Origin of the sequence: Sorangium sp. So ce1036 (assembly GCF_051369805.1) — a bacterium.
GTDB lineage: Bacteria > Myxococcota_A > Polyangia > Polyangiales > Polyangiaceae > Sorangium > Sorangium cellulosum_F.
Genome location: NZ_JBBMOX010000001.1, coordinates 1 through 57,671, shown reverse-complemented (window position 1 = coordinate 57,671; position 57,671 = coordinate 1). Strand labels below are relative to the sequence as shown.

9 protein-coding genes (1 of these 9 running past the window's edge) are annotated in these 57,671 nt (G+C 73.2%); 3 read left to right on the top strand and 6 right to left on the bottom strand.

From position 1 onward, the window contains the following. On the top strand, positions 1-882 hold the 3' portion of the coding sequence (locus tag WMF31_RS00045) for a hypothetical protein (RefSeq protein ID WP_436599996.1). The gene continues 108 nt to the left of window position 1, outside the view; only the last 882 of its 990 coding nucleotides appear in the window; its start codon lies beyond the left edge, outside the window; the stop codon is at positions 880-882. Between the two features lie 86 nt (positions 883-968). On the opposite strand, the gene WMF31_RS00040 is transcribed toward WMF31_RS00045, so the two are convergent. Both WMF31_RS00040 and WMF31_RS00035 read right to left on the bottom strand, forming a co-directional pair. After that, positions 969-2,258 (bottom strand): Hsp70 family protein, encoded by a 1,290-nt coding sequence (locus WMF31_RS00040; protein ID WP_436599995.1) that lies wholly within the window; start codon positions 2,256-2,258, stop codon positions 969-971. A gap of 169 nt (positions 2,259-2,427) precedes the next feature. Further along, a complete protein-coding gene (locus WMF31_RS00035; protein WP_436599994.1) occupies positions 2,428-4,035 on the bottom strand; it encodes a serine/threonine-protein kinase in 1,608 nt (535 codons plus the stop codon). A 677-nt stretch (positions 4,036-4,712) separates the two neighbouring features. On the opposite strand from WMF31_RS00035, the gene WMF31_RS00030 reads away from it, so the two are divergent. Continuing rightward, positions 4,713-6,077: a cytochrome P450 gene (locus WMF31_RS00030; RefSeq protein WP_436599993.1), complete on the top strand. Its 1,365-nt coding sequence runs from the start codon at positions 4,713-4,715 to the stop codon at positions 6,075-6,077. A gap of 75 nt (positions 6,078-6,152) precedes the next feature. Continuing rightward, positions 6,153-7,157 carry an NADP-dependent oxidoreductase gene (locus tag WMF31_RS00025; RefSeq protein WP_436599992.1) on the top strand — a complete coding sequence of 335 codons (1,005 nt, stop codon included), beginning with the start codon at positions 6,153-6,155 and terminating at the stop codon, positions 7,155-7,157. 198 nt (positions 7,158-7,355) lie between these two features. Here WMF31_RS00025 and WMF31_RS00020 read toward each other — a convergent pair whose 3' ends face one another. From WMF31_RS00020 to WMF31_RS00005, 4 genes are all read right to left on the bottom strand, one after another. Next, positions 7,356-8,555, bottom strand: a complete 1,200-nt coding sequence (locus WMF31_RS00020) for a cytochrome P450 (RefSeq protein ID WP_436599991.1) — start codon at positions 8,553-8,555, stop codon at positions 7,356-7,358. A gap of 96 nt (positions 8,556-8,651) precedes the next feature. Beyond that, positions 8,652-20,210 carry an SDR family NAD(P)-dependent oxidoreductase gene (locus tag WMF31_RS00015; protein ID WP_436599990.1) on the bottom strand — a complete coding sequence of 3,853 codons (11,559 nt, stop codon included), beginning with the start codon at positions 20,208-20,210 and terminating at the stop codon, positions 8,652-8,654. Positions 20,211-20,212: 2 nt separating this feature from the next. Continuing rightward, positions 20,213-41,110, bottom strand: a complete 20,898-nt coding sequence (locus WMF31_RS00010) for a type I polyketide synthase (RefSeq protein WP_436599989.1) — start codon at positions 41,108-41,110, stop codon at positions 20,213-20,215. Continuing rightward, positions 41,103-57,671, bottom strand: a 16,569-nt coding sequence (locus WMF31_RS00005) for a type I polyketide synthase (RefSeq protein WP_436599988.1), incomplete at its 5' end; no start/stop codon positions are given. The genes WMF31_RS00010 and WMF31_RS00005, both read right to left, overlap by 8 nt.

Here is a 57,671-nt window from a genome sequence, read left to right as displayed (position 1 = left end):
GCCCCCGTCGGCCGCAGCGCTGCCTTCCCGGCGGCGCCCGAGCAGCGGCCGCCTACGGAGCAGCGGCCGCCTCGAGCCACCGAGCAGCGGCCGCCTGCCGAGCAGCGGCCGCGTCCAGCTACCGAGTCCCCGCCGGTCACGGAAGAGCTCGCGTTCGCCGATCTCGAGGTCCCCGGCTTCGGGCCCGCGGTCGTCGTGCTGCCGCGCGGCGGCGGGCCGCGGCCCGTGCTCGTGGCGACGCACGGCGCGGGCGATCGGCCCGAGTGGCACTGCGACGTGTGGGGCGCGATGGTGAGAGGGGCGGGCTACGTGCTCTGTCCGCGCGGCAAGGCCATCGACACCCGCGTGCCGGACGACGCTCGGATTTATTATTATCCGGACCATCACGCGCTGGGCCGCGAGGTCACCGCCGCGCTCTCGGCGCTCTCGCGGCGCTTCGGGGATCGCGTGGATCTCCGCGCTCCGGTGTATGCGGGGTACTCCCAGGGCGCGACCATGGGCGCGCTGGTCTTGCCCGGACACCCCGCCGGCTTCGCGAGGGCGGCGCTCGTCGAGGGGGGGTACGGCGGCGCCGGCGAGTGGACGCTCGGGAGCGCCCGGCGCTGGCGCGGCGCCGGGGGGGCGCGGGTGCTGCTCGCGTGCGGTCGGGCCGACTGCGCGGCGCGGGCGCATAGGACGCGGGAGACGCTCGAGCGCGGCGGCCTGACCGCGCGCGTCGTCCACGCAAAGGGCGCCGGCCACAGCTACGGCGGCGCCATGGAGCGCGCGCTCCACGAGGCCTACCCGTGGGTCATCGGGGGCGATCCCCGCTGGCTGGGCGGCTCCGAGGCCTCGGCGCGACAGGGCGCGGCGGCGCCGCAGCAGGGCGCGGCGGCGCCGTAGCAGGGCGCAGCGGGCCGCCGCAGCGCGCGGCGGCGCCTCGGCAGCGCGCCGTGGCGTCGTCGCAGCAGGCCGCGGCCGGCGGTCGCTCAGGGGGTCCCGGCGGCGATGCGGCGCGCGCGCTCGGCCAGCCCCTGCACGACCGAGTGGAAGCTCCGTAGCTGCCTCACCTTGCCCTGGCCGAAGCGGCGCTCTATCCCGCGCCGGAGCGCGGGCACCCGGGCCGTGCCGCCCGTGCAGCACACGACGTCGATGTCCCCGGCCGCGAGGCCGGCGTCCTTCACCGTCCGATCGAGCGCGCCGAGGACGGCGTCGATCTGCCGCTCGCTCGCGGCCTCGAGCTCGTCCCGCGTGATGTGCTCGCGGATGTGCATTGACGGATAATCGAAGCAGAACTCCGCGCTCGTCGCGCCGGACAGCGCGCACTTGCTGCGCTCGATCTCGTCGAACAGCCGGAAAGCGAGCGAGTCCTCCACGAGGCAGAGCAGGTTGTCCATGCGCTGCCGGTCCTCGGGCCCGAGCGACCACGCCTTCACGTCGCGGAGGAAGGCGAGGACGTCGCGGTGCTGGAGCACCGTCATGTCGGCGGGTGAACAGAGCTTCTCGACGATGGACCGCGGCATCGTCAACTGGTTCGAGCCGAGCGGGACACGGTAGGTGACCTCGGCGCCGAAATGGCGCGCGATCTTGTGGCGCATGAGGCTGCCGTCGAGCGCGTCGCCCGCGATCGAGACGCCGCCCAGCGAGAGCACGTCGGACGGCGCGAACCCCTCCCGCCGCATGCGCACGATCGTGTAATCGGAGGTGCCGCCGCCGAAATCGGCGATGAGGACGACCGCCCCGCGGTCGAGCTCCAGCCGGAAGTCGTGCGCGGCCGCGACGGGCTCGGGGCAGAAGAAGACCTCGCGGAAGCCGGCCGCGCGCGCGGCCCGCTCGAGCCGCTCCTCGGCGAGCCGGTCGTCCGCCGGGTCGATCGAGAATTTCGCGGGCCTGCCCAGGACGACCCGCCCGACGTCCGCCCCGAAATGGCGGTTCGCGCGATCGCGCATCGCCCGCAGGAAGCGCCCGATCAGCTCCTCGATCGCCACGATCCGGTGTCCGATCTGCGTCCCGGAGAAGCTCCGGTCAGGCAGGTATTTCTTGATCGAGCGGATGAATCGGCCCTGCATGCCGTTCGCGACGAAGTCGCTTATCGCCGCCGCGCCGCAGGAGAACCGCTCCTGACCAAAGAACAGGAGACTCCGGAGGACGGTCGGGTCGGCCGCCGCGTCGTCGAGCGGGACAGGCGGGCAGGTCGCCTCCGCGCTGGCCGCCGCGAGCAGCGAGTTGGAAGTACCGAAATCGACGGCGTACACCTCGGGACTGAATCGAGCGGACATGATCTCGCCTCCTCGTGGGGTGCCTGGCAGGCACGGAGATCTCGTCGATCCAAGCACCTATTTACAAGCTGTCGAATGCATGAGAAAATGACGGCGGGCTCGCGGGATGACCAGATTTTGCGGTCCCTTCCGCGCGGTGCGCCTCCCCGCCCGGCGACGCGGGGTCGTCTCAGACGCGCGTCACCCGCCGCAGGCCCACGGCGAGCGCGATGAGCGCGAGCAGGGTGGGCAGCACGACCACGCCGACGTCGAGCCAGCCGAGCCAGTCGGCGGGGGCGAGCCACCGCGCGGGGAGCGGCAGCGCGAAGACATTGTAGGCCGCGACGCCGAGCGCGAGGGCGCCGCACGACACGAACAGCCACGCCAGCGCGGTCAGGAGGCCGCGGCCGAGGCGCTGCATGGCCGGCGCGCTCCGCCACCTCCCGATGACGACGCGGATCGTCGTGATGAAGGCGAAGAGCGAGAGCGCGCCCGCGGCGCTGGACGCGATGAGGAGCTCGGTCTCGCCGAGCGGCTGCCGCTCGGTGACGCCGTGGACCCGGCGGAGGATCATCGCGACGCTGGTGAGGACGGCCGCGCCGGCGGCGAGGCTCACCGCGACGGCGAGCAGCACGGCGACGGGCCGGGCGCGCCGCGCCTTGCGGGTCACGTCCTCGGCGCCGTGGGCGTGGAGGGTCTGGGGGTTCGGGACCACGACCGTGGTGGCCGCCTCGTTCGCGGCGCTGTCGCGCATCGCCGCGATCATGCCCAGCCCGCGCGCGGGCCCGAACGGGTCCTGCACGTCGAAGTCCGCGAGCAGGCGATCGAGCTCCTGCGCGGACGGCGGCCGATCCTCGCGGGCCCGGGCCATGGCGCGCTGGACCAGCGCCTCGAGCCCCTCGGGGATGGTCTTGTCGATGTCGCGCGGGCGCCGGGGATCCTCGGTGAGCAGGCGGGTGAGCGTCCGGGCCGGCTCCTCCTCGGGGAACGGCCGCTCGCCGGTCAGCATGCGGTACAGCACGGCGCCCACCGCGTAGATGTCCGCGCGGGAGTCGACGTCGGCCGAGCCGCGCGCCTGCTCCGGCGCCATGTACTGGGGCGTTCCGACCACGGAGCCCGTGCGGGTGAGATCCGCCCCGTCGAGCACCTTGGCGACCCCGAAATCGAGGATCTTGACGTGCACGCTGCCCCCCTCGCGCCGGACGAGGAACAGGTTCGACGGCTTGAGATCGCGGTGGACGATGCCGGCCGCGTGCGCGGCGGCCAGGCCGCGGCAGACCTGGCGCGAGATCGTGATGGCGGTCGGGAGCGGGAGCTTGCCGACCTGGTCGAGGAGGCTGCCGAGGTCCTCGCCCTTGAGCAGCTCGGTCACCATGCACGGCCTGCCGTCCTTGAGCCGCACCACGTCGACGACGTCGATCACGTGCTCGTTGCCGACGCGGGCGATGGTCTGCGCCTCGCGCTCGAAGCGCGCCATCGCCTCCCGGTGGCTGGCGAAGTGCTCGTGGGGGACCTTCACGGCGAAGCGCTTGGGCAGGCGGATGTGCTCGGCCACGTAGACGCGGCCCATCCCGCCCGCCCCGATCACGCCGGTGATGCAGAAGCTCCCCGCGAGCAGCTCGCCGACCATGGGGTCGGTCGCGGTCACGCCCTGGAGCTCCAGCGCGGTGGCGTCGATCGGGCAGACGAGGAAGTCGAGCGGATACCGGACGCCGCACGCGGGGCAGCGCCGGGTGGGTCTCTCGGGGGGCGCCTGCCGCGCCTGCTCGGGCTCGACGTGCCTGGCTAGCTCGACCATCGAGCGGGGAGTCTAGACGAGAAGAGGGCCCCTGGGTGCGGCGGATCCGCCGCCGCCGGCCCACGAGACGCACGCGCGCGCGCCGCGCAGGCCGTGAACGCGGCAGGAGCCGTCACCCTCTTCGGCGAGGACGGCGACGCGGCGCGCGCCGCGCGAGCCCCCCGGGGGGACCGCGCTGGGCTGAGCGCGACGAACGGTCCACCGCGGGCTGCGGAAGAACATCGCCGTCCTACTGGAATGGTCCTTATGCGCCTCGCTCCGGAGCCGCAGCGCCTCGCGCTCGCGCGCGGGGCGCGGGGTGCGACATGGACCTCGGCGCCCTCACGGGTCGCGTGGTCTCATGCGCTCATGACATTGAAGCATGAAGGGTCTCCGCGGATCGAGAGCGATCATTGGATCCGAGCCAATCGCGCCGCGAAGGATTCGATTCTCGTCCTCCCCGCCGGCGCCTCGCCGCGGCCGGCGAGCGCCTCGCGCACGGAAGGGACCCGAGCGGGACGCCTGGCACGGAGCCCGAACGGGGCGCTCCGCCGCGCGCCCCGGCGCGCCGCGGCGCCGCGGCGCCGATGCATCGAAGTCCCACGCTCGTCGCGACATCGAGCATTGAAAGATCGAAGCCGTGCTCGTTACAAAGAATCTTCACGCACACCGGGGAGACATGGTATTATTCTTAACCAATGGCACTTCCTCCTGGATCTAGCGCCCCCGCATTCGTTCAGATGGTCTCGTGGCTGCTCCAGCCGCTCCAGAGCTTCGAGCAGTCGTACGCCCGCTTCGGAAGCATTTACACGTCCAAGAACCCGGTCGTGGGAACCCAGGTCATCGTCTGCCACCCCGAGGACGTCAAGCAGGTATTCACCGGCGATCCGGACATTTTTCATGCCGGCGAGGGCAATGCCGCCGGCGCCCCGCTCGTGGGCCCTCGCTCGCTCCTCCTGCTCGACGGGCAAGAGCACATCCGCACGCGGCGCATGATGATGCCGCCCTTCCACGGGGAGCGGATGCTCAGCTATGCGAGGACGATGCGCGACATCACCCTTCGGTCGATGGACGGGTGGCCGCGCGGCCGTTACTTCGAGCTGCACACGCACATGCAGCAGATCACGATGGACATCATCCTGCGGGCCGTTCTCGGTCTGACGGGGGGGCCCGAGTCCGCGCGGATGCGCGAGCTCATCGCGGGCCTGCTGAAGCGGGCCCACTCGCCGATCAGCATGCTCTGGATGCTGCCGGCGCTCCAGAAGGATCTCGGGCCGCTGACGCCGTGGGCGTCGTTCAAGCGGCTGCTGGCCGATACCGACGCGCATATCCTGCGGCACATCGCGCAGCGGAGGCAGAGCGTGGGCAGCGGAGAGCATGAGGACGTGCTGTCGCTGCTCATTCAGGCGGTCGACGAGAACGGACAGTCGATGTCCGACGACGAGCTGCGCGACGAGATGATGACGCTGCTCATCGCCGGGCACGAGACGTCGGCGACCGCGCTCTGCTGGGCGTTCGAGGAGATCCTGAGCCACCCCGAGGAGCGGAGCAAGCTCATCGAGGAGATCAACGACGTCACGGGGGGCCGCCCGATCGAGGTGGAGCAAGTGGGGCGGCTCGAGCGGCTGGACGCCGCGATCAAGGAGGTGCTCCGGCTGCACCCGGTGGTCTCGACGATCGGCAGGAAGCTCAAGAAGCCGGTGAAGATCGGCGGCTTTGATCTCCCCGAGGGCGTCGTGGTCATCCCGTGCGCCTACCTGACCCATCGCCTGCCGCACCTCTACCCCGAGCCCGCCCGCTTCAATCCCGAGCGATTCCTGGGCAAGAAGCCGGATCTCTACGCGTGGCTGCCGTTCGGGGGAGGGCCGCGCCGCTGCATCGGGATGGCCTTCGCGCTCTTCGAAATCAAGATCGTGCTCGCAACCGTGCTGTCGCAGCTCCCCGACCTTCGCCTCCAGCACGCGAAGCCCGCGCCGGCGTCGCTGCGCGCCTTCCTGTTCGCGCCCAAGGGCGGGACGCCGGTCATGTGGAACCAGCGGCGGGCCGTGTCCCACGCCAACTGAGGCCCCGCGCTCGTCGCGGCCGCGATCCTGCGCGTTGAGAGTTGCGCGGAGCACAAGAAAGGAATGAGCAACGTGATGAAGAGCGACGTCAATCGGTGCTGGCGCCTGGCTGCCCGCCCCGTCGGCATGATCAAGGATAGCGATTTCACGTTCCACGAGGAGCCGATCCCCGAGCTCCGGGAAGACGGCGAGGTCCTCGTGCGCACGTCGTATCTCTCGGTCGACCCCACCCAGCGAGGGTTTCTCGAGTGGCTCGTGCCGATCGGCGGTGTCGTGCAGTCCATGGGCGCGGGGCGGGTCGTGCAGTCCCGAAACCCGAATTTCGCGGTCGGCGATCTCGTCCAGGGCGCGGTCGGCTGGCAGGACTACGCGGTGTTGACAGGGGAGGGCCCGACCGCCGCGACCAAGCTGCTCCCAGGCGTGCCGCTCCCTCGAGCGCTGAGCGCGCTCGGCCTGACGGGGCTCACCGCCTACTTCGGGCTGCTCGAGGTCGGCCGGCCGCGCGACGGCGAGACGGTGGTCGTCTCGGGCGCCGCCGGCGCGACGGGCATGCTCGTCGGTCAGATCGCCAAGCTGAAGGGCTGCCGCGCCATCGGCATCGCGGGCGGACCCGAGAAATGTGCCTGGCTGACCCGTGAGCTCGGCTTCGACGCCGCGATCGATCATAAATCCGAGGACGTGGCGGAGCGGCTTCGCGCGCTGTGCCCGCAGGGGATCAACATCTACTTCGATAACGTGGGCGGCAAGATCCTCGAAGCGGCCATCGGGCAGATCGCGTCGAAGGGCAGGGTGGTGCTCTGCGGCGGCATCTCCGGGTACAACGATCTTCAAAACGTCACCGGGCCCAAGAATTACCTGAACCTCATCGTCCAGAGCGTCCGGATGGAGGGGTTCGTCGTGACCGAGTTTGCCGCCAGGTTCCCCGAGGCGCTCGCGGAGCTCGCCGGCTGGTTGAGCGCGGGCAAGATCAAGGACCAGGTGGATATCGTCGAAGGGCTCGAGAACGCGCCCGCCGCGCTCCGGCGGCTGTTCACCGGCGCCAACAAAGGCAAGCAGCTCCTCAAGGTCGCAGAGGTCTGATCTGGCGCTCGCCGCGGAGGGGGCACGCGCGTCGAGCGCGTGCCCCCTCCGGCGCGCACGGCGCAGAGCGGCGGTCTTCGGCCCAGCAGACGGGCCCAGATCGGCGTCCTCGGCGCGGCAGCCGACCCCCGGCGCGCTGAACCCCGAGGACGTCGGGGCGGCCCCGCGCCCGGCGCGGGTGACCGCCGCGCCAGGCGCTCACCGATCGATCTTCAGGGGGAGCTGCCGGAGCCCTCGGAGACCCAGGTAGGGGAGCCACTCCGACTTGCCATTGCGTGAGAAGGACGGAATCCGCCGGAGCAGCTCTTCGAACGCGATCCTGCCCTCCATGCGGGCGAGCGGCGCGCCCGAGCAGAAATGAATGCCATAGCCGAAGCCCAGGTGGCCGCGCTGCTCGCGCGTGATGTCGAACCGATCCGGGTCGGGGAACTGCGCCGGGTCCCGGTTCGCGGAGGCGAGCAGGGCGATGACGATCTGGTCCGGAGGGATCGTGACGCCGCGGATCGTCACCTCCTGCGTCGTGTAGCGGGGCATCATCTTCGACGGGCCCTCGTAGCGGAGCGACTCCTCGACGAAGCTCGGGATCAAGGCGGGGTTCGCGCGGATCTCCTGGAGGAGCTCGGGGCGATCGAGGAGCGCGTTCATGCCGTTGCCGATCATGTGGGTGGTCGTCTGGCCCCCCGCGGTCAGGAGGATCATGGCGAGCCCGTGGACCTCCTCCGAGGTCAATCTGTCGCCGTCGACCTCGGCTTGACAGAGATCGCTGATCATATCCTCCCGCGGCCTCGCCCGGCGATCGCGGATGATATCCTGGAAGAAGGCGCGGAACTCGCGGCGGCTCGCCAGGATGGCATCGACCTCCGCGTCCGTCAGGGTGCCCTGCGTCATCACCATGGAGGCATCGGACCAGCGCTTGAAATCGGCGCGGAGCGAGGGGTCCACGCCGAGCACCTCGGCGATGAGGGTGATCGGCAGGGGGACGGCCAGATCCGCCATCAGATCGAACTCATCCTTGGCGAGGATCTGATCGATGTACTCGTTCGTGATCGCGCGGATCCGATCCTCGAGCCGCGCGACGGCGCGGGGCACGAACGCCGTCATGAGCAGCTTGCGAATACGGGTGTGGGCCGGCGGATCGGCGAAGGCCATCGTCGCCTTGTTGTTGATCGGAGAGTCCTCCCGGAGCCGCTCATCGCTGCTGGACCAGTAAATGGTCATCGTTCGGCCGTTCTCGAGGAGCTCCGGGTGCTTGAAGGCATAGACGACGTCCTCATAGCGGCTCACCACCCACCACCCGTTCGGCTCGAGCTGCTTGACCGGCGCCTTCTCTCGGAGCTCCGCGAAGAGCGGGTAAGGGTCGTCGGTGTTGATAAGCGAAGAGATATCGATCGTGGCCATTATCCCTGTTCCTCCCGCGTGCGCGCGCCCGCGCGTTCAAGGCATGCGATGTCGTTCACCTCTGTCATGAGGACCGCGAGTGACGCGCTCCTCGGCTCAGCCAGCCGCGCTCTCACCGGCATACGCGCCCCTGTCGCTCACGGCGTGGGGGCTGTCGCCCGGCTGCGCGCGCACCTGCGTCTCGATGTACCTGGCCAGCAGCCGAGCGAGGGTGGCAGGCTCGTCGAAGAGGAGCGCGTGCGTGCCTTCGATGTGGCGCATCACGAAGCTCCCGGTCGTCACCCTGCGCCAGGCCTCGACGGTCGAGGCGTCCGGAACCAGTTCGTCTCTCGTGGCGGCCACGGCCAGGACAGGGACGTCCAGAGCGCGCTCGCTGCCCCACTGATAGCTGATGCCGAGCTGGGCGTCTGCACGAAATGAAGGGAGGAGGACCGCCCGGACATCGGCGTCGTTCAGGGACGCTTCCGGCCACACGCGCGCCGCCACCATGTTCTTCACGATGACGTCATCCCCGTCGTCGAAGCTGGATCGCATCATGCTCTGCTGCTCGTGACCGGGCGGCGTCATGCAGGCGACGGCGAGGCCGAGCGGCGCGGCGCAGGCGCGGCGCGTGATCGCGCCGCACAGGGCCGCGTACGCCGTCCACGTCCCGAAGCTGTAACCGAAGAACACCGTGGGGATGTCGAGGCGATCGGACAGGGCGCCGCACACCTCGTCGACGAAGGCGCGCATGTCCGTGACCGGCGTCTCCCCGAGCCGATCGGCCCGGCCCGGCGCCTGGACGGCCACGAGCTCGATGTCCTCGGGGATATGCCGGGCGAGCGGCAAGAACAGCGAGGCCGCCCCGCCGGCGCCTGGAAAGCAGATCACCCGGGCGCTCGGCGCGCGCGCCGATTTGAGCACGCGGAGCCACTCGCCGGCGACGCTCGACGGCTCGCGCCGCGCGAGGGAGCCGCCCCCGGAAGACGGCAGGAGGCTCGCGAGGTACGCGCCGAGCGCCCGCGAGGTCCGATGGGTGAAGGCCGCGGTCACCGGGAGCGAAGCGCCGATCAGGGTGGCGAGCCGGTTGCGAAGCTGCACCGCCATGAGCGAGTCCATCCCGAGCTCGAGCAGCGGCTGGTCAGGGGCCACGGCGGCCGGCCCCTGCCGCTTGAGCACCGCGGCGGCCTCGGCCCGCACGAGCTCGATCAGCGCCTCGAGGCGCTCGGGCTCGGTCATCGTTAGGAGACGATCGCGGGACGCCGAGGCGCTCACGGCCGCCCCGAAGGCCTTGCGCAGCCCCGGGCGCAGGAGCGCCCGGAGCAGGGCGGGCAGCTCGCCGCCCGCGCCGAGCGCGCGCTGCAGCTTGGCCAGATCGAAGTGCACCGGGAGCAGGGCCGCCTCGCTGCGCAGGAGCGCGGCGTCGAGGAGCTGCAGCCCCTCCGGAACCGACATCGGCACGAACCCGACACGTCGTATGCGCGCGATGTCCTCGTCACCCAGGTGCGCCGTCATCCCGACGCCCGCCTGCTTCCAGAAGCCCCAGGCGAGGCTCATCGCCGGAAGCCCCTGGCCCCGGCGATGCGCCGCCAGCGCGTCCAGGAAGGCGTTGGCCGCGGCATAGTTGCTCTGGCCTGCGGTCCCGAGCGTCCCAGACGCCGACGAGAAGAGCACGAAGGACGCGAGAGACAGCTCCTGCGTCAGCTCGTGCAGGTGGAGCGACCCGTCGAGCTTCGGCGCGAGCACCCGCGAGAGCCGCTCGGGCGTCTGGTCCACGAGCATCCCGTCGTCGAGCACCCCCGCGAGGTGCCATACCGCCGTCAGCGGGTGCTCCGGGGCGACGCCGGCCAGCACGCGGGCCACCTCGGCCCGGTCGGACACATCGCAGGCTACGATCGTCACGGTCTCGGCGCCGAGCTGCTCGAGTCTCTTCAAGAGCTCGTGAGCGCCGGGCGCCTCCAGCCCGCGGCGCGAGGTCAGCACCAGATGCCGCGCCCCGTGCTCGCGCACCAGATGCTCGGCGACCGCCTGGCCCAGCTCCCCTGTCCCACCGGTCACCAGCACCGTGCCGGCCGGGTCCAGCGGGCGGGCCGTCGCCTGCTCCTCCACCGGCTGCGCGCGCACCAGGCGCGCTGCCCGCGCAGCGCCGTCCCGCAGCGCGAGCTCCGGCTCCGCCGTGGTCGCGAGCGCTCGCGCCAGCAGCTCGCCGTCGAGCGGCCCGGGCCCGACGTCGAGCAGGCGCAGCCGGCGGTCGGGGTGCTCGTTGCGGGCCGCGCGGACGAGCCCCCACAGCGGCGCGTGGACCAGGTCGTCCACCCTGTCGTCCGCGCCGACCGCGATCGCGTTGCGGGTGACCCACACGAGCTCCACCGACTCGAGCCGGGGCTCCGACAGCCACGCTTGCAGCAGCGAGAGCGCCTGTCGCGTCGCCTCGTGCGCCGACGAGATCACGCCGTCGTTCCGCGCGCCCTCCGCGGTCGCGTCGACCACCACGCGCACGGGCGCCGCCGCGCTTTGCTCGAGGCGCGCCCGCACCTCGTCGAGATCCGCGATGGCCTCTGCGGCCAGCGTCACGTCTCCCAAGGGTGCGCTGAGCACGAGCGGGGTGGCGCCCGCCGGCGGGAGCTCCGCGAGGCTCACCGGCTGGAACTCCACGCGGTACACGTGCTGCGTCTCGGCCCGGGTGGCTGCCCGGATCTGCTCGGCGATCGCCCAGCGTAGCTGGAGCGCGCCGACGCGCACCACGGGCTCGCCCTGCGCATCGGTGGCGCGCAAGGACGCCGTGACCTGCTTCGAGTCGCCCGCCTGCTGGAGCTCCATGCGCACCCGAAGCTCGCTCGCGCCGGCAGCGCGCAGCACCACGTCCGACCAGGCGAACGGCAACACCACCCCGTCCGGCTGCGTTCCCTCGGCGAACGCCGCGACCATCGTGTGCAATGCGGCGTCCAGCAGCGCCGGATGCACGCCGTACTCGTCGGCGCCGTCCGTCGCGGCCTCGGGCAGCACCACCCGGCCATAGTAGGCGTTGCCTCGCCGCCACAGCTCGACCAGCCCGCGAAACGCCGGGCCGTAGCACAGCTCGCGCGCCTCGAGCCGCTCGTAGAACCCCGAGAGGTCCACCGCCTCGGCTCCGGGCACGGGCCACGTCCGGAGCTCGTCGAGCGCGTCGTCGTCGCTCGCTCCGTCGAATGCGCCGTCCGTCAGGGTGCCTGTTGCGTGCTGCACCCACGGGGCGTCCTCGGGCGCCTCCTCGGGCTGGCTGTACAGCCCGAAGCCGCGCCGGCCCTGCGCGTCCGGCGCCTCGACCGAGAGCTGCACCCGGCGCGCCTCGGTCTCGCTCAGCACCAGCGGCTCGGCCAGGATCAGCTCCGAGACCGCGCCGCCGCCCACCACCCGCGCCGCCGACAGCGCTAGCTCCAGCATCCCCGTGCCGGGAAAGAGCACCTTGCCGAACACGGCATGATCCCTCAGCCACGGCCGCTCGCGCAACGACAGCCGGCCTGTGAACAGGTAGCCGTCGGTGTCCGCCACCCGCGTCGCCGCGCCGAGCAGCGGGTGCTCGGCCGTCCTCAGGCCAGCCGAGCTCAGGTCCGAGCGCGCCTTGGACGCTTCGAGCCAGTAGCGCTGCCGCTGGAAAGCGTACGTCGGCAGGTCCACGTGCCTCGCGTCCTGGCCGCCGAACAGCCGCTTCCAGTCCACCTCGTACCCCTGCACGTGCAGCGCGCCCAGCGTCCCGCTGAGCTGCGACAGCCCGCCCTCGCCGCGCTGCAGGCTGCCCACCACCACGCCCTGCGCCTCGGCGCACGCCGTCGTGAGCGGCATCGCCAGGATCGGGTGCGCGCTCACCTCCACGAACACCCCGTGGCCGTCGGCCAAGAGCTCTACCAGCGCCTTGTCCAGCCGCACCGGCAGGCGCAGGTTCCGGCACCAGTACTCCCCGTCCAGCGCCTCGTCGCGCAGCAGCGCGCCCGTCACCGTCGAGTAGAACGGTATCGTCGACGGCCTCGGCTCCAACGACGCGAGCTGCGATGCGAGCTCCGGCAGCAGCTCATCCATGTGCGCGCTGTGTGAGGCGTAGTCGACGTTCACCTTCCGGCAGAACACCTCCCTCGCCTGCAAGCTCGCCACCAGCTCGTCGACCGCCTGCGCGTCGCCCGACACCACCGTCGAGCTCGCCGTGTTCACCACGGCGATCGACAGCGCCTCGCCGAACGGCTCGATGTACCCCTGCACCTCCGACACGGGCCGCTCCACCAGCACCATGCCGCCCTTGCCCGCGCACTTGCGCACCGCCTGGCTGCGCAGCGCCACCACCCGCGCCCCGTCTTGCAGCGACAGCGCGCCCGCGACCACCGCCGCCGCCACCTCGCCCTGGCTATGGCCCACCACCGCCGCGGGCTCCACGCCCAGCGAGCGCCACGCCGCCGCGAGCCCCACGCTCATCGCGAACAGCGCAGGCTGCACCACGTCCACCCGCGTGAACGGCGGAACCTCCTCGCCCTGCTCGCCGCGCAGGATCGCCACCACCGACCAGCCCGTCCACCGCTTCAGCGCCGCGTCGCACGCCTCCACCGCCTCCGCGAACGCCGCCGATTGCTCCAGCAGCGCCCGGCCCATCCCGAGCCACTGGCTGCCCTGGCCCGGGAACACGAACACCACCTTGCCCGGCGCCCGCGCCTTGCCCACCGAGACCGACGCGTGGCCGCGCCCCTCGGCCAGCGCCGAGAGCCCCTCGGCCGCCTCCTCCGCGCTGCCCGCCAGCACCGCCGCGCGCGCCTCGAAGTGCGTCCGGTGCAGCGCCGCCGCGCTCACCACGTCGGCCCAGCGATACCCGGGCCGCTCCTTCAGCCACCTCGCCCAGCGCTCGGCCTGCGCGCGCAGCGCCGCCTCGTCGCGCCCCGACAGCACGAGCGGCAAGGCCGACGAGGCGAGCAGAGGCCCTGCGTTCACCGGCGCCGGCTGCGGTTCGACCGCCGGCGCCTCCTCGAGGATGACGTGCGCGTTGGTCCCGCTGACGCCGAACGACGACACGCCCGCGCGCCGCACGCGGCCGCCGCGCGGCCACGGACGCGCCTGCTGCAGCAGCGACAGCCCGCTGCCTTCCCACCCGATGTGCGGGCTCGGCTCCTCCGCGTGCAGCGTCCTCGGCAGCTCCTCGTGCTGCATCGCCAGCACCATCTTCATCACCCCCACCGCGCCAGCAGCGGGCCCCGTGTGACCGAGGTTCGATTTCGACGATCCCAGGTACACCGGCCGCTCCGGCGCGCGCCCCGGCCCGAACACCTCCGCCAGCGCGCCCGCCTCGATCGGATCGCCCAGGCTCGTCCCCGTCCCGTGCGCCTCCACCGCGTCGATGTCCTCCGGCGACAGCCGGCACGACGACAGCGCCTGGCGGATCACCCGCTGCTGCGACGGCCCGTTCGGCGCCGTCAGCCCCTGGCTGCGGCCGTCCTGGTTCACCGCTGAGCCGCGGATGACCGCTAGCACCCGGTCGCCGTCGCGCTGCGCGTCCGACAGCCGCTTGAGCACCAGCATCGCGCACCCCTCGGCCCAGCCGGCCCCGTCCGCCCGCGCGGAGAAGCTCTTGCACCGACCGTCCCGCGCCATCCCCTTGAGCCGGCTGAACTCCACGAACAGCGCCGGGGTGCTCATGACCGTGACCCCACCGGCCAGCGCCACGTCGCACTCCCTCTGCCGCAGCCCCGTGCACGCCAGGTGCAGCGCGACCAGCGACGAGGAGCAGGCCGTGTCCACGGTCATCGCCGGGCCCTGGAGCCCGAGCACGTACGCAACCCGGCCCGAGATCACGGAGCCCAGATTTCCCGTCATCCGGTACCCGTCCATGTCCTCCAGGCCGCCACCCTGGAGAGCTCCGTAGTCCGAGCCGGCCGAGCCCAGGTACACGCCGGTGGCGCTCCCGCTCAGATCCGAGGGGCGCATCCCCGCCCGCTCCAGCGCCTCCCACGCCGCCTCCAGCACCAGCCGCTGTTGTGGGTCCATCGACTGCGCCTCACGCGGCGAGATCCCGAAGAAGCTCGCATCGAAGTGGTCGACGTCCCGTACAAAGCCCCCCTCGCGCGCGTAGCTCTTGCCCACGGCCTCCGGATCGGGATCGTAGAGCGAGAGCGAATCCCAGCGCGGTGGAAATCCCTCGATCGCGTCGCGCCCCTCCGACAGCAGCCGCCAGTACTCCTCCGGCGTCTCGATGCCGCCCGGCAGCCGACTCGACATCGAGACGATCGCGATGGGCTCGTCATCCTGCCGCCGGCGGCGCTGCCGCGCGCTCGGCGCCGCATGGAGATCGGAGAACGCCTGCTTCAAGAGCAGCTCGGCGACCGCTCGCGGCGTCGGGTAGTCGAAGGCCAGCGTCGCCGGCAGGCTGGTCTGCGCCTGAGCGCTCAGCCGATTGCGGAGCTCCACCGCCATCCGCGAGTCGAGCCCCAGGTCCTTGAACACCTGGCCCGGCGGCACCACCGCGCCGCGCGGCAGCCCGAGCACGACGACAGCCTCCGACTGCACCAGCTTGATGAGCGAATCCAGGCGCTCCGACTCGGGGAGCGCGACGAGGCGCTGGCGCAGCGCGGAGGCTCCCTGTGTCGCCGAGGAGGCGCGGCGCAGGCCCGAGCCCAGGAGCCCGCGCATCAGCGCGGGTAGCTCGGCGCCAGCGTCGACCCCACGCTTCAACCTGGCCAGGTCGAAGCGCACCGGCAACAGGCTCGCTTCCGGACGCAAGAGCGCGCCGTCCAAGAGCTGCATGCCCTCCTGTACGGGCATGGGCACGAGCCCATGGCGGCTGAACCGCGCCTGCTCCGCGAGCCCCTCTTGCGCCGCCGCGCCGCGGCCCTCGGGCGTCCAATCACCCCAGACGAGGCTCGTCGCCGAGAGCCCGCGAGCCCGCCGGTGCGCCGCGAGCGCATCCAGGAACGCGCTGGCAGCGGCGCCGCCGCTCTGGCCTGCAGCCCCGAGCGTCCCCGCTGCGGACGAGAACAGCACGAGCGCCGCGAGGTCGAGCCCCCGCGTCAGCTCGTGCAGGTGCAGCGCGCCGTCGATCTTCGGGGCCAGCACGCGCGAGAGCCGCTCGGGCGTCTGGGCGGCGAGCGCCCCGTCGTCGGCGACGCCCGCCAGGTGCAGCACCGCCGTCAGCGGGTGCTCCGCGTCGATCCCCGCCAGCAGGCTCGCCACCTCGGCCCGGCTCGATACGTCGCACGCGACGACCGCCACGGTCCTCGCCCCGAGCTCTCTGAGCCCCTGGACGAGCGCGCGGGCGGACGGCGCGTCGAGGCCACGGCGCGACGTGAGCAGCAGATGCCTGACGCCGTGCTCGCGCACCAGGTGCCGCGCCACGGCCTGCCCCAGGGCGCCCGTGGCGCCGGTCACCAGCACGGTGCCCTCCGGGGAGAGCCTGCGTGCAGGGATCACGTCGTCGTCCGGCTGCACCCGTACGAGGCGCGCAGCCCGCAGGACGCCGCCCCGCAGCACGAGCTCCGGCTCGCTCGCGGTGGCCAGCGCTCGCGTGAGGAGCTCGCCGTCCACCGCCTCGGGGCCGATGTCGATCAAGCGCAGGCGGCGGTCCGGCTGCTCGGCGCGCGCCGCGCGGACGAGCCCCCAGAGCGGCGCGTGTGCCAGGCCATCGACGCTGTCGTCGAGGTCCGTGCCGATCGCGCCACGGGTCACCCACACGAGCTCCAGGGGCGCGAAGCGGCGATCCGACAGCCATGCCTGCAGCAGCGAGAGCGCCTGTCGCGTCGCGCCGTGGGCCGATGCGGTCACGGAGGCGCCGCTCGGACCGAGAGCGGTCGCGTCGACCACCACCCGCACGGGGGCATCGGCTCCGCGATCGAGGCGCGCAAGGACCGCTTGCAGATCGGCGACGGCCTCCGCGCCCAGCGCCTCGGGCAGCGCCGCCTGTCCGTGGGACGCGCCGAGCACGACCTGAGCCCCCGGCGCCGAGGAGGACTCCACGGGCGGCACGGGCTGGAACGCCACACGGTACAGGTGCTGGGCGTCGATCTGCGTGGCCGCCCGGATCTGCTCGGCGGTCACGGGGCGAAGCTGCAGCCCGCGGACCGTCGCGACCGGCTCGCCCGAGGCGTCCGCGATGTAGAGGGAGCCCGTGATCTGCTGCGCGCCCTGTTCTTGAAGCTCACACCTCACGCGCAGCTCGCTCGCGCCGGCGGCATGCAGCGCCGCATCCGACCAGGCGAGCGGAAGCGGCACGGCCCCCGACGAGGACCCCTCCGCAATCGCAGCGACCAGCGTATGCAGCGCGGCCTCCAGCAGGGCCGGGTGCGCTCCGTAAGCCTCCGCGCCGTCCGTCACGGCCTCGGGCAGCACCACCCGGCCATAGTAGGCGGCGCCTCGCCGCCAGAGCTCGACCAACCCGCGGAATGCCGGGCCGCAATGCAACCCGCGCCGCTCCATCTGGGCGTAGAGCCCAGACAGGTCGACTGGCTCGGAATCGGATACAGGCCATGTCCGGAGCTCGTCGAGCGCGTCGTCGTCGCTCGCTCCGTCGAATGCGCCGTCCGTCAGGATGCCTGTTGCGTGCTGCACCCACGGGGCGTCCTCGGGCGCCTCCTCGGGCTGGCTGTACAGCCCGAAGCCGCGCCGGCCCTGCGCGTCCGGCGCCTCGACCGAGAGCTGCACCCGGCGCGCCTCGGTCTCGCTCAGCACCAGCGGCTCGGCCAGGATCAGCTCCGAGACCGCGCCGCCGCCCACCGCCCGCGCCGCCGTTAGCGCTAGCTCCAGCATCCCCGTGCCGGGAAAGAGCACCTTCCCGAACACGGCATGATCCCTCAGCCACGGCCGCTCGCGCAACGACAGCCGGCCTGTGAACAGGTAGCCGTCGGTGTCCGCCACCCGCGTCGCCGCGCCGAGCAGCGGGTGCTCGGCCGTCCTCAGGCCAGCCGAGCTCAGGTCCGAGCGCGCCTTGGACGCTTCGAGCCAGTAGCGCTGCCGCTGAAAAGCGTATGTCGGCAGGTCCACGTGCCTCGCGTCCTGGCCGCCGAACAGCCGCTTCCAGTCCACCTCGTACCCCTGCACGTGCAGCGCGCCCAGCGTCCCGCTGAGCTGCGACAGCCCGCCCTCGCCGCGCTGCAGGCTGCCCACCACCACGCCCTGCGCCTCGGCGCACGCCGTCGTGAGCGGCATCGCCAGGATCGGGTGCGCGCTCACCTCCACGAACACCCCGTGGCCGTCGGCCAAGAGCTCCACCAGCGCCTTGTCCAGCCGCACCGGCAGGCGCAGGTTCCGGCACCAGTACTCCCCGTCCAGCGCCTCGTCGTCGCGCAGCAGCGCGCCCGTCACCGTCGAGTAGAACGGTATCGTCGACGGCCTCGGCTCCAACGACGCGAGCTGCGATGCGAGCTCCGGCAGCAGCTCATCCATGTGCGCGCTGTGTGAGGCGTAGTCGACGTTCACCTTCCGGCAGAACACCTCCTTCGCCTGCAAGCTCGCCACCAGCTCGTCGACCGCCTGCGCGTCGCCCGACACCACCGTCGAGCTCGCCGTGTTCACCACGGCGATCGACAGCGCCTCGCCGAACGGCTCGATGTACCCCTGCACCTCCGACACGGGCCGCTCCACCAGCACCATGCCGCCCTTGCCCGTGCACTTGCGCACCGCCTGGCTGCGCAGCGCCACCACCCGCGCCCCGTCTTGCAGCGGCAGCGCGCCCGCGACCACCGCCGCCGCCACCTCGCCCTGGCTGTGGCCCACCACCGCCGCGGGCTCCACGCCCAGCGAGCGCCACGCCGCCGCGAGCCCCACGCTCATCGCGAACAGCGCAGGCTGCACCACGTCCACCCGCGTGAACGGCGGCTCCTCCTCGCCCTGCTCGCCGCGCAGGATCGCCATCACCGACCAGCCCGTCCACCGCTTCAGCGCCGCGTCACACGCCTCCACCGCCTCCGCGAACGCCGCCGATTGCTCCAGCAGCGCCCGGCCCATCCCGAGCCACTGGCTGCCCTGGCCCGGGAACACGAACACCACCTTGCCCGGCGCCCGCGCCTTGCCCACCGAGACCGACGCGTGGCCGCGCCCCTCGGCCAGCGCCGAGAGCCCCTCGGCCGCCTCCTCCGCGCTGCCCGCCAGCACCGCCGCGCGCGCCTCGAAGTGCGTCCGGTGCAGCGCCGCCGCGCTCACCACGTCGGCCCAGCGATACCCGGGCCGCTCCTTCAGCCACCTCGCCCAGCGCTCGGCCTGCGCGCGCAGCGCCGCCTCGTCGCGCCCCGACAGCACGAGCGGCAGGGCCGACGACGCGAGCAGAGGCCCCGTCTCCGCCGGCGCCGGCTTCGGCTCCACCGCCGGCGCCTCCTCGAGGATGACGTGCGCGTTGGTCCCGCTGACGCCGAACGACGACACGCCCGCGCGCCGCACGCGGCCGCCGCGCGGCCACGGACGCGCCTGCTGCAGCAGCGACAACCCGCTGCCTTCCCACACGATGTGCGGGCTCGGCTCCTCCGCGTGCAGCGTCCTCGGCAGCTCCTCGTGCTGCATCGCCAGCACCATCTTGATCACCCCCGCCACGCCCGCCGCCGCCTGCGCATGGCCGAGGTTCGACTTCGCCGATCCCAGGTACACCGGCCGCTCCGGCGCGCGCCCCGGCCCGAACACCTCCGCCAGCGCGCCCGCCTCGACCGGATCGCCCAGGTTCGTCCCCGTCCCGTGCGCCTCCACCGCGTCGATGTCCTTCGGCGTCAGCCGGCACGACGACAGCGCCTGGCGGATCACCCGCTGCTGCGACGGCCCGTTCGGCGCCGTCAGCCCCTGGCTGCGGCCGTCCTGGTTCACCGCTGAGCCGCGGATGACCGCCAGCACCCGGTCGCCGTCGCGCTGCGCGTCCGACAGCCGCTTGAGCACCAGCATCGCGCACCCCTCGGCCCAGCCGGCCCCGTCCGCCCGCGCGGAGAAGCTCTTGCACCGACCGTCCCGCGCCATCCCCTTGAGCCGGCTGAACTCCACGAACAGCGCCGGGGTGCTCATGACCGTGACCCCACCGGCCAGCGCCACGTCGCACTCCCTCTGCCGCAGCCCCGTGCACGCCAGGTGCAGCGCGACCAGCGACGAGGAGCAGGCCGTGTCCACGGTCATCGCCGGGCCTTGCAAGCCGAGCGAATACGCGACGCGACCCGAGATCACGCTGGCTGCGCTGCCCGTGCCCCGGTACCCGTCCAGCGCCTCCAGATTACCGCCCTGGAGAGCGCTGTAGTCCGAGCCCATCGAGCCCAGGTACACGCCGGTGGCGCTCTCGCTCAACGACGCTGGGCGCACGCCCGCTCGCTCCAGCGCCTCCCACGCCGTCTCCAGCACCAGCCGCTGCTGCGGGTCCATCGACTGCGCCTCACGCGGCGAGACACCGAAGAACCCGGCATCGAACAGATCGATACCCCGGAGGAATCCCCCCTCCCGCGCGTAGCTCTTGCCCGCCGCCTCCGGATCGGGATCATAGATCGATAGAGAATCCCAGCGCGGCGGGAATCCCTCGATCGCGTCACGCCCCTCCGACAACAGCCGCCAGTACTCCTCCGGCGTCTCGATGCCGCCCGGCAGCCGGCACGCCATCGAGACGATCGCAATGGGCTGGGAGCGTTCCTTCTCCAGCTCCGCCGTGCGCCGCTCGAGCACGGCGATCGCTGCCATCGCCCTCTGCAGGCGGGCATCTTCCGTCTTTTGCATGTTCACTGTTCCAGGATGGCGTCGAGCTTGCTGTCAATCTCTTGCAATGTCAGGTTCTGCGGAAGCGAGTCGCCCTCTTCGTGCACGAGGTCTCCGTTGGCGCCGTTTCCGTCGACGACGCTCGCCGGCTCGCCCTTCGTTTGGGCCAGCAGAAAGAGTCGCTGAAGCAGGCCGGCCTCGTGCATCTGGGTCGCAGAGATACGCTTGAGCACCCATTTCAACATCTGCTCGGGATCGGCCGGGGAGGCGTCTTGCGCCGAGGCGGCCGGCACGAGTCGGCTGTTGAGGAGCTTCGCGATGGCCTGCGGCGTCGGGTAGTCGAACGCCAGCGTCGCCGGCAGGGCGGTCTGCGCCTGGGCGCTGAGCCGATTGCGGAGCTCCACGGCCATGCGTGAGTCGAGCCCGAGATCCTTCAGCACCTGATCCGGCTGCACCGCCTCGCCGCGGGGCAACCCGACCACCAAGGCGATCTCGGTCCGCACCAGCTCGAGCAGCGCGTCCAGCCGCTCCGGCTCCGGCAGCGCCGAGAGCCGCTCGAGGAGCGCCGACGCTTTCTGGGTCGCCGACGACGCCTTGCGCAGGGCCGGGCGCACGAGCGCCCGGAGCAGCGCGGGCGGCTCGCCGTTCGCCTCGATGGAGCGTTGCAGCCTGGCCAGGTCGAAGCGCACCGGCACGAGGCTCGCTTCGGGGCGCGCCAGCGCCGCATCGAGCAGCGCCAGCCCCTCCTGAGCCGATATCGGCACGAACCCCGCGCGCCGCATGCGCGAGACCTCGGCCTCGCCGAGGTGCGCTGTCATGCCCACGCCCGCCTGCGTCCAGAGACCCCAGGCGAGGCTCATCGCCGGAAGCCCCTGGCCACGGCGATGCGCCGCCAGCGCGTCCAGGAAGGCGTTGGCCGCGGCATAGTTGCTCTGGCCTGCGGTCCCGAGCGTCCCAGACGCCGACGAGAAGAGCACGAAGGACGCGAGTGACAGCTCCCGCGTCAGCTCGTGCAGGTGGAGCGACCCGTCGAGCTTCGGCGCGAGCACCCGCGAGAGCCGCTCGGGCGTCTGGGCCGCGAGCACACCGTCGTCGAGCACACCCGCGAGGTGCCATACCGCCGTCAGCGGGTGCTCCGGGGCGATGCCGGCCAGCACGCGCGCCACCTCCGCCCGGTCGGACACATCGCAGGCGGCGATCGTCACGGTCTCGGCGCCGAGCTGCTCGAGCGACGCCAGCAGCTCCCGCGCGCCGGGCGCCTCCAGCCCGCGGCGCGAGGTCAGCACCAGATGCCGCGCCCCGTGCTCGCGCACCAGATGCTCGGCGACCGCCTGGCCCAGCTCCCCCGTCCCACCGGTCACCAGCACCGTGCCGCTCGGGTCCAGCGGGCGGGCCGTCGCCTGCTCCTCCACCGGCTGCACGCGCACCAGGCGCGCTGCCCGCGCAGCGCCGTCCCGCAGCGCGAGCTCCGGCTCCGCCATGGTCGCGAGCGCTCGCGCCAGCAGCTCGCCGTCGAGCGGCCCGGGCCCGACGTCGAGCAGGCGCAGCCGGCGGTCGGGGTGCTCGTTGCGGGCCGCGCGGACGAGCCCCCACAGCGGCGCGTGGACCAGGTCGTCGACCCTGTCGTCCGCGCCGGCCGCGATCGCGTTGCGGGTGACCCACACGAGCTCCACCGACTCGAGCCGTCGCTCCGACAGCCACGCTTGCAGCAGCGAGAGCGCCTGTCGCGTCGCCTCGCGCGCCGACGAGATCACACCGTCGTTCCGCGCGCCCTCCGCGGTCGCGTCGACCACCACCCGCTCCAGCGCCGAGGTGCCCTGCTCGAGCTTGGCGAGCACGCCTTCAAGCGTCACGGCCGCCTCGGCCCCCAGCGCGTCGGCCAAGGGCGACGGGCCGTCCGCCAGGCGGAGCACGACCTGGGCGCCGCTCGCCAGCGCTTCGGTGAAGCTCACGGGCTGGAACTCCACCCGGTACAGGTGCTGTCCGCCGGCCCGTGTCGCCGCCCGCAACTGCTCGGCGTTGGCGCGGCGCACCTGCAGTCCACCGACACGCACCACGGGCTCGCCGGCCGCGTCGGCCACGAACAGCCCGCCTGTGAGCTGCTGCGCGCCTTGCTCTTGCAGCTCGAACCTGACCCGAAGCTCGCTCGCCCCGGTGGCGTGCAGCTCCACGTCCGACCAGGCGAACGGCAACGACACCTCATCGGCTCCCGAGCCGCCAGCCAATGCGGCGACCATCGTGTGCAGCACCGCATCGAGCAAAGCCGGGTGGATGCCGAATGCCTCTGCGCCGTCCGTCGCGGCCTCGGGCAGCATCACCCGGCCATAGTAAGCAGCGCCTCGCCGCCACAGCTCGATCAGCCCGCGGAACGCCGGGCCATACTGTAACCCGCGCGCCTCGAGCCGCTCGTAGAACCCCGAGAGGTCCACCGCCTCGGCTCCGGGCACGGGCCACGTCCGGAGCTCGTCGAGCGCGTCGTCGTCGCTCGCTCCGTCGAATGCGCCGTCCGTCAGGGTGCCTGTTGCGTGCTGCACCCACGGGGCGTCCTCGGGCGCCTCCTCGGGCTGGCTGTACAGCCCGAAGCCGCGCCGGCCCTGCGCGTCCGGCGCCTCGACCGAGAGCTGCACCCGGCGCGCCTCGGTCTCGCTCAACACCAGCGGCTCGGCCAGGATCAGCTCCGAGACCGCGCCGCCGCCCACCGCCCGCGCCGCCGTCAGCGCTAGCTCCAGCATCCCCGTGCCGGGAAAGAGCACCTTCCCGAACACGGCATGATCCCTCAGCCACGGCCGCTCGCGCAACGACAGCCGGCCTGTGAACAGGTAGCCGTCGGTGTCCGCCACCCGCGTCGCCGCGCCGAGCAGCGGGTGCTCGGCCGTCCTCAGGCCAGCCGAGCTCAGGTCCGAGCGCGCCTTGGACGCTTCGAGCCAGTAGCGCTGCCGCTGGAAAGCGTATGTCGGCAGGTCCACGTGCCTCGCGTCCTGGCCGCCGAACAGCCGCTTCCAGTCCACCTCGTACCCCTGCACGTGCAGCGCGCCCAGCGTCCCGCTGAGCTGCGACAGCCCGCCCTCGCCGCGCTGCAGGCTGCCCACCACCACGCCCTGCGCCTCGGCGCACGCCGTCGTGAGCGGCATCGCCAGGATCGGGTGCGCGCTCACCTCCACGAACACCCCGTGGCCGTCGGCCAAGAGCTCCACCAGCGCCTTGTCCAGCCGCACCGGCAGGCGCAGGTTCCGGCACCAGTACTCCCCGTCCAGCGCCTCGTCGTCGCGCAGCAGCGCGCCCGTCACCGTCGAGTAGAACGGTATCGTCGACGGCCTCGGCTCCAACGACGCGAGCTGCGATGCGAGCTCCGGCAGCAGCTCATCCATGTGCGCGCTGTGTGAGGCGTAGTCGACGTTCACCTTCCGGCAGAACACCTCCCTCGCCTGCAAGCTCGCCACCAGCTCGTCGACCGCCCGCGCGTCGCCCGACACCACCGTCGAGCTCGCCGTGTTCACCGCGGCGATCGACAGCGCCTCGCCGAACCGCTCGATGTACCCCTGCACCTCCGACACGGGCCGCTCCACCAGCACCATGCCGCCCTTGCCCGCGCACTTGCGCACCGCCTGGCTGCGCAGCGCCACCACCCGCGCCCCGTCTTGCAGCGGCAGCGCGCCCGCGATCACCGCCGCCGCCACCTCGCCCTGGCTGTGCCCCACCACCGCCGCGGGCTCCACGCCCAGCGACCGCCACGCCGCCGCGAGCCCCACGCTCATCGCGAACAGCGCAGGCTGCACCACGTCCACCCGCGTGAACGGCGGAAGCTCCTCGCCCTGCTCGCCGCGCAGGATCGCCGCCACCGACCAGCCCGTCCACCGCTTCAGCGCCGCGTCACACGCCTCCACCGCCTCCGCGAACGCCGCCGATTGCTCCAGCAGCGCCCGGCCCATCCCGAGCCACTGGCTGCCCTGGCCCGGGAACACGAACACCACCTTGCCCGGCACCCGCGCCTTGCCCACCGAGACCGACGCGTGGCCGCGCCCCTCGGCCAGCGCCGAGAGCCCCTCGGCCGCCTCCTCCGCGCTGCCCGCCAGCACCGCCGCGCGCGCCTCGAAGTGCGTCCGGTGCAGCGCCGCCGCGCTCACCACGTCGGCCCAGCGATACCCGGGCCGCTCCTTCAGCCACCTCGCCCAGCGCTCGGCCTGCGCGCGCAGCGCCGCCTCGTCGCGCCCCGACAGCACGAGCGGCAAGGCCGACGAGGCGAGCAGAGGCCCTGTCTCCGCCGGCGCCGGCTTCGGTTCGGCCGCCGGCGCCTCCTCGAGGATGACGTGCGCGTTGGTCCCGCTGATGCCGAACGACGACACGCCCGCGCGCCGCACACGGCCGCCGCGCGGCCACGGATGCGCCTGCTGCAGCAGCGACAGCCCGCTGCCTTCCCACGCGACGTGCGGGCTCGGCTCCTCCGCGTGCAGCGTCTTCGGCAGCTCCTCGTGCTGCATCGCCAGCACCATCTTCATCACCCCCGCCACGCCAGCCGCCGCCTGCGCATGGCCGAGGTTGGACTTCGCCGATCCCAGGTACACCGGCCGCTCCGGCGCGCGCCCCGGCCCGAACACCTCCGCCAGCGCGCCCGCCTCGATCGGATCGCCCAGGCTCGTCCCCGTCCCGTGCGCCTCCACCGCGTCGATGTCCTCCGGCGTCAGCCGGCACGACGACAGCGCCTGACGGATCACCCGCTGCTGCGACGGCCCGTTCGGCGCCGTCAGCCCCTGGCTGCGGCCGTCCTGGTTCACCGCAGAGCCCCGGACCACCGCCAGCACCCGGTCGCCGTCGCGTTGCGCGTCCGACAGCCGCTTGAGCACCAGCATCGCGCACCCCTCGGACCAGATGGCCCCGTCGGCCCGCGCAGAAAAGCTCTTGCACCGCCCGTCGCGCGGCAGGCCTTTCAGGCGGCTGAACTCCACATAGCTCGCAGGGGTGGTCATGACCGTGACCCCGCCGGTCAGGGCCAGATCGCACTCGCCCTGACGCAGGGCCGCGCAGGCCAGGTGCAGCGTCACCAGCGACGAGGAGCAGGCCGTGTCCACGGTCATCGCCGGGCCCTGCAAGCCGAGCGCGTACGCGATGCGGCCCGAGATCACGCTGGCTGCGCTGCCCGTGCCGCGATACCCGTTGAGCGACTCCAGGTCGCCGCCGTGCATCGCGCCGTAATCTGAGCCCATCCAGCCCAGGTACACGCCGGTGGCGCTCTCGCTCAGCGACGCGGGGCGCACCCCTGCCCGCTCCAGCGCTTCCCACGCCGTCTCCAGCACCAGCCGCTGCTGCGGGTCCATCGACTCCGCCTCGCGCGGCGAGATGCCGAAGAACGCCGCGTCAAAAAGGTCGATATCTCGCAAAAAGCCGCCTTCGCGCACATAGCTCTTGCCCACGGCCTCCGGATCAGGGTCATAGACCGAGAACGCATCCCACCGAGACGGGAACACCTCGATCGCGTCGCGCCCCTCCGACAGCAGCCGCCAGTAGTCCTCCGGACTCGCGATGCCGCCCGGCAGCCGACACGCCATCGATACGATGGCGATGAGCTCATCATCCTGCTTCCCGGATTGCGACCGCGGGCGCAGCGCTGCGTCGTGGAGCTCCGAGAAGGCCTGCTTCAGGAGCAGCTCCGCGATCGCGCGCGGCGTCGGGTAGTCGAAGGCCAGCGTGGCAGGCAGGGTCGTCTGGGACCGAGCGCTCAGGCGATTGCGCAGCTCCACTGCCAGCAGCGAATCGAGCCCCAGCTCCTTCAGCACCTGCTCGGGTTTCACCGCCTCGCCGCGGTCGAGGCCCAGGACGGCGGCGATCTCGGAGCGGACGAGGTCGAGGAGGAAGTCGAGGCGCTTGGCGTCGTGCAGCGCGGAGAGGCGCTCTCGGAGGGCAGAGGCCTTGTGCGCGGCGGAGGAGGCCTTTCGCAGGCCCGGACGGACCAGAGCGCGAAGCAGGGCCGGCAGCTCGGCCGAGTCGTCGGCGGAGCGCTGGAGTCGCGCGAGGTCGAAGTGGACCGGGACGAGCACCGGCTCGGGGCGCAGCAGCGCGGCGTCGAGCAGCCGGAGGCCCTGCTGCTCGGACATGGGGATGAAGCCGGCGCGCCGGAGGCGAGACAGCTCCGCGCCGCCCAGGTGCGCGGTCATCCCCACGCCCGCCTGCGCCCAGAGGCCCCAGGCGAGGCTCATCGCCGGCAGCCCCCGATGGCGGCGATGGGCGGCGAGGGCGTCAAGGAAGGTGTTGGCCGCGGCGTAGTTGCTTTGCCCCGCTGCCCCGAGCGTCCCGGCCATCGACGAGAACAGCACGAAGGCGGCGAGAGGCAGGCGCTGCGTCAGCTCGTGCAGGTGGAGCGCCCCATCGACCTTGGGCGCCAGCACCCGCGAGAGCCGCTCGGGCGTCTGGGCCGCCAGCACCCCGTCATCGAGCACGCCGGCGAGGTGGAAGACGGCCGTCAGCGGGCGGTCGGGGGCGATGGCCGCCAGCGCGTTCGCCAGCTCGGTCCGGTCGGAGGTGTCGCACGCCGCCACCGTCACGCTCTCTGCGCCGAGCGCCGCGAGGGCCTTGACCAGCTCGGGAGCGCCCGCGGCGGCCAGGCCGCGGCGCGAGGTGAGCAGCAGGTGCCGCACCCCGTGCTCGCGCACCAGATGGGCTGCGAGCGCCTGTCCGAGCTCGCCTGTCCCTCCGGTCACCAGCACGGTGCCTTCGGGGTCGAGGGCGCGGGCGGGCGCGGACGCCTCGTCCGCCGGGGGCGCCTGCGCCAGGCGCGCAGCGCGCGCGGCGCCGCCCCGGAGCGAGAGCTCCGGCTCGGTCGTCGTGGCCAGCGCCCGGCGCACGAGCTGCGCGTCGAGCCCATCGACGTCGAGCAAGCGCAGGCGCCGCTCGGGGTGCTCGCTGCGCGCGGAGCGGACGAGCCCCCAGAGCGGGGCGTGCGCGAGCGCCTGGACGCTGTCGCCGGCATCGACGCCGATCGCGTCGCGCGTCACCCACACGAGCTCGATGGGCTCGAACCGGCTCTCCGACATCCAGGCTTGCAGCAACCGAAGCGCCCGCGCCGTCGCCTCGTGGACCGACGCCGCGAGGCCTTGCTGGCTCGGGCCCGCAGACGTCGCGTCGACGATCACCCGCACAGGGGTCTGTCCGCGCTCGATGCGCGCGAGCACGTCGTCGAGCTCCGATATCGCCTCGAGGCCCAGCGCTTCCGCCAGCGGCGCCTGCCCCTGCAAGGCGCCGAGCACGACCTGGGCGGCCCCTGTCGAGGAGACCTCGGCGAGGGCGACGGGCTGGAAGTCCACCCGGTACAGGTGCCGGGCACCGACGCGGGTGGCGGCCCGCACCTGCTCTGCGGTGGCGCGGCGCACCTGCAATGCCGCCACGCTCGCGACCGGCTCGCCCGCCGCATCGGTGATGGCCAGTGCGCCGGTGACCTGCTGGGCCCCTTGCTCTCGCAGCTCGAACCTGACCCGGAGCTCGCTCGCCCCGCTGGCGTGCAACATCACGTCCGACCAGGCGAAGGGCAACGACACGTCATCGCCTGCCCCATCGAAGGCTGCGACCATCGTGTGCAGCGCAGCATCCAGCAGGGCAGGATGGATGTTGTACGCCTCGGCGTCGCCCGCAACGGCCTCGGGCAGCACGACGCGGCCGTAGAAGGTGCCGTCTCGGCGCGACAGCTCCACCAGGCCCTGGAAGGCCGGGCCGTACTGCAGGCCGCGGTCGTGCAGGCGCTCGTAGAAGCCGGTGAGGTCCACCGCCTCGGCGCCCGGCACCGGCCATGTCCGCAGCTCATCGAGCGCGGCACGCTCGACCGGCGCCTCGTCGGTCAGCACGCCTGTCGCGTGCTGGACCCACGAGGCCTCGTGCGCGGCGTCCTCGGGCTGGCTGTAGAGCCCGAAGCCGCGGCGACCTTGCGCGCCAGGCGCCTCGACCGAGAGCTGGACCCGGCGCGCCTCGGCCTCGCTCAGCACCAGCGGCTCTGCCAGCACGAGCTCCGAGACGGCGCGGTTGCCCGTGGCGCGCGCGGCGGCGAGGGCGAGCTCGAGCATGCCCGTGCCTGGGAACAGCACATTGCCGTAGACCGCGTGATCCCGCAGCCACGGCTGCTCGCCGAGCGACAGCCGGCTCGTGAACAGGGCTCCGTCGCTGTCCGCCAGCCGCGTCGCCGCGCCCAGCAGCGGGTGCTCCGCAGGCCGCAGCCCCGCAGCGCTCACGTCGGCGCCGACCTTGGGCGCGTCGAGCCAGTAGCGCTGCCCCTGGAAGGCGTACGTCGGCAGGTCCACGTGCCGCGCGGGGTACCCCGCCAGCACCTGTTTCCAGTCGAGCTCGTGGCCGTGCACGTGAAGCTGGCCCAGCGCCGTCACCAGCGAGCGCGCTTCCTCCTGGTCCTTGCGCAGGCTCGCCACGAACACGCCCTCTGTCCCCTCGGCCAGGCACGCGGCCCCCATCGCCGCCAGCACCCCGTCGGGCCCGCACTCCAGGTAGCTGCCCACGCCATGCTCCTGCAGCGACCTCATCGCATCGGCGAAGCGCACCGCCTTCCGGACCTGCCGCACCCAGTACGCGGGGGTCCTCAGCGTGGCCTCGTCGGCCGGCGCGCCGTCGACGTGGCTGACGAGCGGGATCCGCGGCGCCAGGAACTCGCAGCGCTCCGCCTCCTCCTCGAACGCCGCGAGCATGCTGTCCATGTGCGCGCTGTGGAACGCGTGCGAGACGCGCAGCCGCCGCGTCCGCCGGCCCAGCACCTCGAAGCGCGCCGAGAGCGCCTGCACAGCCTCCGCGTCGCCGCTGATCACCGTCTGGCGCGGGCCGTTGATGGCCGCGATGTCCACGCGCCCCGCGAACTCCGCCAGCGCCGGCGCCACCTCCGCCTCCGACGCCTCGAGCGACACCATCACCCCGCCCGGCTCGCACGCCTGCATCAGCCGCCCGCGGGCGCAGACGAGCCGCGCCGCGTCGCTCAGGCTCAGCATGCCCGACACATGCGCCGCGCTCAGCTCCCCGATCGAGTGGCCCGCCAGCACGGAAGCCTGCACGCCCCAGGCCTGCCACTGCCGGAAGAGCGCCACCTCCAGCGCGAACAGCGCAGGCTGGGTCCACGACGTCTGCTCCAGCAGCGCTCCGAGCTCGCTGTCCGCCTCCGCGAACATCACCGTCCGCAGCGGCTGGTCCAGGTGCGCGTCCAGCGCCTCGCACACCGCATCGAGCGCCTGGCGGAAGACCGGGTAGGCCTCGTAAAGGCCTTTGCCCATCCCCGGCCGCTGGCTGCCCTGGCCGGTGAACAGCACCGCGAGCTTGCCGTCACGGGCCGCCGCTGCCAGCACCACCGCCTTGTGCGCTCGCCCCTCGGCCAGCGCCGAGAGCCCCTCGGCCGCCTCCTCCGCGCTGCCCGCCGCCACCGCCGCGCGCGCCTCGAAGTGCACACGCGTCAGCGCCGCTGCACTCACCACATCCGCCCAGCCGTGCTCCGAAGGCGCCGCCAGCCACCTCGCCCAGCGCTCGGCCTGCGCGCGCAGCGCCGCCTCGTCTCGCCCTGACAGCACGAGCGGCAGCACGGGCGCCCACGAGGTCACCTCAACCACCGTCCGCGGCGGCTTGGCAGGCGGCGCCTCCTCGAGGATGACATGCGCGTTGGTCCCGCTGATGCCGAACGACGACACGCCCGCTCGACGCGGCTGGCCATCCTGACGTCGGGGCCATGGCGTCAATCGATCCACCACCTGCACGGGCAGGCTCTCCCAGGGGATCTTCGTGTTGCGCGGCGCGCTGTGCAGCGTCGCCGGCAGCGCCTCGTGGCGGAACGCCGCCAGCACCTTGCACAGGCCGGCCAGCCCCGACGCCGACTCCAGGTGACCGATGTTGCTCTTGATCGCCCCGAGCAGCAGCGGCCGCTTCGCGTCGCGCCCCTGGCCGTACACCGCGCCGAGCGCCTGGACCTCGATCGGGTCGCCCAGCGAGGTCCCGGTCCCATGGCACTCGACCACATCGATGTCCGCCGGCCGCAGGCCCGCGTGCCGCAGCGCCGCCCGCAGCACCTTCTGCTGCGCGGTGCCGTTGGGCGCGGTGATGCCGCTGCTGGCCCCGTCCTGGTTGACCGCCGTACCGCGCACCAGCCCCAGCACCCGCTTGCCTTGCGCCTGCGCGTCGGACAGCCGCATCAGCACCACCACCGCCACGCCCTCGCCCCGGCCATAGCCGTCGGCTGCCTCGGAGAACGTCTTGCAACGACCGTCGGCCGATACCGCGCGCGTGCGCGACAGCAGCACGAACCCCGACGGGTCGGCGATCACCTGGACTCCCGCGGCCAGCGCCATGGCGCAATCGCCTCGGCGCAGCGCTTCGCACGCCAGGTGCAGCGCGACCAGCGACGAGCTGCACGCCGTGTCCACCGACACCGCGGGGCCCTGCAGCCCCAGGTGGTACGCCACCCGTCCGGCGGAGAAGCTCAGCGCCGTCCCCGTCAGCGCGTACGCGTCCTCCTTCGCGCTCGCTCCGCGGTAATGGGCGTACTCGCTCGGCGCGACGCCCACGAACACGCCCGTGTCCGAGCCTCTCAGCTGGTCGGCGCGCACGCCCGCGTCCTCCAGCGCGTTCCACGCCGTCTCCAGCAGCAATCGCTGCTGGGGGTCCATCGGCTCCGCCTCGCGCGGGCTGATCCCGAAGAACGACGCGTCGAACGAGGCCACGTCCTCCATCAGCGACGCGTGTCGCACGTACGTCTTGCCCTTGGCGTCCGGATCGGCGTCGTACAGCGCCTGGACGTCGAAGCGCTCCGGCGGGATCAGGCGCAGCGTGTCGCGCTCTTCGGCCAGCAGCGACCACAGGCCGTCCAGGTCCCGGGCGCCGCCCGGCATGCGCAGCCCCACGCCCACGATCGCCATCGGCTCGCTCGCGTCGATACCTGCGCGGACCTCGCTCTCACCGACCTCGCTCTCCCGGGCCTGCGGCCGCCCCGGGGTCAGCTGCTCCAGCAGCCACCGCGCCGCCGCGTCCAGCGTCGGATGGTCGAACACCAGCGTGCTGGGGATGGCCAGCCCGCTGCGCTCCCGCAGCCGCCTGGTCAGCTCCACGGCCATGAGCGAATCCAGCCCCAGATCCAGCAAGCCCCGGTGCGGATCGAGCGTACCTGGGTCATTCACACGCAGCACCGCGGCCGTCTCCGCCGCGATGAGGTCGCGCACGTGTCGGTACCGCTGCGCCTCCGGCAAGCTGCGCAGCTGCTGCTGCAGCGAGCTATCCCCGGCCACCTGCGTCCGGCGGCTGCTCTCCAGCTGCTGAACGACCTGCTCGATGCCCTCGAGCAGCGGCCGCCGCCGCGCCGCGCAGAACGTCGCCACGAACCGCGACCAGTCCACGTCCGCCACGCCGACCGACGTGCTGCCCGCGCGCAGCACCAGCTCCAGGCACGCAAGCGCCTTGTCGGGCGCCATCGACGCAAGGCCCCGCAGCCTCAGGTGCTCCTCGGCCTCGCCGTTGACCATCCCTCCTTCCGCCCACGGCCCCCAGTGCAGCACCGTCGCCGCGAGCCCCTTTTGCCGGCGATGCCGCGCCAGCGCATCGAGCGCCGCATTGGCCGCGCTGTAGGCCCCCTGCGCCCCGGAGCCCCACAGCCCCGCGATGCTGCCGTACATCACGAACGCGTCCAGCTCCCGCCCTTCGAGCAGCTCGTGCAGGTGCCACGCCCCGCCGACCTTCGCGCCCAGCTCGTCGGCCACCTGCTCCGCGGCCAGCTCCGCCAGCGGCGTGCGCCGAACCACTCCGGCCAGGTGCGCCACCGCGCGCAGCGGCGCCTCGTCCTGCTCCACCATCGCCAGCAGCGCTTCGACCTGCTCGCGCTCCGACACGTCGCACGCCGCCAGCGTCACCCGCACGCCACGACCGACCAGCTCCTCGCGCAGCTCGGCCGCGCCGGGGGCGTCAGCGCCACGCCGCGAGGTCAGCACGAGGTGCTCGGCTCCACGCTCCGCCAGCCAGCGGGCCAGGTGCGCCCCCAGCCCCCCCACGCCGCCGGTGACCAGCACCGTCCCTCTCACCTTCCAGCTCGCCTTGCGGGCCTGCGGCCGCACCCGCACCAGGCGCCTCACGAACCGGCCGCCGCGCCGGATCGCCACCTGGTCCTCCTCGTCCTGGCTCGCCAGCGTCGCCCGCAACTGCTGCGCTGCACCCACGTCCAGCTCGGCTGGCACGTCCACGAGCCCACCCCACCGACCCGCGTGCTCCAGCGCCACCACGCGCCCCAGCCCCCACACCAGCGCCTGCGACGGGTGCGTCAGCTCGTCCGCATCATCCACCGCCACCGCACCCTGGGTCAGCAGCCACAGCGGCGCCCCGATCCCCGCGTCGCCCAGCGCCTGCGCCAGCGTCAGCGATTGATGCAGCCCGCGCTCCCGCTGCGGACGCTCCGGCGCGCTCTCCTCGTCCAGGGCCGTCAGCGACACCACCCCGCTCACCGGCTCCTGCGCCTTCAGCGCGGCCGCGAGCTGCGCTCGGTCCTGACTCGGCTCCAGCCGGACCACCTCCGCACCTGCCCCGCCCAGCACCTCGGTGACCTGCTTCGCCAGCCCTTCGCCCGCTGCCCCTGCCACCAGCAGCCATCTCCCGCTCAGCCCCACGCCGCCGCTCGCGGCCGTGGCTTCGCGTCTCCACGCTTCCTCATACAGCCAGCTTCCGACCGCGGCCTCGGCCTCGTTGCGATGGCGCCACGCCGCAAGGTACGGCAGCAGCGGACTGACGTTGCCGCGCACCTCGTCCGGCAGCGCGAGCAGCTCGGCGACGCCTTCGCCCTTGCCCTCCTCCACGGCTTCCCACAGCGCCCGCTCCGACTCCGACGCTCCCCCGGCGCCCACCGGCGGCTTGGGCGCATCCAGCCAGTAGCGCTGCCGCTGGAAGGCGTACGTCGGCAGGTCCACGCGCCGCGCGGGGTACCCCGCCAGCACCTGCTTCCAGTCGAGCGCGTGGCCGTGCACGTGGAGCTGGCCCAGCGCCGTCACCAGCGAGCGCGCTTCCTCCTGGTCCTTGCGCAGGCTCGCCACGAACACGCCCTCGGCCCCCTCGGCCAGGCACGCGGCCCCCATCGCCGCCAGCACCCCGTCGGGCCCGCACTCCAGGTAGCTGCCCACGCCCTGCTCCTGCAGCGACCTCATCGCATCGGCGAAGCGCACCGCCTTCCGGACCTGCCGCACCCAGTACGCGGGGGTCCTCAGCGCGGCCTCGTCGGCCGCCGCGCCGTCGACGTGGCTGACGAGCGGGATCCGCGGCGCCAGGAACTCGCAGCGCTCCGCCTCCTCCTCGAACGCCGCGAGCATGCTGTCCATGTGCGCGCTGTGGAACGCGTGCGAGACGCGCAGCCGCCGCGTCCGCCGGCCCAGCACCTCGAAGCGCGCCGAGAGCGCCTGCACAGCCTCCGCGTCGCCGCTGATCACCGTCTGGCGCGGGCCGTTGAGCGCCGCGATGTCCACCCGGCCCGCAAACTCCGCCAGCGCCGGCGCCACCTCCGCCTCCGACGCCTCGATCGACACCATCGCCCCGCCCGGCTCGCACGCCTGCATCAGCCGACCGCGGGCGCAGACGAGCCGCGCCGCGTCGCTCAGGCTCAGCATGCCCGACACGTGCGCCGCGCTCAGCTCCCCGATCGAGTGGCCCGCCAGCACCGAAGCCTGCACACCCCAGGCCTGCCACTGCCGGAAGAGCGCCACCTCCAGCGCGAACAGCGCAGGCTGGGTCCACGACGTCTGCTCCAGCAGCGCCCCGAGCTCGCTGCCCGCCTCCGCGAACATCACCGCCCGCAGCGGCTGGTCCAGGTGCGCGTCCAGCGCCTCGCACACCGCATCGAGCGCCTGGCGGAAGACCGGGTAGGCCTCGTAAAGGCCTTTGCCCATCCCCGGCCGCTGGCTGCCCTGGCCGGTGAACAGCACCGCGAGCTTGCCGCCACGGGCCGCCGCGCCCTGCACCACCGCCTTGTGCGCTCGCCCCTCGGCCAGCGCCGAGAGCCCCTCGGCCGCCTCCTCCGCGCTGCCCGCCGCCACCGCCGCGCGCGCCTCGAAGTGCACACGCGTCAGCGCCGCTGCGCTCACCACGTCGGCCCAGCCGTGCTCCGAAGGCGCCGCCAGCCACCGCGCCCAGCGCTCGGCCTGCCCGCGCAGCGCTGCCTCGTCTCGCCCTGAGAGCACGAGCGGCAGCACGGGCGGCGTCTGCGCCGGGACCATGTCGATCACCACCCGCGGCGGCTTGGCCGGCGGCGCCTCCTCGAGGATGACGTGCGCGTTGGTCCCGCTGATGCCGAACGACGACACGCCCGCGCGCCGCACGCGGCCGCCGCGCGGCCACGGATGCGCCTGCTGCAGCAGCGACAGCCCGCTGCCTTCCCACGCGACGTGCGGGCTCGGCTCCTCCGCGTGCAGCGTCCTCGGCAGCACCTCGTGCTGCATCGCCAGCACCATCTTCATCACCCCCGCCACGCCCGCCGCCGCCTGCGCATGGCCGAGGTTGGACTTCGACGACCCCAGGTACACCGGCCGCTCCGGCGCGCGCCCCGGCCCGAACACCTCCGCCAGCGCGCCCGCCTCGATCGGATCGCCGAGGCCCGTCCCCGTCCCGTGCGCCTCCACCGCGTCGATGTCCTCCGGCGTCAGCCGGCACGACGACAGCGCCTGACGGATCACCCGCTGTTGCGACGGCCCATTCGGGGCAGTGAATCCCTGGCTGCGGCCGTCCTGGTTCACCGCAGAGCCCCGGACCACCGCCAGCACCCGATCGCCGTCGCGCTGCGCGTCCGACAACCGCTTGAGCACCAGCACCCCGCACCCCTCGGCCCAGCCGGCGCCATCGGCCTGCGCGGAGAAGCTCTTGCATCGACCGTCCGGCGCCATCCCCTTCAATCGACTGAACTCCACGAACAGCGCCGGGGTGCTCATGACCGTGACCCCGCCGGCAAGCGCCATGTCGCACTCGCCCTGCCGCAAGGCCGTGCAGGCCAGGTGAAGCGCGACCAGCGACGAGGAGCAGGCCGTGTCCACGGTCATCGCCGGGCCTTGCAGGCCCAGCACATACGCCACCCGGCCCGAGATCACGCTGCCCGCGCTGCCCGTGCCCCGGTACCCGTCCATGGACTCCAGACCGCCACCCTGCAGAGAACCGTAGTCGGAGCCCATCGAGCCCAGGTACACGCCGGTGGCGCTCCCGCTCACCTCGGAGGGACGCACGCCCGCCCGCTCCAGCGCCTCCCACGCCGTCTCCAGCACCAGCCGTTGCTGCGGGTCCATCGACTGCGCCTCGCGCGGCGAGATGCCGAAGAACCCGGCATCGAACAGGTCGATGTCCCGCAGGAATCCACCCTCCCGCGCGTAGCTCTTGCCCGCCGCCTCCGGATCGGGATCATAGACCGACAGCGCGTCCCACCGCCCCGGCAATCCCTCGATCGCGTCGCGCCCCTCCAGCAGCAGCCGCCAGTACTCCTCCGGGCTCTCGACGCCCCCCGGCAGCCGGCACGCCATCGACACGATCGCGATCGGCTCGTCCTCTTGCCCCTTTCGCCTCGATTTCGCGCGCGGCGCCGCGGCCTCCTGCCCTGAGAAGGCCTGCTTGAGGAGCAGCTCGGCGATCGCCCGCGGCGTCGGGTAGTCGAACGCCAGCGTCGCTGACAGCTTCGTCTGCGCACGAGCGCTGAGCCGATTGCGAAGCTGCACGGCCATCAGCGAGTCGAGCCCCAGCTCCCTCAGCACCTGATCCGGCTGCACCGCCTTGCCGCGCGGCAGCCCCGCCACCAGCGCCACCTCGGTCCGCACCAGCTCGAGCAGCGCGTCCAGCCGCTCCGGCTCCGGCAGCGCCGACAGCCGCTCCCGGAGCGCCGAAGCCTCGTTGGACCCCGACGACGCCTTGCGCAGGGCCGGGCGCACGAGCGCCCGGAGCAGCGCGGGCGGCTCGCCATCCGCCTCGATGGAGCGTTGCAGCCTGGCCAGGTCGAAGCGCACCGGCACGAGGCTCGCTTCGGGGCGCGCCAGCGCCGCATCGAGCAGCGCCAGCCCCTCCTGAGCCGATATCGGCACGAACCCCGCGCGCCGCATGCGCGAGACCTCGGCCTCGCCGAGGTGCGCTGTCATGCCCACGCCCGCCTGCGTCCAGAGACCCCAGGCGAGGCTCATCGCCGGAAGCCCCTGGCCACGGCGATGCGCCGCCAGCGCGTCCAGAAAGGCGTTGGCCGCGGCATAGTTGCTCTGGCCTGCGGTCCCGAGCGTCCCAGACGCCGACGAGAAGAGCACGAAGGACGCGAGTGACAGCTCCCGCGTCAGCTCGTGCAGGTGGAGCGACCCGTCGAGCTTCGGCGCGAGCACCCGCGAGAGCCGCTCGGGCGTCTGGGCTGCGAGCATCCCGTCGTCGAGCACCCCCGCGAGGTGCCATACCGCCGTCAGCGGGTGCTCCGGGGCGATGCCGGCCAGCACGCGCGCCACCTCCGCCCGGTCGGACACATCGCAGGCGGCGATCGTCACGGTCTCGGCGCCGAGCTGCTCGAGCGACGCCAGCAGCTCCCGCGCGCCGGGCGCCTCCAGCCCGCGGCGCGAGGTCAGCACCAGATGCCGCGCCCCGTGCTCGCGCACCAGATGCTCGGCGACCGCCTGGCCCAGCTCCCCCGTCCCACCGGTCACCAGCACCGTGCCGCTCGGGTCCAGCGGGCGGGCCGTCGCCTGCTCCTCCACCGGCTGCACGCGCACCAGGCGCGCTGCCCGCGCAGCGCCGTCCCGCAGCGCGAGCTCCGGCTCCGCCGTGGTCGCGAGCGCTCGCGCCAGCAGCTCGCCGTCGAGCGGCCCGGGCCCGACGTCGAGCAGGCGCAGCCGGCGGTCGGGGTGCTCGTTGCGGGCCGCGCGGACGAGCCCCCACAGCGGCGCGTGGACCAGGTCGTCCACCCTGTCGTCCGCGCCGGCCGCGATCGCGTTGCGGGTGACCCACACGAGCTCCACCGACTCGAGCCGGGGCTCCGACAGCCATGCTTGCAGCAGCAGCAGCGCCTGTCGCGTCGCCTCGTGCGCCGAGGTGCGCACTCCATCGTCACCGAGCGTGGCCGTCGTCGCGTCGACCACCACCCGCTCCAGCGCCGAGGTGCCCTGCTTGGCGAGCACGTCTTCAAGCGTCACGGCCGCCTCGGCCCCCAGCGCGTCGGCCAAGGGCGACGGGCCGTCCGCCAGGCGGAGCACGACCTGGGCGCCGCTCGCCAGCGCTTCGGTGAAGCTCACGGGCTGGAACTCCACCCGGTACAGGTGCTGCCCGCCGGCCCGTGTCGCCGCCCGCAACTGCTCGGCGTTGGCGCGGCGCACCTGCAGTCCACCGACACGCACCACCGGCTCGCCGGCCGCGTCGGTCACGAACAGCCCGCCTGTGAGCTGCTGCGCGCCTTGCTCTTGCAGCTCGAACCTGACCCGAAGCTCGCTCGCCCCGGTGGCGTGCAGCTCCACGTCCGACCAGGCGAACGGCAACGACACCTCGTCCGGCGCTGCCCCCTCACCGAACGCCCCGACGATCGTGTGCAATGCGGCATCCAGCAGGGCCGGATGCACGCCGTACTCGTCGGCGCCGTCCGTCACGGCCTCGGGCAGCACCACCCGGCCATAGGAGGAGGCGCCTCGTCGCCACAGCTCGACCAGCCCGCGGAACGCCGGGCCATACTGTAGCCCGCGCTCGTGGAGCCGCTCGTAGAACCCCGAGAGGTCCACCGCCTCGGCCCCCGGCACCGGCCACGTCCGGAGCTCGTCGGGCGCGTCGGTATCAACGGCCACGTCGTCCGTCAGGGTGCCTGTTGCGTGCTGCACCCACGGGGCGTCCTCGGGCGCCTCCTCGGGCTGGCTGTACAGCCCGAAGCCGCGCCGGCCCTGCGCGTCCGGCGCCTCGACCGAGAGCTGCACCCGGCGCGCCTCGGTCTCGCTCAGCACCAGCGGCTCGGCCAGGATCAGCTCCGAGACCGCGCCGCCGCCCACCGCGCGCGCCGCCGACAGCGCTAGCTCCAGCATCCCCGTGCCGGGAAAGAGCACCTTCCCGAACACGGCATGATCCCTCAGCCACGGTCGCTCGCGCAGCGACAGCCGGCTCGTCACTACATACCCGTCGTTGCTCGCCAGCCGGGTCGCCGCGCCGAGCAGCGGGTGCTCGGCCGTCCTCAGGCCAGCCGAGCTCAGGTCCGAGCGCGCCTTGGACGCTTCGAGCCAGTAGCGCTGCCGCTGGAAAGCGTACGTCGGCAGGTCCACGTGCCTCGCGTCCTGGCCGCCGAACAGCCGCTTCCAGTCCACCTCGTACCCCTGCACGTGCAGCGCGCCCAGCGTCCCGCTGAGCTGCGACAGCCCGCCCTCGCCGCGCTGCAGGCTGCCCACCACCACGCCCTGCGCCTCGGCGCACGCCGTCGTGAGCGGCATCGCCAGGATCGGGTGCGCGCTCACCTCCACGAACACCCCGTGGCCGTCGGCCAAGAGCTCTACCAGCGCCTTGTCCAGCCGCACCGGCAGGCGCAGGTTCCGGCACCAGTACTCCCCGTCCAGCGCCTCGTCGCGCAGCAGCGCGCCCGTCACCGTCGAGTAGAACGGTATCGTCGACGGCCTCGGCTCCAGCGACGCGAGCTGCGATGCGAGCTCCGGCAGCAGCTCATCCATGTGCGCGCTGTGTGAGGCGTAGTCGACGTTCACCTTCCGGCAGAACACCTCCCTCGCCTGCAAGCTCGCCACCAGCTCGTCGACCGCCCGCGCGTCGCCCGACACCACCGTCGAGCTCGCCGTGTTCACCGCGGCGATCGACAGCGCCTCGCCGAACGGCTCGATGTACCCCTGCACCTCCGACACGGGCCGCTCCACCAGCACCATGCCGCCCTTGCCCGTGCACTTGCGCACCGCCTGGCTGCGCAGCGCCACCACCCGCGCCCCGTCTTGCAGCGACAGCGCGCCCGCGACCACCGCCGCCGCCACCTCGCCCTGGCTATGGCCCACCACCGCCGCGGGCTCCACGCCCAGCGACCGCCACGCCGCAGCGAGCCCCACGCTCATCGCGAACAGCGCAGGCTGCACCACGTCCACCCGCGTGAACGGCGGAACCTCCTCGCCCTGCTCGCCGCGCAGGATCGCCGCCACCGACCAGCCCGTCCACCGCTTCAGCGCCGCGTCGCACGCCTCCACCGCCTCCGCGAACGCCGGCGATTGCTCCAGCAGCGCCCGGCCCATGCCGAGCCACTGGCTGCCCTGGCCCGGGAACACGAACACCACCTTGCCCGGCGCCCGCGCCTTGCCCACCGAGACCGACGCGTGGCCGCGCCCCTCGGCCAGCGCCGAGAGCCCCTCGGCCGCCTCCTCCGCGCTGCCCGCCAGCACCGCCGCGCGCGCCTCGAAGTGCGTCCGGTGCAGCGCCGCCGCGCTCACCACGTCGGCCCAGCGATACCCGGGCCGCTCCTTCAGCCACCTCGCCCAGCGCTCGGCCTGCGCGCGCAGCGCCGCCTCGTCGCGCCCCGACAGCACGAGCGGCAGGGCCGACGAGGCGAGCAGAGGCCCTGCGTTCACCGGGGCCGGCTGCGGCTCGACCGCCGGCGCCTCCTCGAGGATGACGTGCGCGTTGGTCCCGCTGATGCCGAACGACGACACGCCCGCGCGCCGCACACGGCCGCCGCGCGGCCACGGACGCGCCTGCTGCAGCAGCGACAGCCCGCTGCCTTCCCACCCGATGTGCGGGCTCGGCTCCTCCGCGTGCAGCGTCTTCGGCAGCTCCTCGTGCTGCATCGCCAGCACCATCTTCATCACCCCCGCCACGCCAGCCGCCGCCTGCGCATGGCCGAGGTTCGACTTCGCCGACCCCAGGTACACCGGCCGCTCCGGCGCGCGCCCCGGCCCGAACACCTCCGCCAGCGCGCCCGCCTCGATCGGATCGCCCAGGCTCGTCCCCGTCCCGTGCGCCTCCACCGCGTCGATGTCCTCCGGCGTCAGCCGGCATGACGACAGCGCCTGGCGGATCACCCGCTGCTGCGACGGCCCGTTCGGCGCCGTCAGCCCCTGGCTGCGGCCGTCCTGGTTCACCGCAGAGCCCCGGACCACCGCCAGCACCCGGTCGCCGTCGCGTTGCGCGTCCGACAGCCGCTTGAGCACCAGCATCGCGCACCCCTCGGACCAGATGGCCCCGTCGGCCCGCGCGGAGAAGCTCTTGCACCGCCCGTCGCGCGGCAGGCCTTTCAGGCGGCTGAACTCCACAAAGCCTGCGGGCGTGCTCATGACGGCAACCCCGCCGACCAGCGCCAGCTCGCACTCGCCCCGTCGCAGGGCCGCGCAGGCCAGGTGGAGTGCGACCAGCGACGAGGAGCAGGCGGTATCCACGGTGATCGCCGGGCCCTGCAAGCCGAGCGCGTACGCGACGCGCCCCGAGATCACGCTGCCCATGGTGCCCGTACCGCGATACCCGTCGAGCGACTCCAGATCGCTGCCCTGGAGAGCACCATAATCCGAGCCCATCGCGCCCAGGAACACGCCGGTGGCGCTCTCGCTCAGCGACGCGGGGCGCACCCCCGCCCGCTCCAGCGCCTCCCACGCCGTCTCGAGCACCAGCCGCTGCTGCGGGTCCATCGACTGCGCCTCGCGCGGCGAGATGCCGAAGAACCCGGCATCGAACAGGTCGACGTCCCGTAGGAATCCTCCTTCTCGAACATAACTCTTGCCCACGGCCTCGGGGTCGGGGTCGTAGATGGAGAACGCATCCCACCGCGACGGGAACACCTCGATCGCGTCGCGCCCCTCCGACAGCAGCCGCCAGTAGTCCTCCGGACTCGCGATGCCGCCCGGCAGCCGGCACGCCATCGACACGATGGCGATGGGCCCGGAGCGCCGCTCTGCTTGCTGGGCCTGCAGTCGCTGGACCTCCTTCAAGGCACGGGTCAGGGCCTCGCGGAGCGCAGGCGTGCTCGAGTTGTTACTCATGGAGGTCCTCCGAATTCGAAATCATCTGCAACGCTTGCAAAGCCAGCTGCTCGTCAGCAAGGGAATCAAAATCCGAGATCTCGACCTTGGTTTCGGCTGGCCCACTCAGCTCCAGGAGCCTGGAGAGGAGCCCTGAGCTACGCAGACGAGAGATGGAGAGGCCGAGCATGAGCGCCCGGACTTCGTCGTCGGACATGGCATCCTCGGGCCGTTTCGCGTCGTGGTGTCTGCCGTTGCCGTTATCGAGCTTGGACAGCAGGAACCTCGCGATGTGGGCAGCAGATGGATGGTCGAAGAGCAGAGTTGCCGGAAGCTTGCTCTCGACCAGCGACGCAAGCCGATTACGTATTTCCACGGCCATGAGCGAATCCATTCCCAGCTCTCTCAAGGGTTGCGCGCTTGGAACCGCCTCGCCGCGGTCGAGGCCCAGGACGGCGGCGATCTCGGAGCGGACGAGGTCGAGGAGGAAGTCGAGGCGCTTGGCGTCGTGCAGCGCGGAGAGGCGCTCTCGGAGGGCAGAGGCCTTGTGCGCGGCGGAGGAGGCCTTTCGCAGGCCCGGACGGACCAGAGCGCGAAGCAGGGCCGGCAGCTCGGCCGAGTCGTCGGCGGAGCGCTGGAGTCGCGCGAGGTCGAAGTGGACCGGGACGAGCACCGGCTCGGGGCGCAGCAGCGCGGCGTCGAGCAGCCGGAGGCCCTGCTGCTCGGACATGGGGATGAAGCCGGCGCGCCGGAGGCGAGACAGCTCCGCGCCGCCCAGGTGCGCGGTCATCCCCACGCCCGCCTGCGCCCAGAGGCCCCAGGCGAGGCTCATCGCCGGCAGCCCCCGATGGCGGCGATGGGCGGCGAGGGCGTCAAGGAAGGTGTTGGCCGCGGCGTAGTTGCTTTGCCCCGCTGCCCCGAGCGTCCCGGCCATCGACGAGAACAGCACGAAGGCGGCGAGAGGCAGGCGCTGCGTCAGCTCGTGCAGGTGGAGCGCCCCATCGACCTTGGGCGCCAGCACCCGCGAGAGCCGCTCGGGCGTCTGGGCCGCCAGCACCCCGTCATCGAGCACGCCGGCGAGGTGGAAGACGGCCGTCAGCGGGCGGTCGGGGGCGATGGCCGCCAGCGCGTTCGCCAGCTCGGTCCGGTCGGAGGTGTCGCACGCCGCCACCGTCACGCTCTCTGCGCCGAGCGCCGCGAGGGCCTTGACCAGCTCGGGAGCGCCCGCGGCGGCCAGGCCGCGGCGCGAGGTGAGCAGCAGGTGCCGCACCCCGTGCTCGCGCACCAGATGGGCTGCGAGCGCCTGTCCGAGCTCGCCTGTCCCTCCGGTCACCAGCACGGTGCCTTCGGGGTCGAGGGCGCGGGCGGGCGCGGACGCCTCGTCCGCCGGGGGCGCCTGCGCCAGGCGCGCAGCGCGCGCGGCGCCGCCCCGGAGCGAGAGCTCCGGCTCGGTCGTCGTGGCCAGCGCCCGGCGCACGAGCTGCGCGTCGAGCCCATCGACGTCGAGCAAGCGCAGGCGCCGCTCGGGGTGCTCGCTGCGCGCGGAGCGGACGAGCCCCCAGAGCGGGGCGTGCGCGAGCGCCTGGACGCTGTCGCCGGCATCGACGCCGATCGCGTCGCGCGTCACCCACACGAGCTCGATGGGCTCGAACCGGCTCTCCGACATCCAGGCTTGCAGCAACCGAAGCGCCCGCGCCGTCGCCTCGTGGACCGACGCCGCGAGGCCCTGCGCCTCGTGGACCGACGCCGCGAGGCCTTGCTGGCTCGGGCCCGCAGACGTCGCGTCGACGATCACCCGCACAGGGGTCTGTCCGCGCTCGATGCGCGCGAGCACGTCGTCGAGCTCCGATATCGCCTCGAGGCCCAGCGCTTCCGCCAGCGGCGCCTGCCCCTGCAAGGCGCCGAGCACGACCTGGGCGGCCCCTGTCGAGGAGACCTCGGCGAGGGCGACGGGCTGGAAGTCCACCCGGTACAGGTGCCGGGCACCGACGCGGGTGGCGGCCCGCACCTGCTCTGCGGTGGCGCGGCGCACCTGCAATGCCGCCACGCTCGCGACCGGCTCGCCCGCCGCATCGGTGATGGCCAGTGCGCCGGTGACCTGCTGGGCCCCTTGCTCCCGCAGCTCGAACCTGACCCGGAGCTCGCTCGCCCCGCTGGCGTGCAACATCACGTCCGACCAGGCGAAGGGCAACGACACGTCATCGCCTGCCCCATCGAAGGCTGCGACCATCGTGTGCAGCGCAGCGTCCAGCAGGGCAGGATGGATGTTGTACGCCTCGGCGTCGCCCGCAACGGCCTCGGGCAGCACGACGCGGCCGTAGAAGGTGCCGTCTCGGCGCGACAGCTCCACCAGGCCCTGGAAGGCCGGGCCGTACTGCAGGCCGCGGTCGTGCAGGCGCTCGTAGAAGCCGGTGAGGTCCACCGCCTCGGCGCCCGGCACCGGCCATGTCCGCAGCTCATCGAGCGCGGCACGCTCGACCGGCGCCTCGTCGGTCAGCACGCCTGTCGCGTGCTGGACCCACGAGGCCTCGTGCGCGGCGTCCTCGGGCTGGCTGTAGAGCCCGAAGCCGCGGCGACCTTGCGCGTCAGGCGCCTCGACCGAGAGCTGGACCCGGCGCGCCTCGGCCTCGCTCAGCACCAGCGGCTCTGCCAGCACGAGCTCCGAGACGGCGCGGTTGCCCGTGGCGCGCGCGGCGGCGAGGGCGAGCTCGAGCATGCCCGTGCCTGGGAACAGCACATTGCCGTAGACCGCGTGATCCCGCAGCCACGGCTGCTCGCCGAGCGACAGCCGGCTCGTGAACAGGGCTCCGTCGCTGTCCGCCAGCCGCGTCGCCGCGCCCAGCAGCGGGTGCTCCGCAGGCCGCAGCCCCGCAGCGCTCACGTCGGCGCCGACCTTGGGCGCGTCGAGCCAGTAGCGCTGCCCCTGGAAGGCGTACGTCGGCAGGTCCACGTGCCGCATCGCAGGGTTTGGAAGCACCTGCTTCCAGTCGAGCTCGTGGCCGTGCACGTGAAGCTGGCCCAGCGCCGTCACCAGCGAGCGCGCTTCCTCCTGGTCCTTGCGCAGGCTCGCCACGAACACGCCCTCTGTCCCCTCGGCCAGGCACGCGGCCCCCATCGCCGCCAGCACCCCGTCGGGCCCGCACTCCAGGTAGCTGCCCACGCCCTGCTCCTGCAGCGACCTCATCGCATCGGCGAAGCGCACCGCCTTCCGGACCTGCCGCACCCAGTACGCGGGGGTCCTCAGCGTGGCCTCGTCGGCCGCCGCGCCGTCGACGTGGCTGACGAGCGGGATCCGCGGCGCCAGGAACTCGCAGCGCTCCGCCTCCTCCTCGAACGCCGCGAGCATGCTGTCCATGTGCGCGCTGTGGAACGCGTGCGAGACGCGCAGCCGCCGCGTCCGCCGGCCAAGCACCTCGAACCGCGCCGAGAGCGCAAGCACCGCCTCCGCGTCGCCGCTGATCACCGTCTGGCGCGGGCCGTTAAGCGCCGCGATGTCCACCCGGCCCGCAAACTCCGCCAGCGCCGGCGCCACCTCCGCCTCCGATGCTTCCATCGAGACCATGGCTCCGCCCGGCTCGCACGCCTGCATCAGCCGCCCGCGCGCGCAGACGAGCCGGGCCGCGTCGCTCAGGCTCAGCATGCCCGACACGTGCGCCGCGCTCAGCTCCCCGATCGAGTGGCCCGCCAGCGCCGAGGGCTGCACACCCCAGGCCTGCCACTGCCGGAAGAGCGCCACCTCCAGCGCGAACAGCGCAGGCTGGGTCCACGACGTCTGCTCCAGCAGCGCCCCGAGCTCGCTGTCCGCCTCCGCGAACATCACCGTCCGCAGCGGCTGGTCCAGGTGCGCGTCCAGCGCCTCGCACACCGCATCGAGCGCCTGGCGGAAGACCGGGTAGGCCTCGTAAAGGCCTTTGCCCATCCCCGGCCGCTGGCTGCCCTGGCCGGTGAACAGCACCGCGAGCTTGCCGTCACGGGCCGCCGCTGCCTGCACCACCGCCTTGTGCGCTCGCCCCTCGGCCAGCGCCGAGAGCCCCTCGGCCGCCTCCTCCGCGCTGCCCGCCGCCACCGCCGCGCGCGCCTCGAAGTGCACACGCGTCAGCGCCGCTGCGCTCACCACATCCGCCCAGCCGTGCTCGGGTCTCCCCTCCAGCCACCGCGCCCAGCGCTCGGCCTGCGCGCGCAGCGCCGCCTCGTCTCGCCCTGAGAGCACGAGCGGCAGCACGGGCGGCGTCTGCGCCAGGGCCATGTCGATCACCTCGCCCCGAGGCTCGAGCGCCGGCGGCTCTTCCACGATCACATGCGCGTTGGTCCCGCTGATGCCGAACGACGACACGCCCGCTCGACGCGGCTGGCCATCCTGACGTCGGGGCCATGGCGTCAATCGATCCACCACCTGCACGGGCAGGCTCTCCCAGGGGATCTTCGTGTTGCGCGGCGCGCTGTGCAGCGTCGCCGGCAGCGCCTCGTGGCGGAACGCCGCCAGCACCTTGCACAGGCCGGCCAGCCCCGACGCCGACTCCAGGTGACCGATGTTGCTCTTGATCGCCCCGAGCAGCAGCGGCCGCTTCGCGTCGCGCCCCTGGCCGTACACCGCGCCGAGCGCCTGGACCTCGATCGGGTCGCCCAGCGAGGTCCCGGTCCCATGGCACTCGACCACATCGATGTCCGCCGGCCGCAGGCCCGCGTGCCGCAGCGCCGCCCGCAGCACCTTCTGCTGCGCGGTGCCGTTGGGCGCGGTGATGCCGCTGCTGGCCCCGTCCTGGTTGACCGCCGTACCGCGCACCAGCCCCAGCACCCGCTTGCCTTGCGCCTGCGCGTCGGACAGCCGCATCAGCACCACCACCGCCACGCCCTCGCCCCGGCCATAGCCGTCGGCTGCCTCGGAGAACGTCTTGCAACGACCGTCGGCCGATACCGCGCGCGTGCGCGACAGCAGCACGAACCCCGACGGGTCGGCGATCACCTGGACTCCCGCGGCCAGCGCCATGGCGCAATCGCCTCGGCGCAGCGCTTCGCACGCCAGGTGCAGCGCGACCAGCGACGAGCTGCACGCCGTGTCCACCGACACCGCGGGGCCCTGCAGCCCCAGGTGGTACGCCACCCGTCCGGCGGAGAAGCTCAGCGCCGTCCCCGTCAGCGCGTACGCGTCCTCCTTCGCGCTCGCTCCGCGGTAATGGGCGTACTCGCTCGGCGCGACGCCCACGAACACGCCCGTGTCCGAGCCTCTCAGCTGGTCGGCGCGCACGCCCGCGTCCTCCAGCGCGTTCCACGCCGTCTCCAGCAGCAATCGCTGCTGGGGGTCCATCGGCTCCGCCTCGCGCGGGCTGATCCCGAAGAACGACGCGTCGAACGAGGCCACGTCCTCCATCAGCGACGCGTGTCGCACGTACGTCTTGCCCTTGGCGTCCGGATCGGCGTCGTACAGCGCCTGGACGTCGAAGCGCTCCGGCGGGATCAGGCGCAGCGTGTCGCGCTCTTCGGCCAGCAGCGACCACAGACCGTCCAGGTCCCGGGCGCCGCCCGGCATGCGCAGCCCCACGCCCACGATCGCCATCGGCTCGCTCGCGTCGATACCTGCGCGGACCTCGCTCTCACCGACCTCGCTCTCCCGGGCCTGCGGCCGCCCCGGGGTCAGCTGCTCCAGCAGCCATTGCGCCGCCGCGTCCAGCGTCGGATGGTCGAACACCAGCGTGCTGGGGATGGCCAGCCCGCTGCGCTCCCGCAGCCGCCTGGTCAGCTCCACGGCCATGAGCGAATCCAGCCCCAGATCCAGCAAGCCCCGGTGCGGATCGAGCGTACCTGGGTCATTCACACGCAGCACCGCGGCCGTCTCCGCCGCGATGAGGTCGCGCACGTGTCGGTACCGCTGCGCCTCCGGCAAGCTGCGCAGCTGCTGCTGCAGCGAGCTATCCCCGGCCACCTGCGTCCGGCGGCTGCTCTCCAGCTGCTGAACGACCTGCTCGATGCCCTCGAGCAGCGGCCGCCGCCGCGCCGCGCAGAACGTCGCCACGAACCGCGACCAGTCCACGTCCGCCACGCCGACCGACGTGCTGCCCGCGCGCAGCGCCAGCTCCAGGCACGCAAGCGCCTTGTCGGGCGCCATCGACGCAAGGCCCCGCAGCCTCAGGTGCTCCTCGGCCTCGCCGTTGACCATCCCTCCTTCCGCCCACGGCCCCCAGTGCAGCACCGTCGCCGCGAGCCCCTTTTGCCGGCGATGCCGCGCCAGCGCATCGAGCGCCGCATTGGCCGCGCTGTAGGCCCCCTGCGCCCCGGAGCCCCACAGCCCCGCGATGCTGCCGTACATCACGAACGCGTCCAGCTCCCGCCCTTCGAGCAGCTCGTGCAGGTGCCACGCCCCGCCGACCTTCGCGCCCAGCTCGTCGGCCACCTGCTCCGCGGCCAGCTCCGCCAGCGGCGTGCGCCGAACCACTCCGGCCAGGTGCGCCACCGCGCGCAGCGGCGCCTCGTCCTGCTCCACCATCGCCAGCAGCGCTTCGACCTGCTCGCGCTCCGACACGTCGCACGCCGCCAGCGTCACCCGCACGCCACGACCGACCAGCTCCTCGCGCAGCTCGGCCGCGCCGGGGGCGTCAGCGCCACGCCGCGAGGTCAGCACGAGGTGCTCGGCTCCACGCTCCGCCAGCCAGCGGGCCAGGTGCGCCCCCAGCCCCCCCACGCCGCCGGTGATGAGCACCGTCCCTCTCACCTTCCAGCTCGCCTTGCGGGCCTGCGGCCGCACCCGCACCAGGCGCCTCACGAACCGGCCGCCGCGCCGGATCGCCACCTGGTCCTCCTCGTCCTGGCTCGCCAGCGTCGCCCGCAACTGCTGCGCTGCACCCACGTCCAGCTCGGCTGGCACGTCCACGAGCCCACCCCACCGACCCGCGTGCTCCAGCGCCACCACGCGCCCCAGCCCCCACACCAGCGCCTGCGACGGGTGCGTCAGCTCGTCCGCATCATCCACCGCCACCGCACCCTGGGTCAGCAGCCACAGCGGCGCCCCGATCCCCGCGTCGCCCAGCGCCTGCGCCAGCGTCAGCGATTGATGCAGCCCGCGCTCCCGCTGCGGACGCTCCGGCGCGCTCTCCTCGTCCAGGGCCGTCAGCGACACCACCCCGCTCACCGGCTCCTGCGCCTTCAGCGCGGCCGCGAGCTGCGCTCGGTCCTGACTCGGCTCCAGCCGGACCACCTCCGCACCTGCCCCGCCCAGCACCTCGGTGACCCGCTTCGCCAGCCCTTCGGCCGCTGCCCCTGCCACCAGCAGCCATCTCCCGCTCAGCCCCACGCCGCCGCTCGCGGCCGTGGCTTCGCGTCTCCACGCTTCCCCATACAGCCAGCTTCCGACCGCGGCCTCGGCCTCGTTGCGATGGCGCCACGCCGCAAGGTACGGCAGCAGCGGACTGACATTGCCGCGCACCTCGTCCGGCAGCGCGAGCAGCTCGGCGACGCCTTCGCCCTTGCCCTCCTCCACGGCTTCCCACAGCGCCCGCTCCGACTCCGACGCTCCCCCGGCGCCCACCGGCGGCTTGGGCGCATCCAGCCAGTAGCGCTGCCGCTGGAAGGCGTACGTCGGCAGGTCCACGTGCCGCATCGCAGGGTTTGGAAGCACCTGCTTCCAGTCGAGCTCATGGCCGTGCACGTGAAGCTGGCCCAGCGCCGTCACCAGCGAGCGCGCTTCCTCCTGGTCCTTGCGCAGGCTCGCCACGAACACGCCCTCGGCCCCCTCGGCCAGGCACGCGGCCCCCATCGCCGCCAGCACTCCGTCGGGCCCGCACTCCAGGTAGCTGCCCACGCCATGCTCCTGCAGCGACCTCATCGCATCGGCGAAGCGCACCGCCTTCCGGACCTGCCGCACCCAGTACGCGGGGGTCCTCAGCGCGGCCTCGTCGGCCGCCGCGCCGTCGACGTGGCTGACGAGCGGGATCCGCGGCGCCAGGAACTCGCAGCGCTCCGCCTCCTCCTCGAACGCCGCGAGCATGCTGTCCATGTGCGCGCTGTGGAACGCGTGCGAGACGCGCAGCCGCCGCATCCGCCGGCCCAGCACCTCGAACCGCGCCGAGAGCGCAAGCACCGCCTCCGCGTCGCCGCTGATCACCGTCTGGCGCGGGCCGTTGAGCGCCGCGATGTCCACCCGGCCCGCAAACTCCGCCAGCGCCGGCGCCACCTCCGCCTCCGATGCTTCCATCGAGACCATGGCTCCGCCCGGCTCGCACGCCTGCATCAGCCGCCCGCGCGCGCAGACGAGCCGCGCCACGTCGCTCAGGCTCAGCATGCCCGACACGTGCGCCGCGCTCAGCTCCCCGATCGAGTGGCCCGCCAGCGCCGAGGGCTGCACGCCCCAGGCCTGCCACTGCCGGAAGAGCGCCACCTCCAGCGCGAACAGCGCAGGCTGGGTCCACGACGTCTGCTCCAGCAGCGCTCCGAGCTCGCTGCCCGCCTCCGCGAACATCACCGCCCGCAGCGGCTGGTCCAGGTGCGCGTCCAGCGCCTCGCACACCGCATCGAGCGCCTGGCGGAAGACCGGATAGGCCTCGTAAAGGCCTTTGCCCATCCCCGGCCGCTGGCTGCCTTGACCGGTGAACAGCACCGCGAGCTTGCCGCCACGGGCCGCCGCGCCCTGCACCACCGCCTTGTGCGCTCGCCCCTCGGCCAGCGCCGAGAGCCCCTCGGCCGCCTCCTCCGCGCTGCCCGCCGCCACCGCCGCGCGCGCCTCGAAGTGCACACGCGTCAGCGCCGCTGCGCTCACCACGTCGGCCCAGCGATACCCGGGCCGCTCCTTCAGCCACCTCGCCCAGCGCTCGGCCTGCGCGCGCAGCGCCGCCTCGTCTCGCCCCGACAGCACGAGCGGCAGGGCCGACGACGCGAGCAGAGGCCCTGTCTCCGCCGGCGCCGGCTTCGGTTCGACCGCCGGCGCCTCCTCGAGGATGACGTGCGCGTTGGTCCCGCTGATGCCGAACGACGACACGCCCGCGCGCCGCACGCGGCCGCCGCGCGGCCACGGACGCGCCTGCTGCAGCAGCGACAGCCCGCTGCCTTCCCACGCGACGTGCGGGCTCGGCTCCTCCGCGTGCAGCGTCCTCGGCAGCACCTCGTGCTGCATCGCCAGCACCATCTTCATCACCCCCGCCACGCCCGCCGCCGCCTGCGCATGGCCGAGGTTGGACTTCGACGACCCCAGGTACACCGGTCGCTCCGGCGCGCGCCCCGGCCCGAACACCTCCGCCAGCGCGCCCGCCTCGATCGGATCGCCCAGGCTCGTCCCCGTACCGTGCGCCTCCACCGCGTCGATGTCCTCCGGCGACAGCCGGCACGACGACAGCGCCTGGCGGATCACCCGCTGCTGCGACGGCCCGTTCGGCGCCGTCAGCCCCTGGCTGCGGCCGTCCTGGTTCACCGCAGAGCCCCGGATGACCGCCAGCACCCGGTCGCCGTCGCGCTGCGCGTCCGACAGCCGCTTGAGCACCAGCACCCCACACCCTTCGGCCCAGCCGGCGCCATCGGCCTGCGCGGAGAAGCTCTTGCATCGACCGTCCGGCGCCATCCCCTTCAATCGACTGAACTCCACGAACAGCGCCGGAGTGCTCATCACCATCACACCACCGGTGAGCGCCATGTCGCACTCGCCCTGCCGCAAGGCCGCGCAGGCCAGGTGAAGCGCGACCAGCGACGAGGAGCAGGCCGTGTCCACGGTCATCGCCGGGCCCTGCAGGCCCAGCACATACGCCACCCGGCCCGAGATGACGCTGCCCGCGCTGCCCGTGCCCCGGTACCCGTCCAGCGCCTCCAGGCCGTTACCCTGGTAAGCGCCATAATCCGTGCTCGACGCGCCCAGGTACACGCCGGTGGCGCTCCCGCTCACCTCGGAGGGACGCACGCCCGCCCGCTCCAGCGCCTCCCACGCCGTCTCCAGCACCAGCCGTTGCTGCGGGTCCATCGACTGCGCCTCGCGCGGCGAGATGCCGAAGAACCCGGCATCGAACAGGTCGATGTCCCGCAGGAATCCACCCTCCCGCGCGTAGCTCTTGCCCGCCGCCTCCGGATCGGGATCATAGACCGACAGCGCGTCCCACCGCCCCGGCAATCCCTCGATCGCGTCGCGCCCCTCCAGCAGCAGCCGCCAGTACTCCTCCGGGCTCTCGACGCCCCCCGGCAGCCGGCACGCCATCGACACGATCGCGATCGGCTCGTCCTCTTGCCCCTTCCGCCTCGATTTCGCGCGCGGCGCCGCGGCCTCCTGCCCCGAGAAGGCCTGCTTGAGGAGCAGCTCGGCGATCGCCCGCGGCGTCGGGTAGTCGAACGCCAGCGTCGCAGGCAGCTTCGTCTGCGCCCGCGCGCTGAGCCGATTGCGAAGCTGCACGGCCATCAGCGAGTCGAGCCCCAGCTCCCTCAGCACCTGATCCGGCTGCACCGCCTTGCCGCGCGGCAGCCCCGCCACCAGCGCCACCTCGGTCCGCACCAGCTCGAGCAGCGCGTCCAGCCGCTCCGGCTCCGGCAGCGCCGACAGCCGCTCCCGGAGCGCCGAAGCCTCGTTGGACCCCGACGACGCCTTGCGCAGGGCCGGGCGCACGAGCGCCCGGAGCAACGCGGGCGGCTCGCCATCCGCCTCGATGGAGCGTTGCAGCCTGGCCAGGTCGAAGTGCGACGGAACGAAGGTCGCCTCGGGGCGCGCCAGCGCCGCATCGAGCAGCTCCAGCCCCTCTTGAAGCGACATCGATACAAGCCCGTAGCGCTTGAACCGCGCCAGATCCGCGGAGCCGAGCTGCGCCGCCATACCTCCGCCGGCCGGCGTCCAGACCCCCCAGGCGAGACTCGTCGCGACGAGCCCGCGGCCGCGGCGGTGCGCCGCCAGCGCGTCCAGGAAGGTATTCGCCGCCGCGTAGTTGCTCTGGCCAGCCGCGCCGAGGGTCCCCGCCACGGACGAGAACAGCACGAAGGCCGCAAGATCCAGCTCCTGCGTCAGCTCGTGCAGAAGGAAGGCCGCGTCCACCTTGGGGGCCAGCACCCGCGAGAAGCGCGCCGGATTCTGGGCGACGAGGACTCCATCGTCGACGATCCCCGCCAGGTGCAGCACCGCGGTCAAGGGATGCTCCGCGCCGATGCCGGCCAGCAGGGCCGCCACCTCGGCCCGGCTCGACATGTCGCACGCCGCCATCACCACGGTCTCGGCGCCGAGCTCCTCGAGCGCCTGCACCAGCTCGGGAGCACCGGGGGCCTCCAGACCCCGGCGCGACGTGAGCACCAGGTGCCGCGCTCCGTGCTTCTGCACCAGATGCCGCGCCACGGTGTGTCCCAGTCCGCCGGTGGCGCCGGTCACCAGCACGGTGCCCTCCGGATTCAACGGACGGGCGGTCGCCTGCTCCTCCAGCGGCTGCGCGCGCACGAGGCGCGGAGCCCGCGCAGCGCCGCTCCGCAGCAAGAGCTCGGATTCGGCCGTGGTCGCCAGCGCCCGCGCCAGGAGCTGTGGATCCAGAGCGTCGGACCCAACGTCGATCAGCCGCAGCCGGCGGTCAGGATACTCGCTGCGCGCCGTGCGAAGGAGGCCACACAGCGGCGCGTGCACCAGATCCTGGACGCCATCGGCGGCATCCGTGCCGAGCGCGCCGCGTGTGACCCACACAAGCTCCATGGACTCGAGGCGCCGGTCCGACAGCCACGCTTGCAGGAGCAGGAGCGCCCGTCGCATCGCCTCGTGGGTCGACGCCACGACGCCCTGATCCCCTGGGTCGACGACGGTAGCGTCGACCACCACGCGTACGGGGGAGTCGGCGCCCCGATCGAGACGAGCGATCACCTCATCGAGGTCAAAGACCGTCTCCGCCGCCAGCGCATCCGCAAGCGGCGACTGGCCAGGAGAAGAGCGGAGCACGACCTGGGCGACGTTCGACGGCGGAGGCTCCGCGAGGCCCACGGGCTGGAGCTCGACCCGGTACAGATGGTGCTGGGCGCCAACCCGCGTCGCCTCTCGAAGCTGCGACGCTGTCGCGCGACGCACCTTCAGCTCATGGATGCTCGCGACCGGCTCGCCTGCCGCGTCGGCCAGGAAGAGCGAGCCGGTGACCTGCTGTGCGCCCTGCTCCCGGAGCTCGAACCTCACCCGCAGCGCGCTCGCCCCCCTGGCGAGCAAGACCGCCTCCGACCAGGCGAACGGCATCAGGATCGCGTCGCTCTGCGAGCGTGGCTCGATGGCTGCTCCGAGGGTCTGCAGCGCTGCATCGAGCAGCGTCGGATGCACTCCGTAGTCCTCGGCGCCGTCCGCCACGGCCTCGGGCAGCGCCACCTGGCCGTAGAACACGCTCCCTCGTCGGGACAGCTCGATGAGCCCCTGGAACGATGGGCCGTAATGGACCCCCTGCTCCTCGAGTCGCTCGTAGAACCCCGAGAGGTCGACCTCCTCGGCATCGGGCACGGGCCACGTCTGAAGCTCCTCGAACGCATCCGCGTCCTCGATCGCATCATTGGTCAGGGTGCCTGTTGCGTGCTGCACCCACGGGGCGTCCTCGGGCGCCTCCTCGGGCTGGCTGTACAGCCCGAAGCCGCGCCGGCCCTGCGCGTCCGGCGCCTCGACCGAGAGCTGCACCCGGCGCGCCTCGGTCTCGCTCAGCACCAGCGGCTCGGCCAGGATCAGCTCCGAGACCGCGCCGCCGCCCACCGCCCGCGCCGCCGTCAGCGCTAGCTCCAGCATCCCCGTGCCGGGAAAGAGCACCTTCCCGAACACGGCATGATCCCTCAGCCACGGCCGCTCGCGCAGCGACAGCCGGCCTGTGAACAGGTAGCCGTCGGTGTCCGCCACCCGCGTCGCCGCGCCGAGCAGCGGGTGCTCGGCCGTCCTCAGGCCAGCCGAGCTCAGGTCCGAGCGCGCCTTGGACGCTTCGAGCCAGTAGCGCTGCCGCTGGAAAGCGTACGTCGGCAGGTCCACGTGCCTCGCGTCCTGGCCGCCGAACAGCCGCTTCCAGTCCACCTCGTACCCCTGCACGTGCAGCGCGCCCAGCGTCCCGCTGAGCTGCGACAGCCCGCCCTCGCCGCGCTGCAGGCTGCCCACCACCACGCCCTGCGCCTCGGCGCACGCCGTCGTGAGCGGCATCGCCAGGATCGGGTGCGCGCTCACCTCCACGAACACCCCGTGGCCGTCGGCCAAGAGCTCCACCAGCGCCTTGTCCAGCCGCACCGGCAGGCGCAGGTTCCGGCACCAGTACTCCCCGTCCAGCGCCTCGTCGTCGCGCAGCAGCGCGCCCGTCACCGTCGAGTAGAACGGTATCGTCGACGGCCTCGGCTCCAGCGACGCGAGCTGCGATGCCAGCTCCGGCAGCAGCTCATCCATGTGCGCGCTGTGTGAGGCGTAGTCGACGTTCACCTTCCGGCAGAACACCTCCCTCGCCTGCAAGCTCGCCACCAGCTCGTCGACCGCCCGCGCGTCGCCCGACACCACCGTCGAGCTCGCCGTGTTCACCGCGGCGATCGACAGCGCCTCGCCGAACCGCTCGATGTACCCCTGCACCTCCGACACGGGCCGCTCCACCAGCACCATGCCGCCCTTGCCCGCGCACTTGCGCACCGCCTGGCTGCGCAGCGCCACCACCCGCGCCCCGTCTTGCAGCGACAGCGCGCCCGCGACCACCGCCGCCGCCACCTCGCCCTGGCTGTGCCCCACCACCGCCGCGGGCTCCACGCCCAGCGACCGCCACGCCGCCGCGAGCCCCACGCTCATCGCGAACAGCGCAGGCTGCACCACGTCCACCCGCGTGAACGGCGGAAGCTCCTCGCCCTGCTCGCCGCGCAGGATCGCCGCCACCGACCAGCCCGTCCACCGCTTCAGCGCCGCGTCACACGCCTCCACCGCCTCCGCGAACGCCGCCGATTGCTCCAGCAGCGCCCGGCCCATCCCGAGCCACTGGCTGCCCTGGCCCGGGAACACGAACACCACCTTGCCCGGCGCCCGCGCCTTGCCCACCGAGACCGACGCGTGGCCGCGCCCCTCGGCCAGCGCCGAGAGCCCCTCGGCCGCCTCCTCCGCGCTGCCCGCCAGCACCGCCGCGCGCGCCTCGAAGTGCGTCCGGTGCAGCGCCGCCGCGCTCACCACGTCGGCCCAGCGATACCCGGGCCGCTCCTTCAGCCACCTCGCCCAGCGCTCGGCCTGCGCGCGCAGCGCCGCCTCGTCGCGCCCCGACAGCACGAGCGGCAAGGCCGACGAGGCGAGCAGAGGCCCTGTCTCCGCCGGCGCCGGCTTCGGTTCGGCCGCCGGCGCCTCCTCGAGGATGACGTGCGCGTTGGTCCCGCTGATGCCGAACGACGACACGCCCGCGCGCCGCACACGGCCGCCGCGCGGCCACGGATGCGCCTGCTGCAGCAGCGACAGCCCGCTGCCTTCCCACGCGACGTGCGGGCTCGGCTCCTCCGCGTGCAGCGTCTTCGGCAGCTCCTCGTGCTGCATCGCCAGCACCATCTTCATCACCCCCGCCACGCCAGCCGCCGCCTGCGCATGGCCGAGGTTGGACTTCGCCGATCCCAGGTACACCGGCCGCTCCGGCGCGCGCCCCGGCCCGAACACCTCCGCCAGCGCGCCCGCCTCGATCGGATCGCCCAGGCTCGTCCCCGTCCCGTGCGCCTCCACCGCGTCGATGTCCTCCGGCGTCAGCCGGCACGACGACAGCGCCTGACGGATCACCCGCTGCTGCGACGGCCCGTTCGGCGCCGTCAGCCCCTGGCTGCGGCCGTCCTGGTTCACCGCAGAGCCCCGGATGACCGCCAGCACCCGATCGCCGTCGCGCTGCGCGTCCGACAGCCGCTTGAGCACCAGCATCGCGCACCCCTCGGCCCAGATCGCGCCGTCGGCCCGCGCGGAGAAGCTCTTGCACCGCCCGTCGCGCGGCAGGGCCTTGAGCCGGCTGAACTCCACGAACGTGGCCGGCGTGGTCATCACCATCACGCCGCCGCTCAGCGCGATGTCGCACTCGCCCTGACGCAGGGCCGTGCAGGCCAGATGCAATGTCACCAGCGACGAGGAGCAGGCGGTATCCACGGTGAGCGCTGGCCCCTGCAACCCCAGCACGTACGCCACCCGGCCCGAGATCACGCTCCCGGCGCTCCCTGTTCCCCAGTACCCGTCCAGCGCCTCCAGATCTCCGCTCTGGAGGACGCCGTAGTCCGAGCCCATCGCGCCCAGGTACACGCCGGCGGCGCTCTCGCTCAACGACGCGGGGCGCACGCCCGCCCGCTCCAGCGCCTCCCACGCCGTCTCCAGCACCAGCCGCTGCTGCGGGTCCATCGACTGCGCCTCGCGCGGCGAGATGCCGAAGAACCCGGCGTCGAAGAGATCGACGTTCCGCAGGAAGCCGCCCTCGCGCACGTAGCTCTTGCCCACGGCCTCGGGGTCGGGGTCATAGACCGAGAGCGCATCCCACCGCGACGGGAACACCTCGATCGCGTCGCGCCCCTCCGACAGCAGCCGCCAGTACTCCTCCGGGCTCTCGACGCCCCCCGGCAGCCGGCACGCCATCGACACGATCGCGATCGGCTCGTCGTCCCGCACCCTTCGCTGGGGCCGTGCGCGGGGCGTCGCCGCCTCGACCTCCGAAAAGGCCTGCTTGAGGAGCAGCTCGGCGATCGCCCGCGGCGTCGGGTAGTCGAACGCCAGCGTCGCCGGCAGCTTCGTCTGCGCCTGAGCGCTGAGGCGATTGCGCAGCTCCACGGCCGTCAGCGAGTCGAGCCCCAGCTCCCTCAACACCTGGTCGGGCAGGACGGCCTCGGCGCGCGGCAAGCCGAGCACGACGGCGACCTCCGACCGCGTCAGCGCGATCAGCGAGCTCAGCCGCTCCGGCTCCGGCAGCGCCGACAGCCGCTCGCGGAGCGCTGAGGCCTCGTGCGAGGCCGACGAGGCCTTGCGCACGCCTGGCCGCACCAGCGCCCGGAACATCGCGGGCAGCTCGCCGCCGTCGCTCTGGCTGCGCTGCAGCCTGCCCAGGTCGAAGTGCGACGGGACGAGGTTCGCCTCCGGCCGCGCCAGCGCAGCATCCAGCAGCAGCAGCGCCTCTCGAACCGACATCGGCACGAACCCGGCGCGCCGGATGCGGGAGACCTCTGCCTCACCCAGGTGCGCCGTCATGCCCACGCCGGCCTGCGCCCAGAGGCCCCAGGCGAGGCTCTTCGCCGGAAGGCCGCGGCGCAGCCGATGCGCCGCGAGCGCGTCGAGGAAGGTGTTCGCCGCCGCGTAGTTGCTCTGGCCTGCGGTTCCGAGCGTGCCCGACGCCGAGGAGAACAGCACGAACGCCGCAAGATCCAGCGCCTGCGTCAGCTCGTGCAGGTGGAGCGCCCCGTCGACCTTGGGCCTCAGCACCCGCGCGAAGCGCTCGGGTGTCTGGGCCACCAGCACACCGTCGTCGAGCACACCCGCGAGGTGCAGCACCGCCGTCAACGGGTGCTCGGCGGCGATGCCGGCCAGCACGCCGGCCACCTCGGCCCGGTCGGAGATGTCGCACGCCACGACGCTCACCGCCTCGGCCCCGAGTTCCTTCAGCTTCTGCACGAGCTCGGGCGCGCCAGGGGCATCGAGGCCGCGACGCGATGTGAGCAGCAGATGCCTGACGCC

Coding starts and splice junctions, on each gene's coding strand:
- WMF31_RS00015 (WP_436599990.1), bottom strand. CDS start 20,210: ATGCAAAAGACGGAAGATGCCCGCCTGCAGAGGGCGATGGCAGCGATC.
- WMF31_RS00020 (WP_436599991.1), bottom strand. CDS start 8,555: ATGGCCACGATCGATATCTCTTCGCTTATCAACACCGACGACCCTTAC.
- WMF31_RS00040 (WP_436599995.1), bottom strand. CDS start 2,258: ATGTCCGCTCGATTCAGTCCCGAGGTGTACGCCGTCGATTTCGGTACT.
- WMF31_RS00025 (WP_436599992.1), top strand. CDS start 6,153: ATGAAGAGCGACGTCAATCGGTGCTGGCGCCTGGCTGCCCGCCCCGTC.
- WMF31_RS00030 (WP_436599993.1), top strand. CDS start 4,713: ATGGCACTTCCTCCTGGATCTAGCGCCCCCGCATTCGTTCAGATGGTC.
- WMF31_RS00010 (WP_436599989.1), bottom strand. CDS start 41,110: ATGAGTAACAACTCGAGCACGCCTGCGCTCCGCGAGGCCCTGACCCGT.
- WMF31_RS00035 (WP_436599994.1), bottom strand. CDS start 4,035: ATGGTCGAGCTAGCCAGGCACGTCGAGCCCGAGCAGGCGCGGCAGGCG.